The sequence below is a fragment of the Enterococcus olivae genome, assembly GCF_053760925.1.
In genome coordinates, this window is record NZ_JBSMVT010000009.1 from 1 (window position 1) to 57,671 (window position 57,671).

A 57,671-nucleotide genomic window follows, 5' to 3' on the forward strand; every position below is an offset into this window, starting at 1 on the left:
CCGTACGAAATTCGTCAGTAGTGAAAAAAATAATCTTTTCTGAGGTTTATTTGTCATGCACTGATTCGTTATTTTTCATTCAGAAAGTTTTGTTTGTTTTCACTTGACTTTATATAGTTAGTCTTTTCGATAGTTCTATTTTAACACTTCTTTAAAGCTTACTAAAACAATGAATGAAAAAGAGTAGTTCATCGCTGACTACTCTTCTTTCAATACATAAAATTTACTTAGATTCTAAAGCTTTGAAACCAATATCTTTTCGATAAAATAGATGGGGCAGTGTCCAATCATCAAGGATTTGATACGCCTCACTTTGCGCTTCTTCCAAAGTGTCTCCTTCTGTCTGCAATAAAAATACACGACCGCCAGCACTATAAAGATCAGCCTGTTTTTCTGAAACACCTGCATAATAGACATTACTATTGCCATCCAAAGTCAAATCAGGAAGTTTTGTATCTTGTACATAGATGCCCGGGTAACCCTCAGCTGCAACAACTACTCCCAGAGTTGATCGATTGTTCCAAATAATCTCAGGCTCTTGATCCTCTAACAAGTTTGTGATGATCGCTGCCAAACTGCTCACTAATCTTGGTAAGACGACTTGCGTTTCCGGATCTCCGAAACGTGCATTGAACTCAATGACTTTCGGTCCATCCATGGTAGCGATCAGACCAGCATATAAAATACCAGTAAAAGGTGTGCCTTGTTCCATCATGCCTTTTGCCGCAGGAGTCAACACGGTATCAACAGCCGTTCGGACCATTTCATCAGGGATCTGAGGTACAGGAGAATACGCTCCCATCCCACCTGTATTTGGTCCAGTATCACCATCGAAGGCTCGCTTGTGGTCTTGAGCGATGACCATAGGATAGACCTTCTCATTTTTCACAAATGCCAATAATGAAAATTCTTCTCCTGCCAAAAATTCTTCGATAACTACGGTGGCTCCGCTATCACCGAATTTATTATCTTCTAGCATATCATGCAGTGCAGCAATAGCCTCTTCGATCGTTTCAGCAACAACCACGCCTTTTCCTGCAGCGAGTCCGTCTGCTTTGATCACGATTGGTGCTCCTTTTTCTAGTACATACGCTTTGGCAGCCTCAAATTCAGAAAAGCTTTGATACTCCGCCGTAGGGATCTGATTGTTTGTCATCAAGATCTTTGCAAATTCTTTTGACCCTTCGATCATCGCAGCCGCTTTGTTTGGACCAAAAATTTTCAATCCAGCTTGCTCAAAATCATCCACGATCCCGTTCAACAAAGGAACCTCAGGACCAACAAATGTCCAATCAATGGCTTGTTCTTTCGCAAAAGCGATCAATGACGCGTGATCGTCTTCTTCAATAGCGACTCGTTCGATTCCGTCCATGATCATTCCAGGATTCCCTTTGGCACAAAATACCTTCGTCACTTGATCTTCTGACAACAATTTTTTTGCAATGGCATGTTCTCTACCACCACTACCTATAATCAATAGTCTCATTTTTTCGCTCCTCTAAGAATCAATGTCTAAAGTGACGCACATTAGTGAACACCATGGCAATACCATACTGATCCGCCATGTCGATCGACTCTTGATCTTTGATACTTCCACCAGGCTGAACGATGGCTTTGATCCCATGTTTTGCAGCATATTCCACACTATCACCCATTGGGAAGAAAGCATCACTTGCCAAAACAGCATCCTCGATCTTGCCAGCAGCTTCTGCCTGCTCCACAGCGATCTTCACAGAGCCTACCCGGTTCATTTGTCCCGCTCCAACGCCCACAGTCTGATGATCGGTAGCTAATAAGATTGCATTTGACTTGACATGTTTGACTGCTCTCCAGGCAAATTCCAAGGCTGCCGCTTCTGTTTCAGTCGGCTGGCGTTTAGTCACGACCTGCCAATCAGCAGATTGCTCTACGATCGTATCTTGACTTTGCACCAACAGCCCCCCTAGTACAGAAGCCGTTTCTGATTGATCCGTTACAAGATCGACAAAATCAAGTGTCATCAAACGAATATTTTTTTTCTTCGTCAAAATATCCGAGGCTGCTTGATCGAAGGCTGGTGCAATGATGATCTCCAAGAAGATCTTGTGCATTTTTTCAGCCGTTGCTGCGTCTACTGGACGGTTCAAGACAACGATTCCGCCAAAAATAGAGACAGGATCTGCTTCATAAGCATAATCATAAGCATCCGCGATCGTTTCTGCCGTACCGATACCACAAGGATTCATATGTTTTAAAGCAACCACTGTCGGCTCTGTATATTCTCGAGCAATGCGGATCGCCGCATCTGCATCTCGAATATTATTGTAAGACAACTCTTTTCCATGCAGTTGTTTCGCAGAGGCGATCGAATAGCTTTTAGGCAGTGCATCTGCATAAAAAGAAGCTTCCTGATGACTATTTTCTCCATAACGAAGAGGTTGTTTTAAGTCATAAGTTAGGGTTAGCTTTTCCGGTTCTTGTTCATCCACAAGCTCTGTCAAGTAATTGGCAATCAAGGCATCGTAAGCTGCCGTATGACGGAAAACTTTGGCAGCTAAACGTTTTCTTGTAGACAGAGTTGTTTCTCCTTCTGCCTTCAACTCCTCCAACACAACTGTATAATCAGCAGGATCAACGATCACCGTCACAGCTGCATGATTTTTCGCAGCCGAACGAAGCATACTTGGACCACCAATATCGATGTTTTCGATTGCTTCTTCTTCTGTCACGCCATCTTTTAAAATCGTTTCTTTGAATGGATATAAATTGACGACCACAAAATCGATCGGCTGAATGTCATGCTCTGACATTGCCTGCATATGAGATTCCAAATCTCGACGACCTAACAAACCACCATGGATTTTAGGATGCAAGGTTTTGACACGTCCATCCATCATTTCCGGAAAACCTGTCACTTCATCGATAGAAATAGTTGCCAGTCCCGCATCATCCAAAGCTTTTTTTGTTCCGCCTGTTGAGATGATCTCGATGTCCTGTGCCAATAATTCCTTGGCAAATGCTTCAATTCCTGTTTTATCTGATACGCTGATCAACGCTCGTTTTGTCATAATTTCTTGACTCCTTCTTTTGCGATTTTCGCTAATACTTTAGGATACCACTGATGTTCCAATAGATGAATCTTTTCTTCCAACGTTTCAAGAGTGTCATCTGCTGAGATTTCTGTTGCAGCTTGTGTGATGATCGGACCAGTATCCACGCCATCATCCACGTAATGGATCGTGATACCGGTGATCTTGACCCCATATCGATAGGCGTCTTTAATTCCATGTAAGCCCGGAAAACTAGGCAGCAAGGAAGGATGAATATTGATGATTTTATTGGGGAAGGCACTTAACAACGGTTCACCAATAATTCGCATATACCCTGCGAGTACAATCAAATCGATTCGCTTTTCAACTAAAATATCCCGTAACTCTTCCTCATACAAATTTTTGGAAGCAAAATCTTTAGGTGAAAAATGTAGCGCAGGAACATCATGCTGCTGCGCCCGCTCCAAAACATAGGCTTGCTTTTTATCAGAAAACAATAACACGATCTCGCCCTGGATCTCTTGACGCTCCACCGCTTGAACGATCGCCTCAAAATTACTACCATTTCCAGAAGCCAATACAGCTATTCTCATAACTGAGCCTCTTTGAAGACAATGGCTTCGGCTTCTTTTTCAATCACAGTTCCGATCACATAGCTTTCTGTCTGATTTTCTTTCAAGCATTCTTGCACTTGTGGGACATTTTCAGGAGAAACTGCCAAGACCATACCGATTCCCATGTTGAAAATCTCATACATTTCATTAGATGGAATCGCTCCGTAAGTTTCTAATACTTTAAAGATTGGTAGTACAGGCCAAGTGCCTAGCTGGATCTCGATCGCCAAGTGATCAGGAAGCATCCGCGGAAGATTTTCAACGAATCCTCCACCAGTAATATGGGCAATCCCATTGAGCCATTCCTTTTTGACTAATGGCAGTACATCCTTGACATAAATTTTCGTAGGTTCCAATAATTCTTCTGCTAAAGAACGTCCCAGTTCAGGAAGAACTGTTTCATACGTGCAATCTTGCTGCTCAAAGAAAACCTTACGAACTAAAGAATAACCGTTGGAATGAATACCAGAAGAGGACAATCCAATCAAAACATTTCCTGCAGAAAGTTTCTCTCCTGTGATTAGTTGACTTTTTTCGGCGATCCCTACGGCAAAACCAGCTAAATCATATTCTTCTTCATCGTACATACCAGGCATTTCTGCTGTTTCTCCACCAATCAAAGCGGCGCCAGCCTGAACACAGCCTGTCGCTACTCCTGCTACTACTTGTTCTAAACGTTCAGGAATGTTTTTCCCCGTTGCAATATAGTCCAAAAAATACAATGGTTCCGCACCTTGAGCAACGATATCATTGACACACATCGCCACACAATCGATCCCGATCGTTTCATGTTGATCCACTTGATGAGCAATCAATAATTTGGTACCGACCCCATCTGTCCCAGAAACCAGTACAGGTTCTTTGACAGAAAGAGCACTCAAATCAAAGCAGCCACCAAAGCCGCCTAAACTTCCTAAAACACCTAATCGTTCTGTTTTTTTGACATGTTTTTTGATCCGTTCTACTACTTCATATCCTGCTTCTACATCCACGCCGGCCTTTGAATATGCGTTTGCCACGTTATTCCCTCCATTTAAAAAAATGATGTTTTTTCCTCCAAAGATGCTTGATACTGCTCTTCATAATCATACAAAGGTGTTGGGTAATCTCCATTGAAATAAGCCATACACAAACCATTGTATGGTGCATCAAAATTCAATCCGATCGAATCGATCAATCCTTGTTCACTTAAGAATGCTAGCGAATCTGCTTCCACACAAACTTGAATCTCGTCAACAGTCAGGTTGGCAGCAATCAGCTCTTTGCGTGTTTGGATATCGATACCGTAAAAACATGGATATTTCAACGGTGGTGAAGCAATTCGCAAATGAACCTCTTTGGCTCCGGCTTCTTTTAGCAATTGGACGATGCGCCGACTTGTTGTTCCGCGAACGATCGAATCGTCGACAAGAATCACTCGCTTCCCTTCAACTACCCCACGGACAGCTGAAAGCTTCATACGAACCCCTTGCTCTCTCAATTCTTGTGTCGGTTGGATGAAGGTTCGGGCAATGTATTGATTTTTGACTAAGCCTAATTCGTAAGGAATTCCCGAAAACTCCGCATAGCCACTAGCAGCAGATAAAGAAGAGTTAGGCACCCCAATGACCATGTCCGCTTCTACTGATGACTCCTCAGCCAAACGTCTCCCCATCTCCTTGCGAGCCGTATGAACGTTGACGCCAGCGATATTAGAGTCAGGGCGAGCAAAATAGATATACTCCATGGAACAAATCGCATGCTGAGTGTCTGTGGTGTAAGAATCGATCGTAAGCCCTTCGTCATTGATGATCACCAGCTCTCCAGGTTGAACATCACGGACAAATTCAGCACCGATCACTTCCAGAGCACAAGTCTCAGAAGCGATCACATAAGCACCGTTTTTCATTTGACCGATCGATAATGGTCGAAACCCATTAGGATCCAGAGCGGCAATGATCTCATTTTCTGTGATCAACAAGTAGGCGAAACCACCCTTGACTTGATTCAAAGATTCTTTCAATTGGTCCAGCAAGGTCACTTGTCTACTTTTTCGAATCAAGTGCATCAAGATTTCAGTATCGGAATTGGAGTGGAAGATCGCACCATCTTTCTCTAATTCTTTACGCAACGTTTTAGCATTCGTTAGATTTCCATTATGAGCCAAAGCAATCTGACAATCATAGAACTTGAATAAAAAAGGCTGAATATTGTCCACACTGCCATTACCAGCGGTTGCATAACGAACGTGTCCGACTGCCGCATTTCCTCGCAAGCGACTAAGCTTACTTTCATCAGAAAAAACTTCAGACAATAGTCCAAGATCACGATGCCCGTGAAGTTTTCCCTGATCATTAGAAACGATCCCTGCACCTTCTTGTCCTCGATGCTGCAGACTGTGTAAACCAAAATAAACAACACGTGCAGCATCGGGATGTCCCCAAACACCGAAGACCCCACATTCTTCATTTAAACTTCTTACTTCATAAGACATGGAATCGCATCCTCCCACAATCTTTTGGCTTCCTCTACTCTGACATCGATTGTTCCGTCTGCAGCAGCAATTTGTAATTGACTGTCATCCGTCACTTTTCCAATACATTCAGCCAAATCGCCAGCTAAGTCTTCAAACAACTGTTTATTCTTTCGTGCAACACTTACTATAAATCGAGACTGTGTCTCTGCAAACAATTGTTCTTTAGGAAGCTCTAAAGAAGCCTTCGCTCCTAGTTGGTTTTTGAAGGTCGCTTCTGCTAAAGCGACAGCCAGACCCCCTTCTGCACAATCGTGTGCACTGGCAACCAAGCCTGCCTGGATCGCCTTTAGAACAAACTCTTGATTGGTTTTTTCGATTGCCAAATCAAAATTCATTAATTTTCCTTCAATTTTCCCAAGTTGAAGTTTTTGAAGCTCACTACCGTTAAAATCAGAAGCCGTTTGTCCTACAACATAAATCAGGTCTTCTGCTTGTTTGAATTCTTGTGTCGTGATATGTGCTAAGTTTTCGATCAGCCCAACCATTCCGATCATCGGTGTTGGATAGATTGCCTTGCCATTGGTTTCATTATAAAGAGACACATTCCCTGAAATAACCGGTGTGTCTAACACACGACAAGCTTCGGCGATCCCATCTGCAGAAGTCCATAATTCCCAAAAGCCTTCTGGTTTGTCCGGTGATCCGTAGTTCAAGCAATCTGTGATTGCTAAAGGTTTTCCTCCACTAGCCACAATATTACGGGCTGCTTCAGCGACAGCGATCTGTCCGCCAATCTCTGGATTCAAGAATAAATAGCGACTGTTACAGTCTGTCGTCATTGCCAAAGCCTTTTCTGTTCCTCGTACACGTAAAACAGCGGCGTCACTTCCTGGAGGGACAACAGTATTGGTTCTTACTTGAGAATCATAAGTCTCATAGATCGATTTTTTTGAAGCGATCGTTGGCTGTTGTAAAAGTGTCAACAAAGTATCAGACGGGTCCTCAATCACAGGAACAAAATCCGACAGCGCCGCAAATTTTTGAATGCGTGCAGGTTCTTGTCGTTCTTTGTGATAGGTAGGTGCATCCTCCGCCAAAGCATCTACAGGTAGATTAGCGACCTCCACGCCATGATGATACAAACGATACAGTCCATCATCTGTCACTTCACCGATCGAAACTGCGTCTAAATCATATTTAGCGAACAATTCAGCCACTTCGTCTTCATGTCCTTTTTCCACACAAATCAACATGCGTTCTTGAGATTCAGAAAGCATCATTTCATAAGGAGTCATTCCTGTCTCCCGCTGTGGAACATCATCTAAATATAACTTCAAGCCAGATCCAGCCTTTGAAGCCATCTCAGAACTTGAGGAGACCAAACCAGCTGCTCCCATATCTTGAATTCCTACCAAAATATCACTATGATCCAAGATCAACTCTAAACAAGCCTCCAAGAGTAATTTTTCCATAAAAGGATCGCCTACTTGGACGGCTGAACGTTGTTGTTCTTCTCCTTCTACAAATTCCTCTGAAGCAAAAGTTGCACCATGGATACCGTCACGACCTGTCTTCGCACCAACATACATAATGGCATTTCCGACACCTTTTGCCTGTCCTTTTTGAATGTCTTTATGATCGATCAAGCCAACACACATCGCATTGACTAAAGGATTCCCTTCATAACAAGGATCAAACTGGACTTCTCCGCCAACTGTTGGAATCCCGATACAGTTGCCATAACCACTGATTCCAGCAACAACTTCTTCTAATAAATATTTTGTGCGTTCCGTATTGAGCTCACCGAAGCGTAAAGAATCCAAGATCGCCACTGGTCGTGCACCCATACTGAAAATATCACGGATAATACCACCGACACCCGTAGCTGCTCCTTCATAAGGCTCAACTGCGGAAGGATGATTATGACTTTCAGCTTTGAACACGACTGCCTGACCGTCTCCAATATCCACGATTCCGGCACCTTCACCTGGTCCCTGCAGCACTTGAGGTCCACTGGTTGGAAATTTTCTTAGCACTGGCTTTGAATTTTTGTAAGAGCAATGTTCGCTCCACATCACTGAAAAAAGACCTGTTTCAGTGTAATTCGGCATTCTTCCTAGAATTTCTTTTTCGATCATTTGATATTCTTCATCGGTCAGTCCCCACTGTGCATAGATTCGCTGTTCTTTGACTTGTTGAGGAGTAGGTTCTCTTTTTATCATCTACACGGACACCTTTCCAAAATTTTTTAAAATCGAAGCGAAAAATTTCTTGCCGTCTTCTGAGCCCAACAGAGATTCCATCGCACGCTCCGGATGGGGCATCATACCCAAAACATTGCCTTGCTTGTTACAAATTCCGGCAATATTGTTCAAACTGCCGTTGATCGCTTCTTCATATTTAAAAACGATTTGCTGATTCTCTTCCAAACTTTTCAAAGTTTCTTCATCGCAATAATAATTACCTTCACCATGAGCAACAGGGATTTGAATGATCTCATCCTCTTCGTACTCAGAAGTGAATTTTGTTTGATTATTGACCACTTTCAACGGTGTGGTTTTACAGATGAAATGCAGTGATTCGTTTCGACGCAAAGCTCCTGGCAGCAAACCCGCTTCTGTCAAAACTTGAAATCCATTGCAGGTCCCAAAGACCGGCTTGCCTTCTTCTGCAAAACGAATCACTTCTTGCATGATAGTAGAAAAACGAGCGATCGCTCCGCACCGTAAATAGTCGCCATAAGAAAATCCACCCGGCAGCAAAACACCATCGAAGCCTTCTAGCGACTCCGCATCATGGCGGACATACGCTGCATCGGCACCCATGATGTCTTTAACAGCCCACAACATGTCCATATCACAATTGGAACCCGGAAAAACAATGACTGCAAATTTCATGTTAAGCTTCCTCCATTGATAAAATCTCGTAACGATAAGTTTCCATATTGACATTTGCCAGTAGCTTGTCACAGATTTCTTCGATTACCGTTTCTACAGATTCTTCCGAAGCACTCACCTTGATCTCAAAATATTTCCCAATACGAATTTCTTCAATCGTATTGAAGCCTAAACGATGGACTGCACCTTTGACTGCTTCTCCCTGAGGATCCAACACTGATTCTTTATAAGTTACGTATACTTTTACCAAATACATTAGTTTGCTCCTTTATTTTTTAATCTATTTAACACTTCTTCATAAACAGGAATCAAATCACCGATTTCCCTGCGATAGACATCTTTATCCAAATGCTCATTGGTTGTCTGATCCCACAAACGACAAGTATCCGGCGAGATTTCGTCCGCCAGCAAGATTTCTCCTTCTGCTGTACGCCCGACTTCGATTTTAAAATCGATCAAACGAATATTAATCTCCAAGAACAGTTCCTTCAATGCGTCATTGACAGCTAAGGCTAATGTTTTGATTTTTTCCAGTTCAACTTCACTTGCAATATCTAAAAATCGGACATGTTCATCATTGATAAAAGGATCATCTAAGGCATCCTCTTTGTAATAAAACTCAATGATCGGAAAAGGCAAGGTTGTTCCCTCTGCGACAGCCAAACGTTTTGTAAAACTCCCAGCAGCAACATTTCGAACAACTACCTCTAGAGGAATCATTTCTACTTTCCGAATCAATTGTTCGGTTTTTGATATTTTCTCAAGAAAATGATTGGCAATTCCTTTTGCGGTCAATTCTTCAAAAATATAGGCAGTTATTTGATTATTCATTTTTCCTTTGCCGCTTACTGCATCTTTCCTTAAACCATTCAAAGCCGTTGCTTGATCTAAATACTCTACTAAAAACACTGTATTATCATCGGTTTCATAAAGTTTTTTGGCTTTTCCTTCGTACGCCAGTTTACGTTTTTCCATGCCACACCTCATTGTTTTATTTGATTGCTGCAATCTTTACGATAGCTTCATTTTAACTGCACTTATTTTCCTTCGTCAACAATAACCTTACGTTTAAATCTAACTACTTTAACATTGTTCGTGTTTAAACAAGAGCAGATTCGAACTTCTTTGAAACAGGTAGAAATAAAGCGTTTACAGTTTGTTGATAGAATGTTATTATATAAACAGAAAAAATATGCTAGCCTTAAGGAGGTGTTTGAATAGATGATAGGATGTTATGAGGAAGCTCACAATTTTGTATCCTATTTGACGCCTGAAGAAAGGCTTGAAGTCTTTGAAGATCTGCTGGAGATTCTGCACTTATGCAATCACACAGACGCAAAGAAAACATTTTGGAATGAAAAAATGACCGCGTTTGTGAAATCTTATACCCATTGCAAGCAACTGTTCCAGTGTAAGAACAATCGAAACGAAGAGATCATTATTCGCAAGGTCTCAGAGTCAAATTTTTTTCAACAACAGTCGCACATCGAAGTTTTCTTTAATTTTAAAGAGACTTCTGTTGATTTTATTTACAAAATCACTGAAATTCTTCAACAGGAACTGTTCAATCAGGAGGAATTTGCAGTTAATTGAATCGAAGACCTGATTTCCCTTTCAGCTAGGAAATCAGGTCTTCTTTATTTGTCAACGTCAAAAAACCACGAAAGCAGAGAGCTTTCGTGGTCAAATTTGATTAAGCTAAGCCTACTCGTTCAAAAATAGTCTCAACATTTTTTAGATGATGGTGATAGTCGAAAGCGTCGTCAAGATCCTCTGGTGTTAAAACATCAGTGATCGCTTGATCTGCTTCCAGTAGTCGACGGAACGGCAACTGTTCATCCCAAGATTTGGCTGTGTTCGGCTGTACTAAATCATAAGCCTGCTCCCGCGTCATTCCACGATCGATCAATTTCAGCATGACACGTTGGCTATAGATCAAACCAAAGGTCGCATCCATGTTACGCTTCATATTTTCAGGGAAAACTGTCAGATTTTTGACGATAGTACCGAAACGATTCAACATGTAATTCAACAGAATCGTTGTATCCGGAATAATGATCCGCTCCGCTGATGAATGAGAAATATCACGTTCGTGCCATAAACTTACATTTTCATAAGCCGTGACCATATGTCCTCGAATCACTCTCGCCAGACCAGTCATATTTTCTGAACCGATCGGATTGCGTTTGTGAGGCATCGCTGACGAACCCTTTTGACCTTTAGCAAAAAATTCTTCTACTTCTCTGGTCTCAGATTTTTGAAGACCACGGATCTCAGTAGCAAATTTCTCAATACTGGTGGCGATCAATGCCATCGAAGACAGATATTCCGCATGAAGATCTCTCGGCAATACTTGTGTCGACACATCTTGTGGGCGAATGTCTAATTTCGTACAAACGTATTCTTCCACGAAGGGAGGGATATTGGCAAAGGTACCGACTGCTCCACTGATTTTTCCTGCTTCTACACCTTTGGCAGCATGCTCAAAACGTTCGACGTTTCGTTTCATTTCAGAGTACCACAAAGCTAATTTCAATCCGAAAGTCGTTGGTTCAGCATGGACGCCATGGGTACGACCCATCATGACTGTCTGCTTGTGTTCCTTGGCTTTTTCACCAATGATGTTTGTTAAACGTTGCAGATCCTGACGCAAAATGTCATTAGCTTGCTTCATCAGATAACCATAGGCAGTATCTACTACATCGGTTGAAGTCAATCCGTAGTGGACCCATTTACTTTCATCGCCCAAACTTTCTGAAACGGCACGTGTAAATGCAACCACATCATGTCTTGTTTGCTCTTCGATCTCCAAAATACGTTGAATATCAAAAGAAGCATTTTCGCGAATTTTTTTGACATCCTCTTTAGGAATTTCTCCCAATTCAGACCAGGCTTCATCTGCCAAGATCTCTACTTCCAACCATGCCTGATAACGATTTTCATCAGTCCAAATTTTTCCCATTTCTGGTCGTGTATAGCGTTCTAACATAGTGTCTGTTCCTCTCTTAATCCCAAATTTTCGTTTTTTTGATTTCAGTTAAGGTTTGTTCTGTATCCGTTGTGATGATTGTGATGTGACCCATTTTTCGACCCGCTTTTGGCTCTTCTTTTCCATAATAATGGAACTGCCAGCTCACTTTCTCGTCAATCAGTTGATAGGTCTTCTCTAAATGCTCCCCTAAAATATTGACCATTACAGCTTCATTCAGCAAACGAGGCTCCGCTAATGGCCAAGAACAGATCCCTCGAATGTGGGCATCAAACTGACTCATATCACAAGCTTCGATCGAATAATGTCCTGAATTATGCGGCCTCGGCGCCAATTCGTTGACATAGATACTACCCGTTTCTGTTAGGAACATTTCGATTGCTAAAACTCCTCGTAGATCCAAGGCCTGAGCAATTGTTTTTGCGATTCGTTCAATCTCATTGGCTACTACCGGTGAGATATCAGCAGGAGCGATCGTTTCGTGCAGAATATTGTTTCGATGGATATTCTCGACTACTGGGAAGGTTGTGTATTCAACACCATTACCGGCTACGATCACCGACAATTCTTTTTCAAAAGGGATCCAGGCCTCTAGTTCACAAGTTCCCTCTCTCAACAGATTCATTGAAGGCGCTAGATCCTTCGTTCCTTTCAGAACATATTGTCCTTTTCCATCATAGCCTCCGCGTGTTGTTTTCAGGACACAAGGATAACCGATACTTTCAATAGCTTCTTGAATATCGGTCGGGCTGATGATCGTGGCATAAGGAGCGATCACGATATTGTTCGTTTCCAAAAAAGATTTTTCCAATAGACGATCTTGTGTGATCGCCAAAAGATCGGTTCCTTGTGGGACATTACAAAACGGTAAAATAGCATTGAGCGCTTCTACGCTGACATTTTCAAATTCATAGGTCATTACATCGCTTCGTTTGGCCATCTCTTCCAAAGCCAAAATATCATTATACTCAGCCACGATATGCCAATCAGCGATCTGCGCTGTCGGGCAATTTTCTACAGGATCTAATACACCGACACGAAAACCCATTTTTTTAGCACTCATGGTCATCATTCTTCCTAATTGTCCGCCGCCAACGATTCCAATCGTTGCACCAGGCATCAGAGGTTTACTCAAGCTGATCACTACTTTCCATTACTGATTCTTCCATTTGTTTACGTTTTTTAGCAATTTTTTCCGCTATGTTTAAATCATACATTGAAAGCATCTGAGCCGCAAGTATTCCTGCGTTAATTGCACCAGCTTTTCCAATCGCAGTGGTAGCTACAGGGACACCTCCTGGCATTTGAACGATCGATAAGAGTGAGTCCAAACCATTTAATGTTCGTGATTGGACCGGTACACCGATGACTGGCAAGGTTGTCTTAGCTGCGACCATGCCAGGTAAATGGGCAGCACCGCCTGCACCTGCAACAATCACCTTCAAGCCATTTTCCCGGGCATTTTCTGCAAAAGAGAACATAAAATCAGGGGTTCGATGGGCAGAGACAACTTTTTTTTCATAAGGAATATCATAACTTTCCAACGACTCACAGACATGCTTCATCGTTTCCCAGTCTGATGTACTTCCCATAACAACTGCTACTAATGGTTTCATCAAGCAAACTCCTTTATTTGTTTTTAAGACACGCTTATTTTAGCAATCAAAAAATTAAAAGTCAAAAAAATATCGGATGATACTCTCAAAATAAACTTTAATGTTCGTCATAACCCAAAGCATTCGTCCGCTGATTTAAAAACGGTATCTCAAAAATTCATTGAGACACCGTTCGTTTTAATTTCGATTTGATTATTTAAGCATCGGCGTCTCTAAAAGAAACTCTTCCATCCACCAATGATTCGATTCTCGCCAAGGAAACGACACGGATCCCCATGTCTTTCAATAACTGACGACCATCCTGAAAAGATTTCTCAATAATGATACCCACACCTTCGATCTTAGCTCCAGCCTGCTGACACAATTCGATCAATCCCTTTGCGGCCTGCCCATTCGCCAAGAAATCATCAATGATCAGTACCTTGTCGTCTTCGTTCAAAAATTTCCGAGAAATTGAGATCGTACTGGTCACCTGTTTAGTAAATGAATAGACCGAACTTGTCAGCAATTCTTCATCCATCGTCAAGCTTTTCGCTTTGCGTGCAAAAATCATCGGTACATTCAGTTTCTGGGCTGCATATAATGCCGGAGCAATACCTGAAGCCTCAATTGTAACAACCTTTGTGATCCTGCTGTCAGCAAAAACTTCTGCAAGACGATTCCCCATTTTTTCCATTAAATCAGGATCTACTTGGTGTGTGACAAAGCTGTCGACTTTTAAAACCCCTTCGCCTAATACATTTCCATCTTGTTGAATACGATCTACTAATTCTTTCATTCTTTAAACTCACTTTCTGCTAAAAAATAATAAAAAAGAGCACCTTTTTTGCCAATACAGCAAAAAAAGGTGCACAAACAAAACACTTTTTTTACCTATAGTCCGATATTCCGGTATCGGGTAGAGACTGTCGACCAATTTCGACGATATATAAGTAAGACTAATTATGAAAAACACAACCATCATTATGCCTATAAATTACCGGAATTTCAAGTAAAATAAATGATAACCCTTGCTTTACTGTTCCTTTGTTCGGATTTAGCTAGTTTTTTTCTGTTCATCCCGCTCTATTTCACGATAATGTTGCATTTTTTTACTGAAAAGCTTCCCATTTGAAGGTGGTGTATAGGTGATCGCATTGGCACCAGCCTGAATCGTCTCCCGAATATCCTCTTCAGTCGGACCTCCTGTTGCAATAATTGGAAGCTCCGGATACAATTCTCGGAAATAACGAACCGTTTCAGCAGTTTTCTTTCCTGCACTAATATTAATGATTTTTACGCCACAAGCCAACTTTTCTTCGATCGGTGTATACTTACTTGTCACCGTGCTTACTACAGGTATATCTACAACAGCACAGACTTCGCTGACGGTGTCCACTGGTGTGGGTCCATTTAACACCACGCCAATCGATCCTTGCGCTTCAGCAAATAGGCTCATGTAAGAGGCTCTGGTCCCTTGAGTCAGTCCTCCACCGACACCTGAAAACACTGGAATATCAGCGGCTTCAATAATACTTTTTGTAATTGCCGGGTGTGGAGTAAACGGGTAGACCGCGATCACAGCATTCGCATTGGTATTGCGAATGATGGCAATATCGGTTGTAAAAATAATAGATTTGATTTTTTTCCCGAAAATGATAATTCCACTGGCTTCATCGATCACATCAGGCACTCTCACGATGTCTTTTCTTAACTCCGTCGTAATATTTGGAACGAAAGTTTCTCCCATGCTTACTCAGCCTCTCATTAGTCGTATTGATAAAGTTGATACATTTCAATGACTTCTTTTATTTTGTTTGCATAACCTGGATCTGTCGCATAACCAGCTTCCTGCAGTGCCTCGGCAGCAACTTCATAATTGGGTGCAGTCAATACTTCTTCATACTTTTGTGGGCTCCAGTCAACACCATTGACAAACAACATAGTATGAGAGTCCATCGATTGCTCCCAAGATTCGTACACACGAAAATCACCTTTGATTGTGACCCACTGTTCATTGACAAATTCCTGGGTATCCATTTTTATTTTTTCTTGTTCACCATAAGCTTTGATCCCAAACAAATTATTGTACTTGCTGGATAGCTCACTTTGTCCCCAGTTCGATTCCAAGATCGCCTGTCCAATGATGATACTTGGAAGAATGCCGTAACCCTCTTGTAATTCCTTTGCATGAGGAAGCAGTCGTTCAATAAATTCTTGCTGGGTCAGATTTGCATTTTCTTCATAAGCTAGCTCTCCCTGTACAAGTACGGGTTCAGTCAAGCTTCTCAACGAATAGATAAAAGCCAGTCCAATCATTAGAAAACCGACAATGATTGCCGGTATCCTAAGGGGCGTTCTTTTTTTTCTTTTCATATATAACCTACTTTTCCTTTAATAAATCAATGTATTCTTCTAGTGTCAGCTGATGTTCCTCAATGTATTTGGCATGTTCTACACCAACATAACGAAAGTGCCATGGTTCATAAGTTATTTTCGTGATGTCTTCTTTTCCCTTTGGATAACGGACAATAAAGCCATATTCCCGTGCATGCTCAGCCAGCCATTTAGCACCCGGTTCATCCCCATAAGCCTCATCTAGCATGGTTTGCGGATAATTGTTCAACCAATCTTCATCAACAATATCAATCGCCAAGCCCGTGTGATGCTCACTATGTCCAGGTTCAGTCAGCGTTTGTTTGGATTTTTCCACGGCTTCTGCTTCCGTCATGTTTTGGCTCCTATTCACTGCAACATCGTCGGCAAATACTTGTTCCTGATAAGAGACGGAACGGTAGGCAGATACAATTGCCAGAGGGAATCCTGCGTCAGTTGCCGCAGCACTCAAGGCCTCGTAGGAGTCGATCACCCGACGATCCAATTGCATCACACTTCCGGGTATCTCTGTCAGTAGATCCTCTGAAAAATCTTCCTCCATTGGACTGTCCGGACCAATCAAAAACAGATTCCAATCTTCGATCGAGCCTTCCGGCAAATTAGATGTATCAGCTTTTTCTGTTGCTTCTAAGTTTGGTTCATTTTCTACAAAAGTCTGTACTTGTTTTGATTCAACGGTTACAGATTCTCCGCCTACAGCCGTCACTGGTCTTGTCACCCAACGATTGATCCCGTAAATGGCACCGATGCCTAACAGTAGCAAGCTGACCGTCTGTATCAATTTTCTCACCGTTTTTTCTCCTCTCGATCATTTATTGTAAGTTTCTTCTAAGTTCTCATTGACCCAATCTAACAGAGCTACTTGTTCGTTTTCCAGATGTTGCTGTAAAGTTGCTGGCAATCGAAAAGTCAAAATATCATCAAAACCCCACTCATCATACTGAATGCCTACTCGCAGATTCAAGAATTGGTTAGCATTATTTTCCTCTTTTGCTTGAGACATTTCCACCGTCCCAAGACCGATATTTAACCATTTACGGGCAATCTCTGTTTTCATTTTGCGGTATTCACTCACCGCAACTCCTCGTTTTTCAGGATAAATGATTGTTTGGCGCAATACTTTTTGGAGTAACATCCATTCGTAATCACTAAATAAATTCTTGACCTTTTGATTTTCTTCAGGCGCTAATGTTGTTCTCCCATTTTTCCAACTTGTCCATTTTTCATCAGAAATACCTAGATTGTTTTCATAAAATAACGACTCAGTGCCGTACTGCTCCTGAATCGCACTTAAAACCAGTTCAATATATATATCATGCATATCTGATCCCTCCGTTTTTATTTTACTTAAATTTGAAAAGAAAAGAAACTTTTTGCTACTAACTTTTCTCAATTTTAACATACTTTGTTATACTGAGAGTACTTAGAAGAAAAGGAGAGACAAAAAAATGACAGACTATCGTTGGGGCATTATTGGATTAGGTGACATCGCCCATCAATTTGCAGAAGGTTTCCATAGTGAAAACAGTGAGATCCTTGGCGTTGCCGCTCGAAAATATCCTCGAGTCCAAGCATTCGCAGAAAAATTCTCGATCCCGAATGCTTATGAATCAGTGGATGAAATGCTGGCGGATGAAGCCATCGATTTCATTTATATCGCCGTACCAAACAATGTACATCACAGCTACATTATGGCAGCATTAGAAGCGGGGAAACATGTTTTGTGCGAAAAAGCCATCACCATGAACAGTCAAGAACTAGTTGAGGAAATTGAGCTGGCTAAAGAAAAAAATCTTGTGTTACAAGAGGCAATGACGATCTTCAATATGCCTTTGTATTTAGAGCTTCAAAAAATTGCTGAGAGCGGAAAACTCGGAAAATTAAAAATGATCCAGGCACCTTTTGGTAGTTACAAAGAGCCCGATCCGACCAATCGTTTCTTTAATCCAGAATTAGCTGGCGGAGCGCTATTGGATATCGGTACCTATGCTGTCTCATTTGCTCGTTTTTTCCTAACAGAAACACCCAGAGTATTATTCAGTGATGTCTTGAAATTCGAGACTGGTGTCGACGAACAATCGATCACCGTTTTGAGAAACGAAAAAGACGAAATGGCTTCTGTCACTCTTTCATTCCAAACGAAGATGCCTAAACAAGGGATCGTTGCCTTTGAAAAAGGCTTCATTACAATAGACGATTACCCTCGTGCAGACCAAGCAGAGATTACCTATTTGGATAGTTCTAAAGAAACGATCACTGCCGGAGAGACAAGCGAAGCACTCAATTATGAAATCCAAACATTCATCGACACCGTCGAAGGTGCAGAAAATCGCACCTTGCCTTTGACACAAGATGTTATTCGTATTCTAGATCAGATGCGTAGTTTTTGGTAAGCAATGAAGAGACAGCTATTCACTAGCTGTCTCTTCATTTAGTTTAGCGATCGATTTAGAAAATTCTGTTTTGATCTCAATAAAACTTTTAAAAGACTGTAAAAACTGGAATAGTCTGGCACGATTTTCAAATTCCTCTCTGTCTTGAGGCAGTGGCTTCATTCGATAAATTTCATAAACAGCATCAATCCGTTTTAAAATCTCCGTTCCATCATTCGCCTCATGAAAAGTCTCTACAGTAAACTCCAGTAATGGCCGCAGATTTTCTACCAATGTTTCTTCTACTTCAATGTCTTTTAAAAGATTGACCATATCTGACAACATCCGAACCTGTGTCCGGCGCATCGAGAAATATTCTTCGTAATACACATCAGTCCTTTGCCATTGATTTTCCTGATACATCTGAGCTTTTTGTTGCCCTTGACGAATAAAGATCAACAATTTTTGACATTCTTTGTCTAACATCTCTTTCGGATTCTGATTCAAAGTCCTGACCATGCCAGATAAAATCTCACGAAAATTTTCTTCAATATTCAACTGTTTCTGCTTTAACTGTTTTTCAATATCCGGCATATAGAGATTTAGCAACAAAGCAAAACCAACACCGATCGTCATCAGTAAAAATTCGTTCTTAATCAGTAGCCAGGAGTAAGATTCTTCCATCATATAATGCGTGACTAACACAGAATTTACTACGATTCCGTCGGTCAGTTGAAATTTTGCTGAAATAGAAATAAACAACAGCAAATATACACCAAAAGCTAGAGCGTTGTAGCCAATCAGCGTAAAGCAAAGGAAGGACAGACTCGTAGCAATCCCCAAGGAGATCAATCTAGCCAAAGCTGTATCTACAGAGGATTTTTTTGTGTTCCCTACACTCAAAACAGCAATGATTCCTGCTGACGGAGCATACAACAAATTCAAAGCACCTGCCAAAAGCATCGCCAATACAGCTGCTACTGCGGTCTTCACCGTTCTCAAACCAATTTTCATGCAGACTCCTCCCAATAAGTGACAATATTATAGTCACTTGATTTTTTATATTAACGCTTCTCTGACAGAAGATCTTGCTTGCAGCTGGTAAAAGCAGACTTCTCTGGGTAGTAAGCAGTTCTAAACAACACTATTTGGAAATTGTGACCTCAATACTAGAATTATACTAAACATAAGGAGTTTAGACTAGAATTTCCTTTGAAGTTTCGCTATTATGGAGATACCTAACAAAAAGGAGGACAATCATGCATTTAGGTCGTTTTAGGTTTGGAATGAGAACATTCAAATCTTCATTGGCTGTATTGATCTGTATTTTGATTTTTCAGTTGTTCGATCGTGGACAACCATTGATTGCCGCTTTGGCTGCCGTCTTTTCTTTGCGTCAAGACCTGACTTCAACCTACACTTTTGGAAAATCACGGGTGATCGGTAATGCGATCGGCGGACTAGCTGCTATTTTTTATCTGTTGCTACAGCAGTATTTTAGCCCTAACTTCGTTGTCGAACTGATTGCACTCCCGATCCTAGTAGCTCTAGTGATTACTGTTTCTGACGGCATCAACAATAATGCCGGAATTATTTCAGCTGTCGCAACCATGCTGATGATTACAATGAGTATTCCTACAGGAGAATCGGTTGGCTATGCTTTAGCTCGTGTTTTAGATACCTTTATCGGAATACTGATAGCGATTTTTCTGAATGCTATCATTCAACCGCCCGAAACGGAAAAAGTACAGGAAATCAAAGATGATCTGACCCTTCTGAAAGAAGAGGAAGCTTCTCTGGAGGAACGTTTACTTGAGATCCAAGAACAAATAAAACATGAAAACGAAAAAGAAAAGTGAGACGAAATCGTCTCACTTTTTTGTTTACTCATTTGACTTCAATGCTTCGATCATATCTACTTTCTTCAGTTTGAAATACATGACCAGCCCAACAACGATAGTAAAGAATACCGTGATCAAACTTGCATAAAGATAACTCACCGTATGGACAGCCGGCGAAAACATGATCATATCCAGTTCAACCGTCTGTAGTACATAGCTGTGGAGCACTCGCCCCATAAGCAATCCAGTCAAAACCCCAAAGAATGTTAGAAAAATATTTTCGCGGTAAATATACATGGTCACTTCATTATCATAAAATCCTAAAACTTTGATTGTCGATAATTCACGGATCCGCTCAGAAATATTGATATTGTTTAGATTGTACAAGACAATAAACGCCAGCAAACCAGCTGAAATAATCAGCACCCAAACAACGATGTTCAATGTAGCAGTCGTGTCATCCAAGGACGTCGATGAATCAGACAAGTAGCTGACATTGATCACTTCCTCATGCTCCATCAATTTTTCGGCGATCTCTTGCTCGGTTTCCTTCGATTGTTCCCCTTCAAACAACAACAAATCTGTATTGTACTCCGGTGTCTCATGAAAAACTTCTTCGAAATACTCTGGCGACAGGTAGGCAAAATGTCCAGCATAATTCTCAACAACTGCTGAAACAGTTACTTCAAAGGATTCATTGTCCGCATTTTTCAAAACCAAAGAATCCCCCACCGATAGTTCAAATAGTTTAGCCAGCTTTTCATTGATAATCGCTCCATCATCTGTCAGCTGATAGACTTCTTTTGTCTGACGGTCATTGAATAAGACAAACTCAGACAGTTTCTCGGTATCTTCGGGTACATAGACCGTTACATCCTGACTAGCTTTCCCAGACTGATCCATCACTAAGGTTTCAGACGAAATTGCCAGATGCTCTTGATAGTCTGGTAAATCAGTTACTTCATTCAGATACGTTTCATACTCATCTTGCTCTGGACGTTCAGAGAAAGTGACGATTCCCTGATAATGCCAGATCTTAGTGAACTGGATTGGAACGATATCACTGATTGAATCCCTTAGACCAAAACCAGTCAAAATCATCGCTGTACAACCTGCGATACCAAAAATCGTCATTAGCATGCGTGCTTTGTAACGGAAAAGATTACGCATTGTTACTTTTTGGATAAAACTCAATCTTTTCCATAAAGGACGAAGATATTCCAGCCAGATACGTTTACCGGCTTTGGGTGCTTTCGGACGTAGCAAGACGGCTGGCGCACTGAATAAATCGACTCTCAGAGAAACCATGGCGATCCCGACCGTACAGGCAAGTGCGATGACAACAGCGATACTACTGTAGCCCAAATACCATGGTGTAGCAAACTCTTTGATATTATAGAGCTGTCCATAAGCACTGATGATAATCGTTGGAAACAGATAAAAACCGACAGCCAAACCTAAAACAGCTCCGGACAAACCTGCAGATAAAGAATAGATCAGAAATTTTTGCGCGATTTCGCTGTTTTTATAGCCAAGTGCTTTCAACGTACCGATCTCTACTCGTTTTTCTTCGATCATTCTTCCCATCGTGGTTAAGCTAACTAAGGCTGCGATGAAGAAGAAAATCGTTGGGAAAACGGTAGCAATCGATGAGATTCGATCGGCGTTCGATTGATATTCTGCATAACCAGGATTGCTGATTCGATCCAGTAAGGTAAACTCAGCCGGCTCCAAATCATCTACCCTATCCTGCTCTTCTTCCAATGTTTCTTGTGCTTCTTTTAATTTTGGTAGCTCTTTTTCTTTTTGCTCATTGAATTTTTCTAGACCTTCTTCATAGCTTTTTTCTCCAGCTTCCAACTCTTTTTCAGCAGCTTCTAGTTGATTCTTCCCTCGTTCTTCCTCAACTGCCAGCTGGGCTTTTCCTTCAGCTAATTGGTCTTTGCCACTATCGATCTGTTCTTTCGCAGCTTCAATCTGTTGTCGACCAGCATCCAATTGGCGCTGTGCCGCATATAGCTGTTCTTGTCCAGCAGTAATCTCCGCCATGCCAGAGTCGATTTGTGCCAGACTTTGTTCCAATGTGGTGATTTGGGATTGGATCATTCCTCCCAAAGCGTTAATCTGCTGTCTGAGTGTAGCTAAGGTCTCCGGTGTTACCAGATCCAAAAGCTGATCGATCTGACCAGCCCATTCGTTAGATTCCGGAAGCTGACTGATCAAATAACGTAGCTCTCCTCGGATATCTTCCAAAATAGTTGAAATCTCTTCGACAGGCAACTGGTCTACTTCCTCTAATAAGGAAACTAACTCTTGATAAGAGTCTTGAGCATTTTGCAACTGCCACAAGGTATCCTCCAGTTGATCTCTTTGATCCATTAGTTGACCCAACTGCTCTTCGTAGCTCTCCAGCGCCCCTGCTTGGCGGTCTACCTCCCGCTGGTTTTCGTTTAACGTGCGCTCTTGCTCTCGTAGCTCAGAAGAACCTTGTCGCAATTGTGCTTCTTTTCCGCGGATCTCTGCCTTTGCCGCAGTGATTTTCTCACGAAACTCCGCTTTCCCGGAACGTAATTCTGCTCTTCCCTCATCTAATTTTTCCTTGGCTTCTTGGAGTTCTTTTTCAGCATCCTCTAGCTGTTTTTCCCCATCTTGGATCTTTTGACGGTTTTCTTCAAGTTCTTTATTGGCGAGCTCTTGAATCTCTATCAGACGTTCTTGTTGTCTCGGCTCAAGCCATTCTTCCAATTGTTCAATATTTTTATCAATTTTTTCCTCGTATTCGTCTGAGTAAGCAGCCACTTCTTTTAGATTGCTGAAGGTCAGCAACATACGAGCATAGGCATTCGTTTGAAAAGCCTCATCGACCAACAAAGCAAAATAATCAACCGCACCATTTCCGACATTGGTATTGCCGCGTTTGGAATTATCGATAAACTCCGGACTAGTGACAAATCCGACAATTTCTAGTGTATGACTGGCCAAGCTTTCTTCTGTATCGTCAGAGTCGGTAATCTCGATCGTCTCCCCCAACTCATAAAGAAATTGGCTACGACTGTCCAAGGCAACCTCATCGGCTGTTTCCGGAAGTCTTCCAACTTCCAACTTCGGCTGGTTCAATTTGTCCTTGTCAAAGCTGTAAAAACGAAAAATCTCATTTTTTGATGCAATATGGATATCCGTCATATATTGCAAGACGATCGTATCGATCTCCGAACGTTCTTCAAGATATTCTTGATCTTCTTCTGAAAATCCTAAAGTCGAAAGGACAGAAACATCTGCCAAACGCTGTGCCTCATAATAATTGCCAGCGGACTTGATCATATCAGGACCCGTTGCACCGATCCCGACGAAAAAAGCGACGCCCAAAAAAATAATCCCCAAAATGGAAAAAAAGCGAGCGGGAGACTGTTTGATTTCTCTTATACTACTTTTTAATAATGCATTGTTCTTCATCTTTTCCCCCTACCACTCAATTTGAGAAATAGGTGTTGGCGAGTCATTGTATTCAATACTCCGAACTTTTGCATCATTGATCCGAATCACTCGATCCGCCATTGGCGCAATTTGTGAGTTGTGAGTAATAATAATGACAGTCGTTCCTATTTTACGAGCCGTGTCTTCTAAAATCTGTAAAATCTGTTTTCCTGTTTCATAATCCAATGCCCCTGTTGGTTCATCGCAAAGCAACAGTTTTGGTCGCTTCGCCAAAGCACGCGCGATTGTTACCCGCTGTTGCTCTCCTCCTGATAATTGAGAAGGAAAATTATTCATTCGTTTCCCTAAGCCCACTTGAAGCAAAATCTCTTCTGCATCCATTGCCTGTTCTACGATCTGAGCCGCTAGCTCAACATTTTCTCGAGCAGTCAAATTAGGAACCAAATTATAAAATTGAAAAACAAAGCCTACATCGTTTCTACGGTATTCTGTCAACTGCTTGGCATCATGATCGGCAATATCGACACCATCAATAACGATTTGCCCACTGTCACAGCTATCCATACCACCAAGTATATTTAAAACCGTGGATTTACCGGCCCCACTCGGACCTAAAATCACAGCCACTTCTCCTTTTTCCACCCCAAAGGTCACACCATCATTTGCAATGATCGTCGTGTCACCCATTTGATATTTTTTTACTTCGTCAATGACATCAATGTAACTCATCCTTTGCGCTCCTTTCTACGCTTCAATATTAGTTTAACACAACGTAAAAAAGAAGGAAATCAAGACTATTTTTGTCTGATTGCCTTCTTTTACTAATCACTAGGATTTTTCAACCATTCACTTATTTAGATATAGCATAACGCTGCTTACCATCTAAGTAGGTGGCTTCTAAGGTCATGTCTGGATTTAAAACGATAAAATCTGCATCACGGCCTTTTTTGATCATACCGCAAACATCGTCAAGCTTACAACTGATGGCCGGTACCAAACTGGCCATCATTACTGCCTGCTCAGGAGTTGCCAATCCCCAATCAACAACATTTTTGATTGCTTCTTTTAATTTTAAGATACTTCCTGCAAGATTGCCTTCTTGCATACGGGCAGTGCCCTCCTTGACGACTACTGGAAATTCTCCCAAAATATAATCACCATCAGGCATTCCACCAGCCATCATACAGTCGGTGATCAATGCCACATGATCATGACCAGCTTTTTCCATCAAGATACTAGCCGCACTTGGATGAACATGATGTCCATCACAAATCAACTCTGAGAAAACATCCCGTAAGCTCAGCAATGCCCCGACCATTCCTGGTTCACGATGATTCAATCCACGCATCCCATTGAAGGCATGAACAAAGACACTCGCACCTGCTTCTACGGCTTCAGCAGCGTCTTCCAAGGTACCGTTACTGTGGCCTAAAGAAACAACTACACTTTCACTGGTCACTTGTTCAACGAATTTCTTGACTCCTTCACGTTCGGGAGCCAAAGCGATTTTTTTGATGATACCGCCAGAAGCTTCTTGCCACTCATGAAAAGTCTCGATATCTGGATCACCGAAATAAGACGGATTTTGAGCACCTTTGTATTCTTCTGTAAAGAATGGGCCTTCAAAATAAATACCTTGGATCTTGGCTCCAGTCACTTCTTTTTGGACGCTACCGACTGTCGCTGCGACTTCTTTCAATAGTTTCTTGCTCGAAGTCAATGTTGTTGGTAAAAAAGATGTTACTCCACATGCCAACAGAGCCTCCGACATGACCTTGATCCCTTCCGCGTCATTGTCCATCACATCATGATTCATATAGCCATGAATATGCGTGTCAACTAACCCCGGCGCAATCCATTTGTCAGAATGATCGATCAGCGTTACTTCTTCCTCTGGTAAATTTGAAAAATATTCACCGAATTTTCCATCAACAATCTCTAAGTATCCAGGACCTTTGACCCCTGATTTCAAGAAAAATTTCGTTGCGCTTACAAATGTTCTCATTTGTCTCTCTCCTCTATGTCTTTTCTAATTTAAAATTACTCTTAATTAGAAAAAATGTCAAGAAAGGTCTACACCATTTCAGCGGATTTTTTGGATACAATGAGACAGATCCATGTATTCCTTTGCTTCTTCCACCAGCCCTATTCTCTTACAAATCTTTCCACACAAAGAAAACAACTCTTCTAAATAATAATAGCTACTCCGCTGCTGTGCCCAAAGAATCCCTTGTTCTGCCACCTCTAAAGCTTTCTCATCTTCTTCGATTCCAAAAAGAAAACTGCCAAAATTATAAAAGACCTTGCTCAATTCAAAACGCATTGATTCAATTGGTAAAGACTGAAGCGATGCATAGGCTAGATTTAAATAATGGGTCGCCTGCTCATTGTTACCGGCACTACCAAAAACACGACCTAAACAGCTCATTAATTGAATCTCAATCGCTGAAACATTGTTCTTTCCTTTGGTGTACGTATAAGAAAGCCCTTTTTTCAGAGATTGAATCGCCGCATCGTGAGCATCATACAAAAAAAATTCACAGCTTCCTAAATAATAATAATACAATTGAAGATCCGTATCCAAATACAAATGCTCGGTCAAAGAGGAACTCTCCAGAAGCTGTTCCATTTGCTGATAATTTTGATGAATCAAATGGTAGTGGATTCTCAGAAATAAGGCATTGATTTGCTGGATCTCACTTGGCTGTGAGTAAAGCAGCTTATCCATCGTAATATTTAATCGCTGACAGATCTGTTGCAAGACGATCACATTCGGAACTTCAATCCCATTTTCAATCCGACTGAGGACACTTTGCGCACAGATTCCCTGAGACAACATTTTTTGAGTCATGTTTTGTTCTTTACGAATTTTTTTGATGGTTTCTCCAAAATTTATTTCCTGTAAAACGTCCATTTTTTATTCTCCTAAAATATGCGAATTCGCATTTCACTTTTTGTACATTTTAACACATAATGTAACAAAGGAAAATTCCAATCTATAGAGATGTTCGGGATTTCCTATAGGTTAGAACGGAGTGACAAGCATGGAAACGAAGACAAACGTAACATTTAAGTGGGAAGATCTGACTCTTTTTGGATTTATCGAACGAGAATACGAAAATTCATTTCTCATACAAGTCAACGAACCTTCCAAAGAAATTATGGACAAATTTAGCGGTCGCATGATCGTCAGTAAAAAGAAATGTGAAATACTAGCTAGTTAATTGCTACAATCAAAAACGGAGAAACCTTTAAACATTGGTTTCTCCGTTTTTTTTATTTTTGTTTGTAAGTAGCTAAAAATTCCTGCATTTTCGTTGCGGTCAGTTTTAGATCTTCCATATTCGGCAAATAGACGATTCTAAAGTGATCCGGTTCCTGCCAATTAAACCCACCACCATGAACCAACAGAATATGGTGCTCATGTAGGAAGTCTAGCACGAATTTCTCATCATCCAAAATGTTAAATCGCTTCGTATCGATTTTAGGGAAGATATAAAATGCCGCTTTCGGTTTGACTGCCGATAGCCCAGGAATCTCATTGATCGCATTGTAGATGAATTCTCTTTGCTCGTATACTCTGCCACCTGGAAGCATCAATTCGTCCATGCTTTGATGACCGCCTAATGCGGTTTGGACGATCTGCTGAGACAATACATTTGAACACAACCGCATAGAAGACAACATGTTCAATCCTTCAATGTATCCTTTGATACCTTTTTTCTCTCCACTTAAAACCATCCAACCTACGCGGAAACCAGCCACGCGGTGAGATTTGGACAAGCCACTGAAAGTCACCACCGGACGATCCGGTGCCAGTGTTGCAATCGGAATATGCTCATACTCGTCCATAACCAAACGATCATAGATCTCATCTGAGAAAATAATCAAATCAAATTCGCGTGCAACCTCAACGATTTGTTCTAGAATTTCTTTTGGATAAACCGCCCCCGTTGGATTATTCGGGTTGATCAATACGATCGCTTTTGTCTTAGGAGTAATTTTTGAGCGAATATCTGCTACATCAGGATTCCACTCACTCGCTTCATCACAGATATAATGAACAGGCTTTCCTCCAGCCAATGAGATCGATGCGGTCCATAAAGGATAATCCGGCATCGGAACCAATACTTCGTCCCCATTGTCGCAAAGTCCCTGCATTGACATTGTAATCAGCTCGCTCACACCATTACCTGTGTAAATATCATTGATCGTTACATTTGGAAAATTTCTTAATTGACAATATTGTTCGATTGCCTTACGTGCAGAAAAAATTCCTTTTGAATCAGAGTAACCTTCTGACTCTCTGACATTCATGATCAAATCGCGCACAATTTCATTGGGCGCTTCAAATCCGAATGTCGCAGGGTTTCCAGTATTTAATTTTAAAATACTGATTCCTTCATCCTGCATGCGATCTGCTTCTTCTAAAACAGGTCCACGTACATCATAACTAACACCTTCAAGTTTACTAGACTTTTCAAAATTTCTCATAGTCATCCTCTTTTCACTTATATACTTCCTGTGTACTTCAATGTGTTCCTTGTTTTTCTCACTTTTTTTAAGTGTTTCTATTATAGCAAATTTTCTGGAAAAACGCGCAAAAAATTTGGAGCTCTTAGTGAAAAAATAAAAAAAGCTGACATCAACAACAGTCGATATCAGCTTTCACCTATGCGGATAACGGGATTTGAACCCGTACGAGCTAAGCTCATACGCCCCTCAAGCGTACATGTCTGCCATTCCATCACATCCGCCTACAACAATAAAATTTTACTTGGAATTGAATTTTTTGTCAATATTTGCTTAAAAAATTCGCGGATTTCTCAACTATTTGTCACCATTTAAATCAACTTCGTCTAACAACACTTGACTACGAAAAGGATTTAATTATTGTCGGCCATTACCATACCTATTCGAGAATCATGACGACATACTCGTGCCCATTTTTGATGAAAGTGTTCTCGGTTTCCTTGAAAGCAAATCTTTCATAAAAACCGATTTTTGCTTTACGCGCATTCAAGAAAAAGGGTTTGCTGTACGTTTTTAAAATCTCATTCAACAGTTGCGTACCAAATCCTTTGTTTTGATAGTCTGGCAATGTGGCAAATTTTCGAATCTGACAACCGTTTTCTTCCATAAATACTGACACCACGCTGACACATTGGTCCGCATCAAAGAAACCGTAGTGATGTGCATGTTCATCTCCAGGAACCTTCACAATCTCCACGTCTTCTCCTGGATACATGGCTTTTAAGCGAATCGCATAAACAATATCTAAATCAACTGAATCAATCATCTATTTTTCTCCTGAATAATCGTTTACTCTACCACAGCAATTGCTTCTCAATATGAAAAAATAGCCTCAACAATAGCTGTTGAGGTCGTCAAATCACTTTTTGAAATAGCCTTTACTTTCTGATTCAAAGGTTTCATCTTGAATCAGACCTTCCAGCGACTGATCTAGCACCGAACGTTTTTTCTCTTTTTTTGAAGTTCGTCGATACTGGCTTCTAGTCATAGACACCTCAGAATTCGGCTGCTTAAATTTGCTAACAGCAGGATCCGTATCTTTTCGTTCTTGAAATGCTGACGGCTCAGTATCGAAAAGTAGGTAACTGTCTTTTGCCATCGCAGATTCAAGTGCTTGTTTTTCGACTTTATCAGTAGGCTCATCAGGAATCATAGAAGCTGGAATATATTTAGGAACAAAGTAAGAGCGGGTGAATTCTCCTTTTTTTCTTTGAGGAGCTACAGGTTCTGAACGTTTTTCCTTTACTTTAAAGGTACTTTGAGGAGCTGCTTCACCAAACAAATGTTTTTTTCCTGTAGAAGTAACTTCAGGCCGGTATCTTTTCGTATAATCAGGTAAATTTTTGCGGTGTTTTTTCAGTTCTTCTCTCTGCTCAATACTTTGACCCGCTTTTTCTTGACTAACACGGTGAGAGCGACGTAAAGTACGATCTTCGCCTTTATCCTCTCTGCGTGTAGGTGCTTGTCCACTTTCCTCAGTGATGATCCAGCTTTCATCATTGGAAAATGAAGAACCTTCTCTATTGGATTCTAATTTTACGCCTGCTTCATCTGAATATGCTGGAAAACGAAAATGTTTCCGTTTGATTTCTTCATATTGCGCCATAATTTTTCATTCCTTTAAATGCTGAATTTCTTCTATAATACCATAAAACATGGAATTTCTACAGACAAAAAGACAAAGCTGCTCACAGAGAAAGAGAACAGCTTTGCTCGTTTACACTTTAGTAGAACTTTGCATTTGCTTCATTAAATCAATACTTGTCTGTTTTTGCTTACTGCTGATCAGAATATAACTATTTTCAGCTAGCGTCCGATTATTTAATCGTGTACGGATTTCCTGAATCATCGGTGTTTCCTCAGCAATAAATGTTAGACTACCATTGACTGTTTTAGGATAATTCGTTGGATTCATTAGCATTGCAACATATTGATCCCCATCTCTTCTCAAAATACCAAACAAATTGTTTGTATAGAAGAAACTCAAATCTCCGTTGATCAGTACGTCGTTATCTTGGCGATACTGGATCCAACGACGACAATTATCATAAATCTCCCGATTCATACTCTTCCACGGGAAAAATTTTCGATTTTCAGGATCTTTTCGTCCTTCTAAACCAGCTTCATCCCCATAGTAAACACAGGGAATCCCTGGGAACAAGAACATGAATCCAAAGGCCAAGTCCAGTTTCTTAATGTGGCTGCCCAACATGGTCAAAATACGCTCAGTATCATGCGTCCCAATGTTGTTCAGATTGTTGTAAAAAATATCTTTAGGATAGTTTTCATACAATTTTGTTAGTGATTTAGCCACATTCTCAGGTGATTTCTGTTCATTCAATAAATCGATCGCACCGTCACGCAAGGGATAGTTCATCACACCGTGTAGATGGTCTCCCAAAATATATTTGCGGCGTACATCGTAGGATACCTTGTTCGATGCATCCTCCCAAACCTCTCCCAACAGGATTTTTTCAGGAAAACGATCGAGATTTTTACGAATACCGGCAATAAAATCATCTGGAAGCTCATCAGCAACGTCTAAACGCCAACCATCTACCCCCATTTTGTTCCACTTCGTCAAGACACTCTTTTCTTCGCCAAAGATAAACTCACGGAATTTCGGATCGTTTTTATTGATCTCCGGTAAATCTTTGATTCCCCACCAAGATTCATAGTCATGAGGATAGTCAATAAAATTGAACCATGAGAAATATTCACTGTGACGATCTCGATAAGCACCCGAGTTCGCTCCGTAAGAACCGTTGACATTAAAATACTGACTGTTTTGACCGACGTGACTGAATACACCATCAAGAATCAAATGTAAATCATTGGCATGCAGTTCATCCAACAATTCTTTAAAATCCTCTTCCGTTCCCAAAACTGGATCAATTTTAAAATAATCTGAAGTGTCATAACGATGATTACTACAGGCTTCAAAAATCGGATTTAAATAAATACCCGTGATTCCCAATTCTTTCAAATAAGGGATTTTCTTAATAATGCCTTGCAGATTCCCACCGAAGAAATCCCAACGTAGGATATCCCCTTCTGGCCCCTTAACATATAAGGGTTCATCCTCTTCTGTTGCATAAATAAAGGTATTTTCCTTAGGTGAATTGATTTTTTGATCTTTATTCCCATTACAAAAACGATCAGGAAAAATTTGATAGAAGGTTCCCTTTCGATACCAATCAGGTGTCGTTTCTTCTTTTTGGTAACAGGTAATTTGAAAGTTCCAGATTCTGTCAGTTGACGGATACTGCTGACCTTCTCCTCCCTGTTCACTGGCTCCGTAATACTCAACCTTTGTCTGACCAGCCACAGTCGAATGGACTTCAAAATGATAAAAATACAAGCCTTTCCCCTGATTAAAGAAATACTGGTAAGAATAAAAACCATTCTCTTGCTGCTGCATCATGATTCGCTGTTCAGGTTGATGATCTTTATGAATGACCAGATAAACTTGTACAATATTCTCGGCGATTACCTCCACAGATAATCGCGCGAGACCATTTTCCTTGACTGCTCCAAATGGTTGTTTATGGTAACTTTGCCAAGGATTAAATCTGATTAGAGACATTGCTTGTTCCCTCTTTTTCTGTATGAGCAAAAATCGGCTCAATTTGCCAAATATCTTCAGCGTACAGCTTCACTGTATCATCAGAAGAGAAACGTCCTGCTTTTGCAATGTTCACTAAACTGATTTTACGCCATAAGTCTTGGTTTTTGTACGTTTCGTTGATTCTTTCTTGTGCGTGGCAATAGTCAGCAAAATCACGCAGTAAGAAGTATTCGTCATTGTAACGCAACAAGGAATCAAAGATTTCTCGTCCTTCGTATTCAATGTTTGGAATCGTTCCATCAACAAACGCATTAACTACACGTCTTAAGACAGGGTCTTCATCATAAATACGTTGAGAAGAATATTCATGATTTTCATAGTATGCGTAAACTTCTTCTTCGGTCAAACCAAAGATAAAGATATTGTCATCACCGACTGCATCACGAATCTCTACATTCGCACCGTCTAAAGTAGCGACAGTTAACGCGCCGTTCAACATCAGTTTCATGTTACTGGTTCCTGAAGCTTCTTTTGATGCCAAAGAGATTTGCTCACTGACGTCTGCTGCTGGAATGATTCGTTCAGCTAGTGAAACATTGTAATTAGACAAGAAGACGATTTTCAGTTTTCCTTGAATCGATTCATCGTTGTTAACTAAATTTGCTACTTCATTGATTGCTTTGATGATCGCTTTCGCATACGTATAGCTTGGTGCAGCTTTAGCTCCAAAAATAAAGACTCGCGGATGGATGTCTACTTCTGGATTTTCTTTCAAATCAAAATACAATTTCAAAATGTGCATCAGATTCAAGAGCTGACGTTTGTAAGCGTGTAGACGTTTGATCTGTACATCAAAGATCGCATCCGGAGATACTGTGACACCCGTCGTTTCCTGTATATACTCCGCCAATTCTTCTTTCTTTTGATGTTTCGCCTCTGCCAGTTTATCCAAAACTTTTTTATCATTTTGATAATTCATCAGTAAACTCAAATCAGCAGAATCTTTACGCCATGATTTTCCAATTGCCTCATCTAAAGTATTAGACAACGGCTCATTGGCTAATTGTGACCAACGACGTTGAGCAATACCGTTTGTTTTATTGTTGAAGCGTTCAGGGTAAATCGTATAGAAATCATGTAGAACCACTGCTTTCAATAGATCTGAATGAAGCTTAGCCACTCCGTTGGTGCTATGGCTACCGATAATGGACAAATTCGCCATATGCACTTGATCCCCTTGGATGATCCGGGTACGCTGAATCAAATCTTCTGGATGAATTCCGCGCATAGAAGCTACATAACGTCGATCGATCTCTTCAATGATTTGATACATACGAGGAACGATTTGCTGCATCAAATAGATAGGCCATTTTTCCAAAGCCTCTGCCATGATCGTATGGTTGGTATAACTCATTACTTTCACTGTGATATCCCATGCTTGTTCCCAATTCACATCATGCTCATCCATTAAAATACGCATTAACTCTGGTACACATAGAGCTGGATGTGTGTCATTGATATGCACAGCTACTTGTTCACTTAGCGCATGCCAAGGTTTATTTAATTTTTGGTAATAGCGTACAATACTTTGGATCCCAGCAGAAACGAAGAAATACTCCTGCAACAAGCGAGTCATACGTCCTCTTTCATTTGAGTCATCTGGATACAAGACTGCTGTCAAATCTTCATACGCTCGGCGCTCTTCAATACTCTTATATTTTCCTTCTTCTGAAGGTGGAATCTCTACACTCCACAGACGCATCGTATTGACAATTCCGTTTTGATAACCAACCATCCCCGTATCATATGGAACCGCACGTAAGATGATTTGGTCTTCTCCAACTGGTTTCAGTTTTCCTTCTTCATTTTTTTTCATGTAAACATGTCCACCAAAATGGACATCTACTGCTTTACTTGGACGACGGATCTCCCAAACATTTCCGTTTTTCAACCACTCATCTGGTAGTTCTACTTGATAGCCATCCACAAATTGTTGTTTGAACAAACCATAGTCATAGCGAATTCCATTTCCATTTCCTGGTAAACCGCTGGATGCGATAGAATCCATGAAACAAGAAGCCAGACGACCTAAGCCACCGTTACCAAGAGCCATGTCTTTTTCAACTTCTGCCAAATCTTCCAAATCGACATTCAAATCCGCCAATGTGTCACGAACCAATTCTAATAAGCCTAAGTTCAATAAATTGCTTTTCAACATTTTTCCAGGTAAAAACTCGATGGAGAAATAGTACGCTTGTTTTTGTTCTTCCTTCAAATAATTTTTCCATGTTTCACGCCAGTTGTCATTGTAAACTGCTTTAACCAAATTCCCTAAGGTGAAAAACAGTTCGTTTGCTGAGGCATCTTCTAGTTCAAGCGCATAGCTTTCCCTTACTCGTTGCCTTAATTCTTCTTTTAAATTTTCTTTCGTTAAAATGGTCCTTACCCCCTGTTGGGAAAAACAGGCTGAAACATTGTTAAAACAACGTTTCAGTCTGCCTCCCAATAATTTTATAATTTATACTAAGCTTTTATACAAAGCAAGGTATCCTTCACAACAAGTTTCCCAGCTGAAATCCTTGGACATCGCATTATGGCACAGCGTATCCCATGCTGCTGGAGACTCATCATACAATTCAATGGCTTTCTTCAAGCATTCCATCAAATGGTAGGAAGAAAAGTCTTGGAAACCAAAACCTGTTCCTGAACCTTCAATTGGGTTGAAAGGTTCCACCGTATCCTTCAATCCGCCAATCTCATGAACGACTGGCAAAGTACCATAGCGCATAGAAACCATTTGTGACAATCCACAAGGTTCAAAAGCTGAAGGCATAAGGAAGATGTCGGCTCCTGCATACATTTTTTGTGCCAAATTCACATCAAAAGAAATACTTACAGAGCATTTCTCCGGATATCTTTCCGCAATCGACTGGAAGCGATTTTCGAACAACGGATCTCCGGTCCCTAGCAGCACGAATTGAATATCGAACTGCAAAAGATTTTCCAATTCATCCAATACTAGATGGAAACCTTTTTGATAAGTCAAGCGGCTGACCACTGCGATCAATGGTACTTCTGGTTTAGGACGAAGCCCCATTAAACGCTGCAATTCATCTTTGTTATCCGCTTTGCCAGATCGATCATCTACTGAATAATGAGCGACAAGTGCCGGATCAGTTTCCGGATCATTGATCTCATAATCGATTCCGTTTAAAATACCGCTCAGTTTGCCACTCTCCATACGCAAAATCTGATCCAATCCAGAACCAAATTCAGTGGTTTGAATTTCTTTTGCATAGGAAGGACTCACGGTGTTCACACGGTCGGAATACAGAATCCCCGCCTTCATAAAGTTCAAGGCATCCCCCATACGAACCGTTCCGTCATCGTAGCGTTCTGTCCCCATGCCGAATAGGTCAGGCAAGACCGTTTTCCCATATTGGCCTTGAAATTCAATATTATGAATCGTCAAAACAGTCCGAATCGAGCGGTAGGCTTCGATCCAGTGATATTTTTCTTTCAATAAGAAGGGAATCATCGCTGTATGATAATCATTGACATGCAAGACATCCGGAATGAAATTGATTCGTTCCATCAATTCAATGATCGCCATCTGTAAGAAGGCAAAACGTTCACCATCGTCGTAATAACCATATAAGCTTTCACGATCAAAATAATACATATTGTCGATGAAATAATAAGTCAGACCATTCATCCATAGTCTTTTCACTCCACAATACTGCTGACGCCAGCCAACAGAAATAGTAAAGTCCATCACGTCCTCTAGCTGTTCTTTGTATTGCGGAGGCATTTTTGTGAAATATGGTAAGACAACGACTGTCTCAATATCTTTCTTTACTAATTCTTTAGGTAAAGCAGCTGCTACATCTCCCAAACCACCTGTTTTGAAAAATGGTGCGCATTCCGCTGCTGCGAATAGAAGTTTCATTCTCTAACCTCCGATTATATCTTCTGTTACGTAACTACCTTTTCTAACCACTACTGGTTTATCTGCAGTACCTTCAATATGCACGCCCTCTTCAACAACAATATCTTTGTCAAGAATCGCATATTTGATCACAGCATTTGACTTGATCGTATTGGTCGGCAGAATCAATGAATCATGGACTTCTGCTCCTTCGTAAATCTTCGTTCCACGTCCAACCAAGGTATTCTCAACTTGTCCCTCTATCAAACAGCCTGTCGCAAATTGACTGTTGTTGACAACAGATGATTCAGAGTAGTAAGTTGGTACTTCATTTTTCATCTTTGTATAGACCTTTTGACTTGAGTAAAGCAATGAATTGAATTTCTGAGGATCCAGCATATCCATATTGGCACTGTAATAAGAAGGAATATCATAAATATTATTCAAGTAGCCAGTGTATTCGTAAGCATAGGTTGTCTCACCGATTCTTTCACGTAAGAAGGCTTCTACATTGCCCAAGATACCATCGGCTTGTTTTTGTTTTAAGATCTCGATCAGCTTACTTGTCTTGATAATAAATATATCCGTACTTAAGTTCACCAATTCAGCTGGTTCTGCATCTTTGGCCAAAGTCGTTTCTTCGATGACGTTGTTTTCACCCAGAGTAAGTAAGATGTCCTGTTTATAAACTTTATCTTTCGGAACTCGCTTGTAAACAACCGTCATATCATTTCCATGAGCTTGATGAATATGAAGCAATGCGCGTAAATCAATGTTTACTAAGATCTTGCTTCCCATATAAACCGCATAGTCTGATTTAGATTTTTTCAAGTAGTCGATCACCAGATCATAATAGCTGCTGTTATTGTCCCCGCGGCGGATGAAATCTTGATAAATTTGAATGAAGAAACTATTTTGGATCCCGTCTAATCCCCATTCTTTTCCTCCACCAATATGGTCGAAAACAGATTGTGTTTCTCCTTCGTTAAAGACCATGAACAATGATTTAATATTTGCATTGGCTATACTTGATAAATTAAAATCAATCAAACGATACTTACCGTCAAATGGCAAAGTAGCCAAGGGACGACGTTCTGTCAAGGGTAACAATTCATCGTAACGATGCAGATTTCCTACTAATGCGCACATTTTGTTAGTCTTCATCAATCTTCACTCCAATCACTTCAGAATATCCAACTACTGCAATCTCTTCCGAACCATCAATTTCAGCATTGTCACCGATAATGGCATCTTCCCCAATGATTGCTTTATGAATTTTTACGTTTTTACCGATCGTTGCTCCAGACATGATCACACTATCCGTGATGCTTGCCCCTTCTTTGACTTGCACATCGTCTGACAAGACACTATGATCAATATCACCTGCAATGTAGCAGCCATCAGAGATCATCGAGTTTTTGGCAGAACCTGTAGCTGTAACGAAATGTGGTGGTGAAATTGGATTTTTAGAATAGATTCTCCAACCTTTATCACGAATATCCAATTCCATGTCAGGTTTCAGGAATTCCATATTGGCTTCCCAAAGTGAATCGATCGTTCCTACATCTTTCCAATAACCTGAGAATCGATGGGCAACAACATTTTCACCACTGTCCAAATAAGCAGGAATCACATGATGACCAAAGTCATTCATTGAGCTGTCTTTAGCATTCAAGGTTTTCAAAACACTTCTCAAACGTCCCCAGTTAAAAATGTAGATTCCCATTGAAGCTAGATTGCTCTTAGGCTCTTCAGGTTTTTCTTCAAATTCAATGATGCGATCATTGTCGTCTGTATTCATGATCCCAAAGCGAGACGCCTCTTTCCAAGGAACCTCGATGACCGCTACAGACAATGAAGCGTTGTGACGTTTATGGTCATCTAGCATTTTCTCGTAGTCCATCTTGTAAATATGGTCTCCAGATAAAACTAAAACATATTGCGGATCTAATTGATCGATATAAGACATGTTTTGATAAATCGCATGCGCTGTTCCTTCAAACCATTTACTTCCCTCTGAACTGGAATAAGGCTGTAAGATCGTCGCACCAGAATTGATCCCATCTAATCCCCAACTTGCTCCATTTCCAATATGTCCATTCAGTGCCAACGGCTGATATTGTGTGACTACCCCTACATTGTTGATGCCTGAGTTTGTACAATTGCTTAATGCGAAATCGATGATCCGATATCTTCCTCCAAAAGGAACTGCGGGTTTAGCTATATTTTTTGTCAACTTTCCTAGTCGCGATCCTTGCCCTCCCGCGAGGATCATAGCTACCATTTCTGTTTTCATTGCTTCGGTGAAGTTTCCACCTTTCCCCCTTTCAACTGAGTTGCTTTTTTGATTTTTTTCTTTTCTCTTAAATTGATCTTATCTGGACGAATGATCAATGCTCCCAAAGCAGGAACAATCGTCCGAATCTGATAATCAAACTGTTTAAATGATTCCTCTACTGTTTGAGAGTCCTCGTTATGCCTTGTCCACGTGCCGCCAAACGCCTCCATTTCTGTATTGAATATTTCTTGATAAGTTCCTGGATATGGAACCCCTATAGTAAAATCATGTCGTTCAACCGGTGTTAGGTTCAAAACAACAATCAAGAAATCTTTTTTAGCTTTGCCCTTTCTGATAAACGACAAGACGGTATCATCCAGATTGTCTGCATCAATGATCTCGATCGTTTCAGGAATGTCTTCCTGCTCCCATAAAGATCGTTCGTCTGTATAGAGTTGATTCAACGTACTCGTGAAATACTGCATTTTGAGATTCATTTCATCATCGAGGTTGCCCCACTCCAACTGTTCGTCATACTTCCACTCAAGAAATTGTCCGAATTCACTACCCATAAACAGCAGTTTTTTACCTGGATGTGTCATCATGTAGGTGTACATATTTCTCAATTGGGCGAATTGTTTGTAACGATCCCCCCACATTTTATGCATCAAACTTTTCTTACCATGTACCACTTCGTCATGAGAAAACGCCAGAATATAATTTTCATCCATCATGTACATGAACGAGAAAGTCAATAACCTGAAATTGTCTCTTCTAAAAATTGGATCCATCTCGTAAAAACGCAAGACATCGTTCATCCATCCCATATTCCACTTATAGTCGAATCCCAGAGATCCATCTTCAATCAGTCCAGTAATCTTTGTTTCGGAACTACTCTCTTCGGCCATCATGATTGCTCCTGGATGAGCCAGCTTGATCACAGCATTCAACTTCTGTAGGAAATAATAACCTTCATAATTTCGATTGCCACCTTCATGATTAGGTTCCCATGGTCCCTCATCGTAATCTAGATACAGCATGCTGGAAACTGCATCAACTCGAATACCATCAATATGGTACATCTCGATCCAAAAAAGAGCACTGGAAATAAGAAAACTTTGAACTTGAGGCTTACCTAAATCAAAACAAATCGTTCCCCAACGATTGTTCTTTGCTCGATTTGGATCCTCATATTCAAAGGTTGGTGTCCCATCATAATAAGGCAATGTATCATCATTTACACAGAAATGACCTGGCACCCAATCAATAAAAACACCAATATTATCCAAATGACAAGCTTCGACAAAGTCTTGAAACTCTTTCGGACTTCCATAATAAGAAGATAAAGCAAAGTAGCCTGTCAGCTGATAACCCCAAGACATTCCCAACGGATGCTCCATCAAAGGCATAAATTCAATGTGGGTATAACCCATTTTTTTCACATATGGAATAAGTTCTTCTTTTAAATCTGCAAAGGAATAGGGTGTACCGTCAGGATGCTGTTTCCAAGAACTTGCATGCACCTCATAGATATTCAAGGGGCGTTTGCGGGTGACTGCTCGCTTTTGACGTCCTCGCCACAAACCATCCTTCCATTTTTTTTCTGGGACTGTATGCAAGACCGCAGACGTACCTGGTCGCTCTTCAAAGCGAATGGCTACCGGATCAATCTTCATTATTTCACGACCATCGGCTTGTCGGATCTTAAATTTATAAAACTCGCCTTCTGTAGGTAGTGTTGTTGAGACTTCCCAGATTCCTGACTCTTCTCGTTTTTCCATCGGCAGAGTATCTTCCCAGTCATTAAAATCACCTACAAGCCAGACTTGCTGTGCATGTGGTGCCCAGACACGAAATACATACGCTTCATCTTTTTTATGCACACCTAGTAGATGCTGCACATAAAAATTTTCTCCGGTTAAAAATTGCTGTTCTGCTGCTAAAAACTCTTTTTCTCTTGTATCCATGACAAAACTCCTAACCGTATACAGCTATAATAAATAACTAGTTATTATGATTATCAGTTAAAACAAATCATGTGAAACCCCTTTATTTACTTAGTTTCTAATACGATTATATCATATTTTTAATCTTTTAAAATAAAGATCAACAACATTATTTAAAATAACAATCGCAAATTTTTTATCTTTTTCTCAAGAAAGAAAATGTTACTTCCGAAGAAATTTTCACAATTTTACATTAAAAATGGTCTCTGTTTTTCTTGATCTTTTCATTTTGATTATCAAATCAAACATTGTTTTAACAACCTTTGTAAATATTTTCATTCAAAAAAGGAAAATAGGAAACGAAAGAACAGACTTCCTTTCCTCCTGATTTTCACAAAATTATTTTTTTTCGATCAAAAAATTGATCCCAACTCATTTGATATTTCTTTGTTAAATAACGCAAAAAAATCACACCTTCCCCCGTATATTAAATGAGATAATAACTAATACAGAAAACACTTACATTAAAATAAAATGAAAGATAAAAAAAGAAACCTCTCTAACTAGAAAGGTTTCTCATAAATTAAAATAAATAATTGTCACATTTTCTTGTTTTAAACGTTTCAAAAGCCGCGCAACGATCGTACGTCTTTCCCAAATCTCCAGCAGATCGATTTCTTCAATAAAAGGGACTGGAAACCGCTCTTTTAGAACAGGAGTGGTTAAGACAAGTGGATCCTTTTCGATCAAACCAAAAAACTTCATTGATTCAACAAAAATGGTTGGACGAATACGGCGACGCTGGTTCAAGATCTTTTCAACGACTACTTGCACTTGATCCAAATAATACTCTGAAGAAACATCCCCTATTAAGTCATACACCTCAGTATAGCGCTCTTCTTCTTCCCTACTCAACGCATCAAAGTAACAAGGCAATGTCAGATCCCACTCCTTTAAAGAGAGCGAAATGACACGCATTTCATTATTCGCCACCGTCTTTCTGTAGCAATCGTCCTCTCCTGAAAATTGATAAAAATATTCAGAAGGTTCACTTGCTAAGATTTGTTCTAAAATAGAAAAAATCTCTGTCTGTTTCTTTCCATCAAAGAAGTCAAGCAAACTATTTTCCCACTTTTCCAATACAGTTTCTTCTACACTGACAACCGGAACGGAAAGTGAATAACGTCTGTCTTTCCGTTCAACAACTCCGTTATCAATCAGCTTTTCCAAATTTTTTTCTGTTTTTGATCCCAGAACTTCCTTCAACCTTCTTAGCGTAGGAACTTCTTCCAATAGTTTTCGCAACTCGAAAAAAAAGGAACTTCTCAGTAATTTATCCAATTGCGGATCCTTAGTTTTGAATATAAATTCCATGGTTTCCTCCTATAAGAAAAACACTTCGGAAGCTCTAAAAAAGTCTTTACTTCACGAAGTGTTTTGATTTTTAGCTAAAGCTTTCTGTCAATTGAGGAACCACTTGTTTTTTACGAGAAACAACTCCCGGTAAAAAGGCACGATTGTTCTCTAAAGTTACATTAAAGGCTTTTTCAACTTTTTCTTTGTCTTCACCCACGACCAACAGTTCTGAATCGCTATCTAAAATATTTGTGACAACTAGCAAGAACAAATCGTAGCCTTGTTCCTTATTCGCTACTTTCATCGCTGCTTCAAGCTCTGATTGACGTTCAAAAACCTCTGCTAAATCTACAGTATTTACTTGACCGATACGCACGCTTTTATCCGCCATCGGAAAACTTTTCGCATCAAGATCCAGCAATGTTTCCACAGATTTATCACTTAATTTGGTTCCAGCTTTCAACATTTCCAGTCCATAGGAATCCAAATCAACGTTAGCGATCTCAGCTAAGGCTTTCGCAGCTTGGATATCTTCTTCTGTGCACGTTGGTGACTTGAATAGTAAAGTATCGGAAACAATAGCAGATAACATTATACCTGCCACGGCTTGCGTAGGCTCTACCGCGTTTTCATTGTACATTTTAAAGATGATCGTACTTGTACAACCAACAGGCTCTGCACGATAGTACAATGGGTTGGCCGTTTCAAAATTTGCGATTCTGTGATGATCTACGACTGAAAGGATATTCAACTCAGCGATATCTGAAACGCTTTGCTGGAATTCATTGTGATCGACTAACATCACATCAGATGTCTCATTGGCAACTGCTGCAACCACGCGGGGAGCAGAAAGACCAAAATGATCGAGGGCATATTGTGTTTCTTCATTAGGGATACCCAAAGCAACCGCTTCTGTATCTTTTCCTAGAGATTTTTGTAGCTCAGCAAAAGCAATTGCTGCGCCGATCGCATCTGTATCTGGGTTTTGGTGTCCGAAAACTAAAATTTTTGACATATCGTTCGCTCCAATCTTTCATTTCACTGTTAATGATAGCAAAATCAGTTAAAAATATCTATATTTTTCAAAGAGAAATCCGTTTGTTTTTAAGCAAAGTAGGACAGTGTAAAGTTGATTTTTCATACTAACTTTAACTGCACAACAAAAAGAGACCAGAATTTTTTCTCTGATCTCCAACTTTTAACGTGTTAAGTAGCCTGTATAATTATCTACATGCAACAATTCCTTGGCATTCTTCACACGATCTTGTGCCGGTGGTTCGATGCCTTCCAAAGGATATTTCAAACCCAACTCATCCCATTTGTATTTGCCCATTGTATGATAAGGCAATACTTCTACCTTATCGACATTCTTCAATGTTTTGATAAATTCATCCAAACGAATCAAAAATTCATCGTAATCACTTCTTTTTGGTACCAAAACGTGACGGATCCATACGGGTTTTCCAATCTCAGAAAGATATTTCGCCATTTCAAGAATGTTTTCATTGCTTTGAGTCGTCAACTGTTTGTGTGCTTCATTATCGATATGTTTGATATCAAACAACAATAAATCTGTATAGTTCATCAACTCTTCAAATTGACTAAAGAAAGGTTCTTCTCGCGTAAAAGGCTTGCCACAGGTATCTAATGTCGTGTGAATCCCCTTCGCTTTTGCTTTTTTAAACAAATCAATGAGAAATTCTGTCTGCAGCAAAGGTTCACCACCACTGACAGTGATCCCGCCTTCATCTCCCCAATAGGCTTGATATTTCGACGCTTCTTCCAAGACATCATCTGCCGAACGCAACGATGCTTTTGGATCATTGATTTTCCACGTATCTGGATTGTGGCAAAATTGACAACGCATCCGACATCCCTGAGTGAATACGATAAATCGGACACCTGGTCCATCAACCGTTCCAAAACTTTCAGTAGAATGTATTCTTCCCATTACTGGAGTCGTCATAAAAATCCCTCTTTCTTTAAAAAAGAGGATGACATGAAGTCGCCATCCCCTTATTCATTCTCAATTACAGTTTATCATGTGATGTTCTTGCGATAACGTCTGCTTGTTGCTCAGGTGTTAGATCGCGGAATTTTACTGCATATCCAGAAACACGAATCGTCAAGTTTGGATATTTTTCAGGATGTTTTTGAGCATCCAACAATAATTCATTGGTAAATACGTTCACATTCAAGTGGTAACCACCTTTATCGAAGTAACCATCCATCACGTTACGCAAGTTGTTGATTCTTGTTTCATCATCTTTCCCTAAACCATTCGGATTGATGGTTTGAGTATTAGAGATACCATCTAATGCATGTGTATATTCTAAACGAGCTGTTGAGTTCAATGATGCTAAAAGACCATTTTTCTCACCTAAGAATTTACCATCTTGATAACTTGGATTTGCACCTGGAGCAAGTGGTTTACCTGCACGGCGTCCATCCGGTGTGTTACCAGTTGCTTTACCGTAAACAACATTTGATGTGATTGTCAATAATGATGTTGTTGGTGTTGAATTGCGATAAGTATGCTGACGTTTAATTTGAGTCATGAAGTATTCCACGATCCAGTTTGCCATGCCGTCTGCTTCCTCATTGTCATTTCCGTAAGTTGGGAATTCATTTTGAGGAACATAGTCAACAGCCATACCATCTTCGTCACGAATCACTTTTACATTTCCGTGTTTGATTGCCATTACACTATCGGTAGCATGTGAGATACCAGCGATCCCTGTTGCAAAGGTACGTTTCAAGTCAGATTCCATCGTTGCCAATTGAACAGCTTCATAAGCATATTTATCATGCATATAGTGGATAACATTCAATGTATTTACATACAATTCTGCCAACCAGTCCATGATATCTTTGTAACGTTCCATGAATTCATGGTAATCCAAAGTATCGCCTGTCATTGGACGGAATTTAGGACCGACTTGCATTTTTGTTTTCTCATCCACACCACCGTTGATCGCGTACAAGACTGCTTTTGCTAAGTTGGCACGAGCGCCGAAGAACTGCATGTCTTTACCCATGACTGTAGCAGAAACACAGCAAGCGATGGCACAGTCATCTGAACCCCAGTTGGTACGTAGCAAGTCATCATTTTCAAATTGGATAGAAGAACTTTCTTTCGCAATTTTTGAAGCAAATGTACGGAAACCTTCAGGTAAATGTGAAGAATACAGAACTGTTAAGTTTGGTTCTGGTGAAGGACCCATGTTTGTCAAGGTATGCAGAATACGGAAATCTGTTTTTGTTACTAATGAACGTCCGTCCATACCCATACCAGCGATTGATAAAGTTGCCCAAATTGGATAACCTGAGAACAATTCATTGTATTCAGGGGTACGAGCAAATTTCACCATACGTAGTTTCATGATCAAATGATCGACCATTTCTTGTGCTTCAAATTCAGTGATTGCTCCACGTTCTAAGTCACGTTGGATGTAAACATCTAGGAAAGCAGAAACACGTCCGATAGACATTGCCGCTCCGTTTTGAGATTTGATAGCACCTAAGTAACCAAAGTATAACCATTGGATCGCTTCTTGTGCATTTTCTGCAGGACGAGAAATATCAAATCCGTAAGATGCTGCCATTTTTTTCAAGTCGTTCAATGCACGGTATTGTTCTGTGATCTCTTCTCGTAGACGAATCACATCATCAGTCATTACTTTATTTCCTGTGTTGTCATGATCTTTTTTCTTTTGTTCCATCATGAAATCAATACCATACAAGGCAATACGGCGATAGTCTCCGATGATACGTCCTCGGCCATAAGCATCTGGCAAACCAGTAACGATTTTATTTTTACGAGCCAAACGCATCTCAGGAGTATAGACATCAAAGACTCCTTGATTGTGTGTTTTACGCCAGTCAGAGAAAATTTTTGTCATTTCAGGATCTGCTTCGTAACCATTGGAAACCAAGGCATTGTTTGCCATATTGATTCCGCCAAATGGTTGGAATGCTTGTTTTAATGGTACATCTGTTTGCAAACCAACGATTTTTTCTTCTTCTTTGATCAAATAGCCAGGTGCATGAGAAGTCACGGTTGAAGGAATATTGGTATCCATGTCATAAACACCATTTTTCTCATGTTGAACTTCAAATAACTCTTGAAGTCTTGTCCATAATTTGTCTGTACTTGGAGCAGCACCTTCTAAGAAACTGTCGTCTCCTCGGTATTCAGTGTAGTTGGCTTGGATAAAGTCACGTGTATTGATTTCTTTCTGCCATTGTCCGCCTTTAAAACCTTCCCACGCATTGTTCAATTGTTCTGTTTTATTTGTTACAGATGCCATTTGTGTTCCTCCTTATTTTCTGTCAACTTATTGTAACAGCTCTACGTGAATAGTATAACACATGACAGAAAACTTGCAAGTGTTTACATAAACTTTTTTTAACAATTAATCCCTTTCCATTTCTAAACAACCTATAAACGTTAATTTATCAACCTTTAATTTTGTGATATACTTTTCATATTTAATTTTTACCAAAAGAATTTTATTGAGCAAGAAACATAAAAAAAGAAGTTCTGTATCAGTACAGAACTTCTTTTTTATAAAATTATATAACAGAATCTTCATTTGTGAGGGTAGGATCGATCAATGGTATCACACGATTGATCTGTCCACCTTGTTTCTCATCTAACACAAAAGAACCGTTGGATGTTCGATCATTGATCGGATAATCATCGACCTGAATCGTTTTTTCCTCACCTTTTTGATTTTGAATCTGAATTTCCTGTTGCTCTCCCATCCCCATATAAACGATCCGATGAGGATTTTTTTTCAATTCCCGAAGGATCATCAGTCCTCGTTTGGCACGCCCTAACTGGTTCAGCTCTTGAGCAAGCATTCGTTTGACTGCACCACGCTGCGTCACTAAAATGACTGGTGTATCGCCTTCTGAATAAACTGGAAGACCATTAACGACATGATCCTCTTCCTTAAGATTCATTGATTTGACTCCTGCCGCCCTCGGTCCAACTACGGGAACTTCTGATAGAGCATAACGCAAACCAAACCCTCGGTGACTTGCCAAGAAGATGTCAAATGGCTCATCCTGATTCACCAAATAAACATTCACCAGCTCATCAGTTTCCGATTTGAATTTGATGATCGTTGCCGGACGACTCTTATAGGTTCGCCATGGCTCAAATTCGGTCATTCGAGTCTGTTTGATCAACCCTTCTTTACTAATCAACACAAAATTTTTCATAGGATCCAGCTCTTTGTAACTATAGACAGCAATCACGGCTTCATCAATTGAAAAGTTCAACAGGGTTTGTGAGACATGCTCTCCAATATCCTTCCAACGCATATCTGGCAACTCGTGGATCGGACGATAAATGACATTCCCTTTGTTCGTGATCAACAATAGATGATCCAGAGTATTCGCTTGTCCACTGTAAAGCACATAGTCGCCTTCCTTCATCCCCAATTCCTCAGGTTTCGAAGCGGCGTAAGAACGTAGACTACTTCTTTTGATGTAGCCTTCATGGGTCACTGTAACCACTACATCTTCTTGGACGACTAGCACCTCTGTTTCGATCTTGATTTCTTGAATCTCTTCTTCAATCTCTGTGACACGCTGTCGACCGTACTGTTTTTTCACTTCACGCAGTTCTTTTTTGATTACCTTCAAAAGTTCAGACTCGTTGTCGATAATATTTTTAAGTTCCGCGATCAGCGTTGCCAATGACTCGGCTTCTTCTCGTAGTTGGGTGATATCTGTATTGGTCAGACGATACAATTGCAGCGTAACGATTGCTTCCGACTGAGCCTCGGTAAACTGATGCTGAATGATCAGATTATTCTTGGCATCTTTTTTATCTTTACTACCACGAATCGTCGCGATCACTTCATCTAAAATCGATAGTGCCTTGATCAAACCGTCTACGATATGTTGTCTTTTTTCAGCCTTATCCAAGTCATAACGACTGCGCTTTAGCACCACCGCACGACGATGCTGGATGTAACTATCTAGCATCCGCTTTAATCCGACCTGCTGAGGACGCATATTGTCGATCGCAACCATGTTGAAATTGTAATTGATCTGTAGTTCTGTATTCTTGAATAAATAGTTCAAAATTCCTTCTGAATTGACATCCTTCTTCAATTCAACAACGATCTGCAGACCCGTCCGGTCACTCTCATCACGCACTTCAGCAATACCTTCGATTTTCTTATTCAAACGAATCTCATCTATCTTTTTGACCAGTGTCGCTTTGTTTACTTCATAAGGAATCTCATTGATGATGATCTGTTGTTTGCCACCACGAATCGATTCGATTCGTGTCTTAGAACGAAGTATGACTTTGCCTTTACCTTTTTCATAGGCTTTTTTGATCTCTTCTTTTCCTTGCAGAATGCCACCCGTTGGAAAATCTGGTCCAGGAATAAATTCCATTAACTTATCCAAAGACGCATTTGGATGATCGATCAAATAGACCGTACCATTGATGACTTCTTCTAAATTATGTGTTGGGATTTCTGTTGCGTATCCAGCAGAGATACCTGTAGATCCATTGACCAACAGATTCGGATATTTTGCTGGTAAAACAGTTGGTTCCTTTTCAGTATCATCAAAATTCCAGACAAAATCAACGGTCTCTTTGTCAATATCCTTCAATAATTCACCGCTTAGCTGAGATAATCTAGCTTCAGTATAACGCATCGCAGCAGGTGGATCGCCATCCATACTCCCATTATTCCCGTGCATCTCGATCAAGACTTCACGTAATTTCCAATCCTGACTCATCCGGACCATCGCTTCATAAATACTGCTGTCTCCATGAGGATGATAATTCCCCATAATGTTCCCGACAGATTTTGCTGATTTACGGAAAGCTTTTTCATGAGTATTACCGTCCTTATTCATCGCAAACAGAATTCTTCTTTGTACAGGCTTCAATCCGTCTCGGATATCGGGCAAAGCCCGTTCCTGAATGATATATTTGGAATATCGACCAAAGCGATCTCCCATGACTTCTTCCAATGTCAATTCTTGAATATTGTTTTTATGTTCCAAGAGATCACCTCCTATTCCTCAAATAAATTCAACTCTTGAACTGTTTCTGGTGTGACCGATGGGGCAGTTTCCTCATTTTTCTCAAGAATACTGCCATCTTCTTCTAATGTGAACTGTACATGAGTCTCAATCCATTTTCTGCGAGGCTCTACTTTATCACCCATCAAGGTCGTGACACGACGTTCTGCCTGGGCCGCATCATCGATTCGAACACGAATCAGCATTCTTGTTTCGGGATCCATCGTCGTCTCCCACAGCTGTTCAGCGTTCATCTCCCCCAAACCCTTGTATCGTTGGAGCATATAGCCGCGTCCGACTTTCTCAGTCATTCTAGACAGTTCTTCATCTGTCCAAGCATACTCAACGACTTCTTTTTTGCCAGAACCCTTAGAGACTTTGTACAAAGGCGGCAAAGCAATGTAGACTTTGCCTGCTTCGATCAACGGCTTCATGTAGCGATAAAAGAAGGTTAGCAACAGCACTTGGATGTGGGCGCCGTCTGTATCAGCATCGGTCATGATGATCACCTTGTCATAGTTGCAATCTTCTACGGCAAATTCAGCACCTACACCCGCACCAATCGTATAGATCATTGTATTGATCTCTTCATTTTTCAATATATCCTGCATTTTCGCTTTTTCTGTATTAATGACTTTTCCCCGCAAAGGAAGAATCGCCTGAAATTTACGGTCACGCCCTTGTTTGGCTGATCCACCCGCTGAGTCTCCTTCGACTAGATACAACTCATTTCTTTGCGGATTTCTAGATTGCGCCGGTGTCAGTTTTCCAGAAAGCAAGGACTCACCTTTCTTCCGTTTTTTTCCAGTCCGACTTTCTTCTCGGGCTTTACGGGCAGCTTCTCTTGCTTCACGGGCTTTGACCGCTTTTCGAACCAGCATTTGACTCATTTCACTGTTTTCTTGCAAATAAAAACCCAGTTGTTCTCCCAGCACATTATCAACTGCACTGCGCGCGATCGGTGTTCCTAATTTTTCCTTGGTCTGACCTTCAAACTGCAATAGATTTTCCGGGATACGGACCGACAAGATCGCTGCTAATCCTTCACGGAAGTCACTACCTTCCAAATTTTTGTCTTTTTCCTTCAGCAAACTGACTTTGCGGGCATATTCATTGAAAGATTTTGTCATGGACGTTTTGAAGCCGACTTCATGTGTACCACCGTCTTTCGTACGCACATTATTGACGAAGGACAGAACATTTTCAGAGAAACCATCATTATACTGAAAAGCAATCTCGACTTCGATCCCCTCTTTTTCACCTGAAAAATAAGCAACCGGTGTCAAAGTATCTTTTTCCTCGTTCAAGTAATCAACAAATTCTTTGATACCTTCTTCATAGTGAAAGAGCTCTTCGACTTTTTCTTCTCCTCGTAAATCAGTCAAAGTGATCTCTACACCACGAAGCAGAAAAGCCGACTCACGTAGTCGCTCTGCCAATGTTTCGTAAGAAAACTTGGTGACTGAAAAAATCGTTGCATCTGGTAAAAAATGAACACTAGTTCCATTAGCTTTCCTTGTTTTACCGACTTTCTTCAAGGTTCCTACAGGTTTCCCACCCTCTTTGAACTGCTGACGATACTCAATCCCATCACGATAGATCGTTACATCCAGCCAACTAGAAAGCGCATTGACAACACTTGCTCCAACACCATGGAGTCCACCGGATGTTTTATAGCCACCTTGACCAAATTTTCCTCCGGCATGCAACACGGTAAAAATGACTTCTACAGTTGGAATCCCTGAAGCATGCATTCCGACCGGCATTCCCCGACCGCTATCTTTAACAGTGATACTATTATCCTCATGGATCGTTACACTAATTTCATTTCCGTAACCTGACAGTGCTTCATCGACAGCATTATCGAAAATTTCATAAACTAAATGATGCAGACCACGACTGTCTGTAGAGCCGATATACATCCCAGGTCTTTTTCTTACAGCTTCCAATCCTTCCAACACTTGGATCGAGGCATCATTGTATTCATTGGTTTGTCTTTTTACCAAAGCGAACGCTCCTTTAAATTCCAAATTTACTCGAATCATTATACATCATCTTCAAGGAACTAAGCAAAAAAAATTCAATAAGAAGAAAAAATTCTAAGAAAGCACCCTCTCTTATTTATTTACGCCATTTCCTTTAATTCAATCTTAATACAACGATCCATTACAATATCCGTACGACCCGCCTGTTGCAAAATTTCTGCGGCTTCTTCATTTTTTATCCCTAATTGTGCCCAAAAGACTTTCGCATCTGTTTCTAGAAAATCTTTGGCGATCTCCGGTAAAAATTCTGCTCGTCTAAAAATATCCACAATATCGATTTTTTCAGGGATATCCTGTAGCTGCTCATAGACAGTTTCTCCTAATATTTCTTGTCCTGCTAAAACCGGATTAACTGGCAAAATGCGATAACCTTTTTCCTGCAAAAATTTTGCCACCTGATGACTGGTACGGTCTTCCTTATTGCTCAAACCAATCACAGCAACGTTTTTTGCTTCTTTTAAATAGCTTTGGATCACTTGTTGATCCGGATTTTGAAAACTCATCTGTTATCCTCCTTAAAAATTTTGATCATTTGTATTGTTGCAAATTTTTTTTCATGCTAAAATTGCTCTAGTCCTTCAAAGAAAGTTGGTCATTATGAAAATTATTCTTTTATTTTTAGCTGCCTATTTATTAGGCTCGATTCCCTCTGGTGTTTGGATCGGAAAGCTTTTTTTCAAAAAAGATATACGTGACTTTGGCAGCGGAAACACAGGAACTACCAATACCTTTCGTGTACTAGGAAAAAAGGCCGGGATCGTTGTGATGGCGATGGATATCCTAAAAGGAACGCTAGCTACTAGCCTACCTATGATTTTCCATGAAACAACACTCAATCCTTTATGGTTTGGCGTCGCAGCTATTTTAGGTCATACCTTTTCGATTTTTGTTGGCTTCAAAGGCGGCAAGGCCGTTGCAACAAGTGCCGGCATGCTGTTAGCCTATCAACCACTGTTCTTCCTGTACTCGACAGCAATTTTCGTCGTTGCACTGTTTGTTACTAGTATGGTCAGCCTTTCAAGTATGATCGCGGCAGTCCTGATCACCTTATCAACGATTTTTTTATCCGCTATTGCACCGGTGATTCTACCGACACACGACTGGCTACTGACGATCATTGCAGTTGCTGTTACTGCTTTTATTTTTTATCGCCACAAAGAGAACATTCAACGTATCAAAGATGGAACAGAAAACAAGGTTCCTTTTGGTTTGAATAAGCAAAAATAAGCTGGATCTTCCAGCTTATTTTTTTATTTCACCGTGATAGAGTATTTCGTTTCAAAAATTTCTTTTGGATCCAATTTGCGAATCCCTAATTTTTCAGTCAGTTCACCCGTTGAAGTCACTGTATCGGCAACGCCTTCCCATGGTTCAATGCAAACAAAAGGTGATTCTACTGGATAGGTCGACCAGACCCCTACATAAGGCATGTTGTTGTAAGAAAGCGTAACACTGTGGGATGATTTTTCACTACGGATCGAAAAAGAATTCAATCCTTTTGTTTCAAAAATCAAGGCATCTTTTTTGAAAAGGTCATGCGTCAGTGCAATATTGGTATTGGTTTGTCCCAATGTTCGCTGATCTAAATCGATTTGACCTCCCTTTAAGGGCAAATTGACTCTTGACTTCATCGGTGACGGAGTCAGAAAGTAATCTTCAAAAGTTAAGCCTTCCTCCAAAGGTACATTAAAAGCTGGATGTCCACCGATCGAGAAATACAAGTCTTCTGTTGCTGGGTTTTCAACCTTGTATTTTACGACCAGTCCGTCTCCTCCTAATTCATAAATGAGAATCAGTCGAAAATCAAATGGATACACTTTTTTCGTCTCATCGTTACTTTCCAGTAGAAAGCTGGCTGTTTCATCGGTTTGTTCCAGTAACTCGAATTCCATGTCTCTAGCAAAACCGTGCTGCGACAATTGATAGGTTTCTCCCTGATAGCGATACTGATTGTCTTTCAATGATCCAACGATTGGGAATAAAACAGGTGCATGTCTTCCCCAGTGTTTCGGATCAGCCTGCCAGATATATTCAATGTCTGTTTCCTTGCTCTTTAAACTGATCAACTCAGCACCTTTAGAGCGAATAACAGCTGTTAAGTGAGGTGTTTCGATTGTGATATCCATTTCCTTTCCTCCTTACAATTAAGCTTTTTCTAGTTCTGCTTTAAATCGGTGATTCAAGACTTTCAAATAGGTTCCTTTCATTCCCAGTGAGCGTGACTCGATGACCCCCGCTGATTCCAGTTTTCTTAACGCATTGACGATTACAGAACGAGTGATGCCAATCTCATCAGCAATATTGGAAGCGGTCAAACGTCCCTCATCGCCCTCAAGCGCATTGAAAATTGCCTGAACGGCTTTCAGTTCGCTATAGGATAGAGTATTGACAGCCATTTGGACAGCCGTAGCACTACGGATATCATCTTCAATGTTTCTTGAAGTTTGGTACAAGATCTGCATGCCAACTACTGTTGCTCCGTACTCGGCCAAAACAAGATCCTCTTCGCTGAAGGAATCATCGATCCTTGAAAGAATGATTGTTCCTAGACGTTCGCCGGCTCCAAAAATAGGGACCACCGTCGTCAAACCGTCTGGATAAAGATCTCTGGATTCGATCGGAAAAGCTGTCATATCACTTTCAATCGTAATATTTTCTTCTGTCACATTTAGATCACCCACCATATCTGTATAGGCTTTAGGAAACTGTTTTTCCACAAACATATTTTTGACACGGGCATTATTGACATCATGCTTCTCGTTAAATCCTAAGAGACTACCATCACTGCTGATGATATAAGAATTGCTGTCCAAAATATCCCCTAAAATATTGGCCATTTTGTCGTAAGGTAGATCCGAATCCGTATTGAAGGTATTTTTTTGCTGTAACAATTCATTGATTTGTCTGGTTTTTTCTAAAAGTGTAGTCATCTTTTTCTCCTTTGGTTTTATAGAATATAACGACTTAGATCCTCATCCTTGGCAATATCTGCCAATTTTTCATTTACATATGCTTCAGTGATTGTAATTTCAGCCATCTGCATATCAGAAGCTTCAAACAATAGATCCTCTAAAAGTTTTTCCAAAATAGTATGCAATCGACGTGCACCAATGTTATCCGTATCGCGATTGACTTGGAATGCGATCTCTGCGATCCGTTCGATTGCCTCCAGAGTAAAGGTCACCTGAATATTTTCTGTTCCCAGCAAGGCAATGTATTGTTTGACCAATGCGTTGTTTGGCTCTTTCAAAATTTTGACAAAATCTTCAGCAGTCAAATCATCCAGTTCTACACGAATCGGGAAACGTCCCTGCAACTCAGGAATCAGGTCACTTGGTTTAGACAAGTGGAACGCGCCAGAAGCAATGAATAGAATATGATCTGTTTGTAATGGACCGTACTTGGTATTAACTTGTGAGCCTTCTACGATCGGTAGGATATCTCGCTGAACACCTTCTCGAGAAACCTCGCCAGATTGCTGCGACTTGGAAGACACTTTGTCAATCTCATCGATAAAAACAATCCCACTCGACTCCGCCAGACGCAAAGCTTCACTATGGATATCTGCGTCATTGACTAATTTTGAAGATTCTTCTTGTATCAGTAATTCTCGAGCTTCCTTGACGGTGACTGTTCGCTCGATTTTTTTCTTAGGTTTCAACGCACCAAGCGTCTCATTCAAATCGATTCCCATTTGTTCCAGACCATTGTTCATCATGGCCCCTTGCGTCTTCGGTTCATCAACCTCGATCGTCACTTCTCGATTGTCCAAAACACCGCGTTCCAATTGCTCAAAAATAGTTTGGCGATTTACTCGGATCTCATCTGTTAATTCTTCTGAAGGTTCTTCTGGCTTTTGCATGTTGTTGAACATGCTCATCATTTGTTCATAAGGATTAGAACCCTGTTTTTGTTCTTTCTTGATTCCCGGTACCAGTACTTTTGCAAGACGACGGTTGGCTTTTTTCTCGGCTTGGATTCTGACACGCTTGTATTGTTCCTTTTGAACGATTTGGATCGCATGCTCCACCAGATCCCGAATCATGGATTCAACATCACGACCAACATAGCCGACTTCTGTAAATTTAGTTGCTTCTACTTTCACAAAAGGAGCCTGAATGATTCGCGCCAAGCGACGGGCAATTTCTGTTTTTCCGACACCAGTTGGCCCGATCATTAAAATATTTTTAGGTGTTACTTCTTCCTGCATTTTTTCTTCAAGCTGCAAACGACGATAACGGTTGCGCAAAGCAACAGCAACAGATTTTTTGGCTGCTTGTTGACCAACGATATATTGATCCAACTCAGAAACGATTTCCTTGGGTGATATATTTTGATTCATCATAAATCTAACATTCCTCTACAATAATATTATGGTTCGTAAACACACAAATATCAGCGGCGATATTCAGTGCGTTTTCAGCGACTTCTTTGGCAGTCATATCTTGTCCTGCGTATTTTTTCATTGCTCTGGCAGCAGATAAAGCGTAATTACCTCCCGAGCCAATGGCTAAAATACCATCGTCTGGGGCAATAACTTCTCCGGTACCTGATACAAGTAGCATTTCATTTTTGTTCATGACGATCAGCATAGCTTCCAGCTTTTGCATAGATCGATTCGTGCGCCATTCTTGAGCCAGCTCGACTGCTGCCCGTTGGAGATTGCCATTGTATTCATTCAATTTACCCTCGAATTTTTCTTCAAGTGTAAAGGCATCTGCCACACTTCCAGCAAAACCAACGATCACTTCTCCGTTGTAAATTCTGCGAACCTTTTTGGCAGTTCCTTTCATAACGATTTGTTCTCCCATCGTAACTTGACCGTCACCAGCCATTGCAAATTTGCCGTCCTTTTCAACAGCACAGATCGTTGTTGAATGAAATTGTGATTCCATATTGATCTTCCTCCTAAATATATAGAAAAGCAAAACAAACGAGAAACGTTTATCATGCTCTTTTTTTCTTGATTCAAGCTCTGGGGTGGAATTGTCGATAATTTTTTTGTAAACTTTCTTTCGTGACATGCGCATAGATTTGTGTTGTTGACAAATTAGCATGCCCCAGTAATTCCTGTACCGTTCGCATATCGGCCCCATTGTTCAATAAATGTGTCGCAAAGGTATGACGTAGCATATGGGGATGAATCTGGCTATCTAAACTACTCTTACGGATCACCTGATTCAGCGCATATTCGATACCTGTTGGTGTGATCTGATCTCCCAAACGATTCACGAATACAAACTCATGCTCTTTATGGTACTTTTCCATAAGCAGGCGCCTACTCTGTTCCAAATAGATCGTCAGAGCTTCTTGAGCATATGCGCCAAAAGGAACATAGCGTTGTTTGCTCCCTTTTCCGTTTACTAGCAAGACGCCGCTTATCCAGTCAATATCCTGTAATGATAAATTAGCGCACTCACTTACCCGCAAACCCGAACCATAAAGAATTTCCAACAATGCCCGATTTCTTTGCTGCAGAGGTTCTGTTCCTTCGACACTGTCAAAAAGGGCTTCCATTTCTTTTTCATAAAAAAATCGTGGCAGTTTGATACTCTTTTTCTTCAAATGAATGTAGGAAAAAGGGTTCTCAGTCACAACTTCCTGTTTCAGTAAAAATTGGTAAAAAGAGCGCAAACTAGCCACTTTTCGACCAATTGTATTACGACTATATTCTTTGTCATTTAATTCAGCTAAATACACTCGGACGTCCCGATGATCGATATCCAAGAAATTGCTGTCACCAGAATTTTCTAAAAAATCAAAAAAAACTTGCATATCCTCTTTATATGCTTGAAGTGTTTTATCAGAATACCCACGTTCTACCAGAAGATAGCGGAAAAATTCATTTGGCCAGTTCCTTGATGCCATCACTCTTCCTCCAATCTAAATCCTCTTAACTGTAGCATAGACCTATCAAAAAAACAAATGAATTGTCAGAATTTAATCAATATTTCAAAGAAACTTCACAATTATGAATACTTACATAGAATTTCCTGAAATTTTTCTAAAATACGTTATTCTAATTCAAGAAAAAAAGATTGCCAAATGGTTTGAAACCCCTTCAGCAAACTTTTGTTAGTTATTTTTTATTTGTTCTCAGCAACAATAGCCGGTGTAACTTCTTTCTCACTGATTGCTTGAACGATTTCTTTGTTTCCTTGCCTTGCAGCCATGGTATCATTGATCAAACCAACTAAATCCAGACCAGTTGTTTCTTTGATCGTGTCGAATGTCCGAGCAAGACCTGCTTCTCCCATTTCATGAAGACCGTCTCCACCGCCAAAGCTAACGACCTTATCAATATTGCTAATAGGAGCATTGACTTCTTTCGCGATTTCCGGAAGAACTTTAATGAATTCCATTAAAATACCTGCTTCATTCAATTTTTGAAGTGCAAGTGCCATTTTTTCTTTACTTTCCGCTTCAGCTTGACCAACTTTAGCGATTTTATCAGCTTCTGCTGCCCCGATTTTTTCGATTTTTCTTGCTTCTGCTTCAGCCGCGAGACGAATTTTTTCAGCCTCCGCTTCAGCTTTTGCAATTTCTCTGGCTTTATCAGCTAAGGCATTTTGTTCTGCGACATACTTGTCGGCTTCGGCTTTTTTACGAAGCGTTGCATTCAATTCTTTTTCACTTAATTCAGCTTGCTTTTCTTGAATCTCGATATTCTTCTCTTGTTCAATCAAGCGGACTTTCATTTTTTCACCTGTTGCTACTTGTTCTGCTTTCGCTACCGCAACATCCTGTTCTTGTTTGTATTGTGCTTGTTTCAATTGCATTTCTTTCGTCGCCTCTGCAATTTCTGTTTTGCGACGGATTTCTTCGTGTTGTGCTAGCTGCTCATTTTCAGCTTGCTTGATTCGTGTTTCACGGAGAGCATTGGATTCTGCCACTTCTGCATTTTTCTTTACTTCAGCGATTTGTGGACGACCTAAAGCATCTAAATAACCATTTGGATCTGTTACATCTTTGATTGTGAACGAAACGATCTCCAAACCCATTTTTCGCAAATCTGTAGAGGCAACTTCTTGTACCTGTTCAGCAAAATCATCCCGGTTTTTGTAGATGGCTTCAACCGTCATCGTACCTAAAATCGCACGTAAGTGACCTTCCAGTACTTCTTGCGCTTCATCTTCCAATTCCCCAGTCGATTTTCCTAAATATTGTTCTGCTGCTGTTTTGATCGACTCCACACTGTTACCAACTTTTACTAGAACCGTGGCACTTGCCAGAATCGGAACACCTTGTTCAGTATATACTTCTGGTGTACCAATTTCTAATTTATGCGTCAACAAACTCAATTTATGAGATTTTTGAACGATTGGAATGACGAA

At 40.4% G+C, this 57,671-nt stretch carries 49 protein-coding genes, 1 tRNA gene and 1 riboswitch (1 of these 51 running past the window's edge); of the genes, 5 read left to right on the plus strand and 45 right to left on the minus strand.

All coding sequences use genetic code 11. From position 1 onward, the window contains the following. Nucleotides 1-223: 223 nt before the first annotated feature. The 9 genes from purD to purC are packed head-to-tail and all read right to left on the minus strand — an operon-like array spanning nt 224 to nt 9,970. Nucleotides 224-1,486, minus strand: coding sequence for a phosphoribosylamine--glycine ligase (gene purD / locus ACWODM_RS07595; protein WP_455320777.1), 1,263 nt, complete (start codon nt 1,484-1,486; stop codon nt 224-226). Nucleotides 1,487-1,505: 19 nt separating this feature from the next. Next, the gene (gene purH / locus ACWODM_RS07600; RefSeq protein WP_455320778.1) at nt 1,506-3,047 is read right to left on the minus strand and encodes a bifunctional phosphoribosylaminoimidazolecarboxamide formyltransferase/IMP cyclohydrolase; all 1,542 of its coding nucleotides are present in this window, start codon (nt 3,045-3,047) and stop codon (nt 1,506-1,508) included. After that, nucleotides 3,044-3,622, minus strand: a complete 579-nt coding sequence (gene purN, locus ACWODM_RS07605) for a phosphoribosylglycinamide formyltransferase (RefSeq protein WP_455320779.1) — start codon at nt 3,620-3,622, stop codon at nt 3,044-3,046. Before purN ends, purH begins: the two co-directional genes overlap by 4 nt. Further along, complete coding sequence (purM, locus tag ACWODM_RS07610) at nt 3,619-4,662, minus strand: phosphoribosylformylglycinamidine cyclo-ligase (RefSeq protein ID WP_455320780.1); 1,044 nt, start codon at nt 4,660-4,662, stop codon at nt 3,619-3,621. Before purM ends, purN begins: the two co-directional genes overlap by 4 nt. A 14-nt stretch (nt 4,663-4,676) precedes the next feature. Further along, nucleotides 4,677-6,116 (minus strand): amidophosphoribosyltransferase, encoded by a 1,440-nt coding sequence (gene purF / locus ACWODM_RS07615; protein ID WP_455320781.1) that lies wholly within the window; start codon nt 6,114-6,116, stop codon nt 4,677-4,679. Further along, entirely contained in the window at nt 6,101-8,320 is a 2,220-nt protein-coding gene (gene purL / locus ACWODM_RS07620; protein WP_455320782.1) for a phosphoribosylformylglycinamidine synthase subunit PurL, read from the minus strand. Before purL ends, purF begins: the two co-directional genes overlap by 16 nt. Beyond that, entirely contained in the window at nt 8,321-8,995 is a 675-nt protein-coding gene (gene purQ / locus ACWODM_RS07625; protein ID WP_455320783.1) for a phosphoribosylformylglycinamidine synthase subunit PurQ, read from the minus strand. Between the two features lies 1 nt (nt 8,996). Next, complete coding sequence (gene purS, locus ACWODM_RS07630) at nt 8,997-9,251, minus strand: phosphoribosylformylglycinamidine synthase subunit PurS (RefSeq protein WP_455320784.1); 255 nt, start codon at nt 9,249-9,251, stop codon at nt 8,997-8,999. Then, nucleotides 9,251-9,970: a phosphoribosylaminoimidazolesuccinocarboxamide synthase gene (gene purC / locus ACWODM_RS07635; RefSeq protein ID WP_455320785.1), complete on the minus strand. Its 720-nt coding sequence runs from the start codon at nt 9,968-9,970 to the stop codon at nt 9,251-9,253. Before purC ends, purS begins: the two co-directional genes overlap by 1 nt. A 246-nt stretch (nt 9,971-10,216) precedes the next feature. Here purC and ACWODM_RS07640 point away from each other — a divergent pair, with 246 nt between their 5' ends. Beyond that, a complete protein-coding gene (locus tag ACWODM_RS07640) occupies nt 10,217-10,588 on the plus strand; it encodes a hypothetical protein (protein ID WP_455320786.1) in 372 nt (123 codons plus the stop codon). A 100-nt stretch (nt 10,589-10,688) separates the two neighbouring features. On the opposite strand, the gene purB is transcribed toward ACWODM_RS07640, so the two are convergent. The 8 genes from purB to ACWODM_RS07680 form a co-directional block, all read right to left on the minus strand. Continuing rightward, nucleotides 10,689-11,984 (minus strand): adenylosuccinate lyase, encoded by a 1,296-nt coding sequence (gene purB, locus ACWODM_RS07645; RefSeq protein WP_455320787.1) that lies wholly within the window; start codon nt 11,982-11,984, stop codon nt 10,689-10,691. Nucleotides 11,985-12,000: 16 nt separating this feature from the next. Beyond that, the gene (gene purK, locus ACWODM_RS07650; RefSeq protein WP_455320788.1) at nt 12,001-13,128 is read right to left on the minus strand and encodes a 5-(carboxyamino)imidazole ribonucleotide synthase; all 1,128 of its coding nucleotides are present in this window, start codon (nt 13,126-13,128) and stop codon (nt 12,001-12,003) included. Next, nucleotides 13,112-13,600 carry a 5-(carboxyamino)imidazole ribonucleotide mutase gene (gene purE / locus ACWODM_RS07655; protein WP_455320789.1) on the minus strand — a complete coding sequence of 163 codons (489 nt, stop codon included), beginning with the start codon at nt 13,598-13,600 and terminating at the stop codon, nt 13,112-13,114. Before purE ends, purK begins: the two co-directional genes overlap by 17 nt. A gap of 196 nt (nt 13,601-13,796) precedes the next feature. Beyond that, entirely contained in the window at nt 13,797-14,378 is a 582-nt protein-coding gene (locus tag ACWODM_RS07660) for a xanthine phosphoribosyltransferase (RefSeq protein ID WP_455320790.1), read from the minus strand. 78 nt (nt 14,379-14,456) lie between these two features. Beyond that, nucleotides 14,457-14,552: riboswitch (purine riboswitch) on the minus strand. An 84-nt stretch (nt 14,553-14,636) separates the two neighbouring features. After that, the gene (locus ACWODM_RS07665) at nt 14,637-15,329 is read right to left on the minus strand and encodes a hydrolase (RefSeq protein WP_455320791.1); all 693 of its coding nucleotides are present in this window, start codon (nt 15,327-15,329) and stop codon (nt 14,637-14,639) included. 17 nt (nt 15,330-15,346) lie between these two features. Further along, the gene (locus ACWODM_RS07670; RefSeq protein WP_455320792.1) at nt 15,347-15,955 is read right to left on the minus strand and encodes a glycoside hydrolase family 73 protein; all 609 of its coding nucleotides are present in this window, start codon (nt 15,953-15,955) and stop codon (nt 15,347-15,349) included. A 7-nt stretch (nt 15,956-15,962) separates the two neighbouring features. After that, entirely contained in the window at nt 15,963-16,766 is an 804-nt protein-coding gene (locus tag ACWODM_RS07675; RefSeq protein ID WP_455320793.1) for a M15 family metallopeptidase, read from the minus strand. Nucleotides 16,767-16,784: 18 nt separating this feature from the next. Continuing rightward, on the minus strand, nt 16,785-17,297 hold the full coding sequence (locus tag ACWODM_RS07680; RefSeq protein WP_455320794.1) for a hypothetical protein: 513 nt from the start codon (nt 17,295-17,297) through the stop codon (nt 16,785-16,787). 127 nt (nt 17,298-17,424) lie between these two features. Here ACWODM_RS07680 and ACWODM_RS07685 point away from each other — a divergent pair, with 127 nt between their 5' ends. Further along, a complete protein-coding gene (locus tag ACWODM_RS07685) occupies nt 17,425-18,369 on the plus strand; it encodes a Gfo/Idh/MocA family protein (RefSeq protein ID WP_455320795.1) in 945 nt (314 codons plus the stop codon). Nucleotides 18,370-18,384: 15 nt separating this feature from the next. On the opposite strand, the gene ACWODM_RS07690 is transcribed toward ACWODM_RS07685, so the two are convergent. Further along, entirely contained in the window at nt 18,385-19,362 is a 978-nt protein-coding gene (locus ACWODM_RS07690; protein WP_455320796.1) for an aromatic acid exporter family protein, read from the minus strand. A 245-nt stretch (nt 19,363-19,607) separates the two neighbouring features. Between ACWODM_RS07690 and ACWODM_RS07695 the strand changes: the two genes are divergently transcribed. After that, nucleotides 19,608-20,207: an FUSC family protein gene (locus ACWODM_RS07695; protein ID WP_455320797.1), complete on the plus strand. Its 600-nt coding sequence runs from the start codon at nt 19,608-19,610 to the stop codon at nt 20,205-20,207. Nucleotides 20,208-20,231: 24 nt separating this feature from the next. Here the strand turns inward: ACWODM_RS07695 and ACWODM_RS07700 are convergent, their stop codons facing one another. The 4 genes from ACWODM_RS07700 to ACWODM_RS07715 all read right to left on the minus strand — a co-directional run bounded on the left by ACWODM_RS07700 (nt 20,232) and on the right by ACWODM_RS07715 (nt 26,538). Then, a complete protein-coding gene (locus tag ACWODM_RS07700; RefSeq protein ID WP_455320798.1) occupies nt 20,232-23,642 on the minus strand; it encodes an FtsX-like permease family protein in 3,411 nt (1,136 codons plus the stop codon). Nucleotides 23,643-23,651: 9 nt separating this feature from the next. After that, on the minus strand, nt 23,652-24,353 hold the full coding sequence (locus tag ACWODM_RS07705; protein ID WP_455320799.1) for an ABC transporter ATP-binding protein: 702 nt from the start codon (nt 24,351-24,353) through the stop codon (nt 23,652-23,654). Between the two features lie 121 nt (nt 24,354-24,474). Continuing rightward, the gene (gene nagA, locus ACWODM_RS07710) at nt 24,475-25,629 is read right to left on the minus strand and encodes an N-acetylglucosamine-6-phosphate deacetylase (protein WP_455320800.1); all 1,155 of its coding nucleotides are present in this window, start codon (nt 25,627-25,629) and stop codon (nt 24,475-24,477) included. 78 nt (nt 25,630-25,707) lie between these two features. Then, complete coding sequence (locus ACWODM_RS07715; RefSeq protein WP_455320801.1) at nt 25,708-26,538, minus strand: helix-turn-helix domain-containing protein; 831 nt, start codon at nt 26,536-26,538, stop codon at nt 25,708-25,710. Between the two features lie 130 nt (nt 26,539-26,668). Between ACWODM_RS07715 and ACWODM_RS07720 the strand changes: the two genes are divergently transcribed. Continuing rightward, nucleotides 26,669-26,848 (plus strand): DUF2187 domain-containing protein, encoded by a 180-nt coding sequence (locus tag ACWODM_RS07720; protein ID WP_455320802.1) that lies wholly within the window; start codon nt 26,669-26,671, stop codon nt 26,846-26,848. A 52-nt stretch (nt 26,849-26,900) separates the two neighbouring features. On the opposite strand, the gene ACWODM_RS07725 is transcribed toward ACWODM_RS07720, so the two are convergent. The 17 genes from ACWODM_RS07725 to ACWODM_RS07805 form a co-directional block, all read right to left on the minus strand. Continuing rightward, nucleotides 26,901-28,118: a pyridoxal phosphate-dependent aminotransferase gene (locus tag ACWODM_RS07725; RefSeq protein ID WP_455320803.1), complete on the minus strand. Its 1,218-nt coding sequence runs from the start codon at nt 28,116-28,118 to the stop codon at nt 26,901-26,903. Between the two features lie 181 nt (nt 28,119-28,299). Beyond that, nucleotides 28,300-28,381 (minus strand) — tRNA-Leu (locus ACWODM_RS07730). 155 nt (nt 28,382-28,536) lie between these two features. Beyond that, the gene (locus ACWODM_RS07735; RefSeq protein ID WP_455320804.1) at nt 28,537-28,923 is read right to left on the minus strand and encodes a GNAT family N-acetyltransferase; all 387 of its coding nucleotides are present in this window, start codon (nt 28,921-28,923) and stop codon (nt 28,537-28,539) included. 93 nt (nt 28,924-29,016) lie between these two features. Continuing rightward, entirely contained in the window at nt 29,017-29,763 is a 747-nt protein-coding gene (locus ACWODM_RS07740; protein WP_455320805.1) for a hypothetical protein, read from the minus strand. Nucleotides 29,764-29,874: 111 nt separating this feature from the next. Further along, nucleotides 29,875-31,743, minus strand: coding sequence for a glycoside hydrolase family 13 protein (locus ACWODM_RS07745; protein WP_455320806.1), 1,869 nt, complete (start codon nt 31,741-31,743; stop codon nt 29,875-29,877). Next, nucleotides 31,724-34,162: a glycogen/starch/alpha-glucan phosphorylase gene (locus tag ACWODM_RS07750; protein ID WP_455320866.1), complete on the minus strand. Its 2,439-nt coding sequence runs from the start codon at nt 34,160-34,162 to the stop codon at nt 31,724-31,726. Before ACWODM_RS07750 ends, ACWODM_RS07745 begins: the two co-directional genes overlap by 20 nt. 81 nt (nt 34,163-34,243) lie before the next feature. Beyond that, nucleotides 34,244-35,674, minus strand: a complete 1,431-nt coding sequence (gene glgA, locus ACWODM_RS07755) for a glycogen synthase GlgA (RefSeq protein WP_455320807.1) — start codon at nt 35,672-35,674, stop codon at nt 34,244-34,246. A gap of 3 nt (nt 35,675-35,677) precedes the next feature. Next, nucleotides 35,678-36,817 (minus strand): glucose-1-phosphate adenylyltransferase subunit GlgD, encoded by a 1,140-nt coding sequence (gene glgD, locus ACWODM_RS07760; protein ID WP_455320808.1) that lies wholly within the window; start codon nt 36,815-36,817, stop codon nt 35,678-35,680. Beyond that, entirely contained in the window at nt 36,807-37,949 is a 1,143-nt protein-coding gene (locus ACWODM_RS07765; RefSeq protein ID WP_455320809.1) for a glucose-1-phosphate adenylyltransferase, read from the minus strand. The genes glgD and ACWODM_RS07765 overlap by 11 nt, the downstream gene beginning before the upstream one ends. Beyond that, complete coding sequence (gene glgB / locus ACWODM_RS07770; RefSeq protein ID WP_455320810.1) at nt 37,946-39,898, minus strand: 1,4-alpha-glucan branching protein GlgB; 1,953 nt, start codon at nt 39,896-39,898, stop codon at nt 37,946-37,948. Before glgB ends, ACWODM_RS07765 begins: the two co-directional genes overlap by 4 nt. A gap of 555 nt (nt 39,899-40,453) precedes the next feature. Then, nucleotides 40,454-41,251 carry a DUF1803 domain-containing protein gene (locus tag ACWODM_RS07775; RefSeq protein WP_455320811.1) on the minus strand — a complete coding sequence of 266 codons (798 nt, stop codon included), beginning with the start codon at nt 41,249-41,251 and terminating at the stop codon, nt 40,454-40,456. 70 nt (nt 41,252-41,321) lie between these two features. Then, on the minus strand, nt 41,322-42,248 hold the full coding sequence (locus ACWODM_RS07780) for a manganese-dependent inorganic pyrophosphatase (protein WP_455320812.1): 927 nt from the start codon (nt 42,246-42,248) through the stop codon (nt 41,322-41,324). A 183-nt stretch (nt 42,249-42,431) separates the two neighbouring features. Further along, nucleotides 42,432-43,199: a pyruvate formate-lyase-activating protein gene (gene pflA / locus ACWODM_RS07785; protein ID WP_455320813.1), complete on the minus strand. Its 768-nt coding sequence runs from the start codon at nt 43,197-43,199 to the stop codon at nt 42,432-42,434. Nucleotides 43,200-43,263: 64 nt separating this feature from the next. Continuing rightward, complete coding sequence (gene pflB, locus ACWODM_RS07790; RefSeq protein ID WP_455320814.1) at nt 43,264-45,543, minus strand: formate C-acetyltransferase; 2,280 nt, start codon at nt 45,541-45,543, stop codon at nt 43,264-43,266. 265 nt (nt 45,544-45,808) lie between these two features. Continuing rightward, complete coding sequence (gene parC, locus ACWODM_RS07795; protein ID WP_455320815.1) at nt 45,809-48,274, minus strand: DNA topoisomerase IV subunit A; 2,466 nt, start codon at nt 48,272-48,274, stop codon at nt 45,809-45,811. An 11-nt stretch (nt 48,275-48,285) separates the two neighbouring features. Beyond that, nucleotides 48,286-50,298: a DNA topoisomerase IV subunit B gene (gene parE, locus ACWODM_RS07800; RefSeq protein ID WP_455320816.1), complete on the minus strand. Its 2,013-nt coding sequence runs from the start codon at nt 50,296-50,298 to the stop codon at nt 48,286-48,288. Between the two features lie 119 nt (nt 50,299-50,417). Then, entirely contained in the window at nt 50,418-50,840 is a 423-nt protein-coding gene (locus tag ACWODM_RS07805; protein ID WP_455320817.1) for a CoA-binding protein, read from the minus strand. Between the two features lie 94 nt (nt 50,841-50,934). On the opposite strand from ACWODM_RS07805, the gene plsY reads away from it, so the two are divergent. Then, nucleotides 50,935-51,564 (plus strand): glycerol-3-phosphate 1-O-acyltransferase PlsY, encoded by a 630-nt coding sequence (gene plsY / locus ACWODM_RS07810; RefSeq protein ID WP_455320818.1) that lies wholly within the window; start codon nt 50,935-50,937, stop codon nt 51,562-51,564. Nucleotides 51,565-51,587: 23 nt separating this feature from the next. Here plsY and ACWODM_RS07815 read toward each other — a convergent pair whose 3' ends face one another. From ACWODM_RS07815 to ACWODM_RS07840, 6 genes are all read right to left on the minus strand, one after another. Next, nucleotides 51,588-52,463: an aldose 1-epimerase family protein gene (locus tag ACWODM_RS07815; protein WP_455320819.1), complete on the minus strand. Its 876-nt coding sequence runs from the start codon at nt 52,461-52,463 to the stop codon at nt 51,588-51,590. A gap of 18 nt (nt 52,464-52,481) precedes the next feature. Then, nucleotides 52,482-53,267, minus strand: a complete 786-nt coding sequence (codY, locus tag ACWODM_RS07820; protein WP_455320820.1) for a GTP-sensing pleiotropic transcriptional regulator CodY — start codon at nt 53,265-53,267, stop codon at nt 52,482-52,484. A 17-nt stretch (nt 53,268-53,284) separates the two neighbouring features. Next, nucleotides 53,285-54,679 carry an ATP-dependent protease ATPase subunit HslU gene (gene hslU, locus ACWODM_RS07825; protein WP_455320867.1) on the minus strand — a complete coding sequence of 465 codons (1,395 nt, stop codon included), beginning with the start codon at nt 54,677-54,679 and terminating at the stop codon, nt 53,285-53,287. A gap of 7 nt (nt 54,680-54,686) precedes the next feature. Continuing rightward, complete coding sequence (gene hslV / locus ACWODM_RS07830; protein ID WP_455320821.1) at nt 54,687-55,232, minus strand: ATP-dependent protease subunit HslV; 546 nt, start codon at nt 55,230-55,232, stop codon at nt 54,687-54,689. Nucleotides 55,233-55,305: 73 nt separating this feature from the next. Then, nucleotides 55,306-56,205 (minus strand): tyrosine recombinase XerC, encoded by a 900-nt coding sequence (gene xerC / locus ACWODM_RS07835; RefSeq protein ID WP_455320822.1) that lies wholly within the window; start codon nt 56,203-56,205, stop codon nt 55,306-55,308. Between the two features lie 218 nt (nt 56,206-56,423). Further along, a protein-coding gene (locus ACWODM_RS07840; RefSeq protein ID WP_455320823.1) for a flotillin family protein crosses the window boundary here: on the minus strand, nt 56,424-57,671 show its 3' portion. 168 nt of this gene lie beyond the right edge of the window; 1,248 of the gene's 1,416 nt are visible here — the last part of the coding sequence; its start codon lies beyond the right edge, outside the window — the gene reads right to left on this strand; its stop codon occupies nt 56,424-56,426.

What these genes read in the sequence shown, in the direction of transcription:
- purD (WP_455320777.1), bottom strand. Translation starts at nt 1,486, where the DNA reads ATGAGACTATTGATTATAGGTAGTGGTGGTAGAGAACATGCCATTGCA.
- purH (WP_455320778.1), bottom strand. Translation starts at nt 3,047, where the DNA reads ATGACAAAACGAGCGTTGATCAGCGTATCAGATAAAACAGGAATTGAA.
- purN (WP_455320779.1), bottom strand. Translation starts at nt 3,622, where the DNA reads ATGAGAATAGCTGTATTGGCTTCTGGAAATGGTAGTAATTTTGAGGCG.
- purF (WP_455320781.1), bottom strand. Translation starts at nt 6,116, where the DNA reads ATGTCTTATGAAGTAAGAAGTTTAAATGAAGAATGTGGGGTCTTCGGT.
- purL (WP_455320782.1), bottom strand. Translation starts at nt 8,320, where the DNA reads ATGATAAAAAGAGAACCTACTCCTCAACAAGTCAAAGAACAGCGAATC.
- purQ (WP_455320783.1), bottom strand. Translation starts at nt 8,995, where the DNA reads ATGAAATTTGCAGTCATTGTTTTTCCGGGTTCCAATTGTGATATGGAC.
- purS (WP_455320784.1), bottom strand. Translation starts at nt 9,251, where the DNA reads ATGTATTTGGTAAAAGTATACGTAACTTATAAAGAATCAGTGTTGGAT.
- purC (WP_455320785.1), bottom strand. Translation starts at nt 9,970, where the DNA reads ATGGAAAAACGTAAACTGGCGTACGAAGGAAAAGCCAAAAAACTTTAT.
- ACWODM_RS07640 (WP_455320786.1), top strand. Translation starts at nt 10,217, where the DNA reads ATGATAGGATGTTATGAGGAAGCTCACAATTTTGTATCCTATTTGACG.
- purB (WP_455320787.1), bottom strand. Translation starts at nt 11,984, where the DNA reads ATGTTAGAACGCTATACACGACCAGAAATGGGAAAAATTTGGACTGAT.
- purE (WP_455320789.1), bottom strand. Translation starts at nt 13,600, where the DNA reads ATGAAACCATTAGTAGCAGTTGTTATGGGAAGTACATCAGACTGGGAA.
- ACWODM_RS07660 (WP_455320790.1), bottom strand. Translation starts at nt 14,378, where the DNA reads ATGAAAGAATTAGTAGATCGTATTCAACAAGATGGAAATGTATTAGGC.
- ACWODM_RS07665 (WP_455320791.1), bottom strand. Translation starts at nt 15,329, where the DNA reads ATGGGAGAAACTTTCGTTCCAAATATTACGACGGAGTTAAGAAAAGAC.
- ACWODM_RS07670 (WP_455320792.1), bottom strand. Translation starts at nt 15,955, where the DNA reads ATGAAAAGAAAAAAAAGAACGCCCCTTAGGATACCGGCAATCATTGTC.
- ACWODM_RS07680 (WP_455320794.1), bottom strand. Translation starts at nt 17,297, where the DNA reads ATGCATGATATATATATTGAACTGGTTTTAAGTGCGATTCAGGAGCAG.
- ACWODM_RS07685 (WP_455320795.1), top strand. Translation starts at nt 17,425, where the DNA reads ATGACAGACTATCGTTGGGGCATTATTGGATTAGGTGACATCGCCCAT.
- ACWODM_RS07690 (WP_455320796.1), bottom strand. Translation starts at nt 19,362, where the DNA reads ATGAAAATTGGTTTGAGAACGGTGAAGACCGCAGTAGCAGCTGTATTG.
- ACWODM_RS07695 (WP_455320797.1), top strand. Translation starts at nt 19,608, where the DNA reads ATGCATTTAGGTCGTTTTAGGTTTGGAATGAGAACATTCAAATCTTCA.
- ACWODM_RS07700 (WP_455320798.1), bottom strand. Translation starts at nt 23,642, where the DNA reads ATGAAGAACAATGCATTATTAAAAAGTAGTATAAGAGAAATCAAACAG.
- ACWODM_RS07705 (WP_455320799.1), bottom strand. Translation starts at nt 24,353, where the DNA reads ATGAGTTACATTGATGTCATTGACGAAGTAAAAAAATATCAAATGGGT.
- nagA (WP_455320800.1), bottom strand. Translation starts at nt 25,629, where the DNA reads ATGAGAACATTTGTAAGCGCAACGAAATTTTTCTTGAAATCAGGGGTC.
- ACWODM_RS07715 (WP_455320801.1), bottom strand. Translation starts at nt 26,538, where the DNA reads ATGGACGTTTTACAGGAAATAAATTTTGGAGAAACCATCAAAAAAATT.
- ACWODM_RS07720 (WP_455320802.1), top strand. Translation starts at nt 26,669, where the DNA reads ATGGAAACGAAGACAAACGTAACATTTAAGTGGGAAGATCTGACTCTT.
- ACWODM_RS07725 (WP_455320803.1), bottom strand. Translation starts at nt 28,118, where the DNA reads ATGAGAAATTTTGAAAAGTCTAGTAAACTTGAAGGTGTTAGTTATGAT.
- ACWODM_RS07735 (WP_455320804.1), bottom strand. Translation starts at nt 28,923, where the DNA reads ATGATTGATTCAGTTGATTTAGATATTGTTTATGCGATTCGCTTAAAA.
- ACWODM_RS07740 (WP_455320805.1), bottom strand. Translation starts at nt 29,763, where the DNA reads ATGGCGCAATATGAAGAAATCAAACGGAAACATTTTCGTTTTCCAGCA.
- ACWODM_RS07745 (WP_455320806.1), bottom strand. Translation starts at nt 31,743, where the DNA reads ATGTCTCTAATCAGATTTAATCCTTGGCAAAGTTACCATAAACAACCA.
- glgA (WP_455320807.1), bottom strand. Translation starts at nt 35,674, where the DNA reads ATGAAACTTCTATTCGCAGCAGCGGAATGCGCACCATTTTTCAAAACA.
- glgD (WP_455320808.1), bottom strand. Translation starts at nt 36,817, where the DNA reads ATGAAGACTAACAAAATGTGCGCATTAGTAGGAAATCTGCATCGTTAC.
- ACWODM_RS07765 (WP_455320809.1), bottom strand. Translation starts at nt 37,949, where the DNA reads ATGAAAACAGAAATGGTAGCTATGATCCTCGCGGGAGGGCAAGGATCG.
- glgB (WP_455320810.1), bottom strand. Translation starts at nt 39,898, where the DNA reads ATGGATACAAGAGAAAAAGAGTTTTTAGCAGCAGAACAGCAATTTTTA.
- ACWODM_RS07775 (WP_455320811.1), bottom strand. Translation starts at nt 41,251, where the DNA reads ATGGAATTTATATTCAAAACTAAGGATCCGCAATTGGATAAATTACTG.
- ACWODM_RS07780 (WP_455320812.1), bottom strand. Translation starts at nt 42,248, where the DNA reads ATGTCAAAAATTTTAGTTTTCGGACACCAAAACCCAGATACAGATGCG.
- pflA (WP_455320813.1), bottom strand. Translation starts at nt 43,199, where the DNA reads ATGACGACTCCAGTAATGGGAAGAATACATTCTACTGAAAGTTTTGGA.
- pflB (WP_455320814.1), bottom strand. Translation starts at nt 45,543, where the DNA reads ATGGCATCTGTAACAAATAAAACAGAACAATTGAACAATGCGTGGGAA.
- ACWODM_RS07805 (WP_455320817.1), bottom strand. Translation starts at nt 50,840, where the DNA reads ATGAGTTTTCAAAATCCGGATCAACAAGTGATCCAAAGCTATTTAAAA.
- plsY (WP_455320818.1), top strand. Translation starts at nt 50,935, where the DNA reads ATGAAAATTATTCTTTTATTTTTAGCTGCCTATTTATTAGGCTCGATT.
- ACWODM_RS07815 (WP_455320819.1), bottom strand. Translation starts at nt 52,463, where the DNA reads ATGGATATCACAATCGAAACACCTCACTTAACAGCTGTTATTCGCTCT.
- codY (WP_455320820.1), bottom strand. Translation starts at nt 53,267, where the DNA reads ATGACTACACTTTTAGAAAAAACCAGACAAATCAATGAATTGTTACAG.
- hslU (WP_455320867.1), bottom strand. Translation starts at nt 54,679, where the DNA reads ATGAATCAAAATATATCACCCAAGGAAATCGTTTCTGAGTTGGATCAA.
- hslV (WP_455320821.1), bottom strand. Translation starts at nt 55,232, where the DNA reads ATGGAATCACAATTTCATTCAACAACGATCTGTGCTGTTGAAAAGGAC.
- xerC (WP_455320822.1), bottom strand. Translation starts at nt 56,205, where the DNA reads ATGGCATCAAGGAACTGGCCAAATGAATTTTTCCGCTATCTTCTGGTA.